Annotated in this window: 47 protein-coding genes, 1 tRNA gene, 1 pseudogene and 1 riboswitch; of the genes and pseudogenes, 21 read left to right on the forward strand and 28 right to left on the reverse strand. The window is 62.6% G+C overall.

The window, feature by feature from the left end; genetic code table 11:
- Positions 1-380 precede the first annotated feature (380 nt).
- Together AC0L2Y_RS29030 and AC0L2Y_RS29035 are read left to right on the forward strand one after the other, a co-directional pair.
- Positions 381-1247 carry a class I SAM-dependent methyltransferase gene (locus tag AC0L2Y_RS29030; protein WP_023678894.1) on the forward strand — a complete coding sequence of 289 codons (867 nt, stop codon included), beginning with the start codon at positions 381-383 and terminating at the stop codon, positions 1245-1247.
- 478 nt (positions 1248-1725) lie between these two features.
- The gene (locus tag AC0L2Y_RS29035; RefSeq protein ID WP_473561261.1) at positions 1726-4305 is read left to right on the forward strand and encodes a bifunctional diguanylate cyclase/phosphodiesterase; all 2580 of its coding nucleotides are present in this window, start codon (positions 1726-1728) and stop codon (positions 4303-4305) included.
- A gap of 87 nt (positions 4306-4392) precedes the next feature.
- Here AC0L2Y_RS29035 and AC0L2Y_RS29040 read toward each other — a convergent pair.
- Together AC0L2Y_RS29040 and AC0L2Y_RS29045 are read right to left on the reverse strand one after the other, a co-directional pair.
- Positions 4393-4557, reverse strand: a pseudogene (locus AC0L2Y_RS29040) (JAB domain-containing protein); the annotation flags it as partial.
- A gap of 227 nt (positions 4558-4784) precedes the next feature.
- The gene (locus AC0L2Y_RS29045) at positions 4785-5306 is read right to left on the reverse strand and encodes a MarR family winged helix-turn-helix transcriptional regulator (RefSeq protein WP_352667981.1); all 522 of its coding nucleotides are present in this window, start codon (positions 5304-5306) and stop codon (positions 4785-4787) included.
- A 91-nt stretch (positions 5307-5397) separates the two neighbouring features.
- Between AC0L2Y_RS29045 and AC0L2Y_RS29050 the strand changes: the two genes are divergently transcribed.
- Together AC0L2Y_RS29050 and AC0L2Y_RS29055 are read left to right on the forward strand one after the other, a co-directional pair.
- Positions 5398-5841, forward strand: coding sequence for a DUF417 family protein (locus AC0L2Y_RS29050; RefSeq protein WP_473561207.1), 444 nt, complete (start codon positions 5398-5400; stop codon positions 5839-5841).
- A gap of 61 nt (positions 5842-5902) precedes the next feature.
- Positions 5903-7417 (forward strand): MFS transporter, encoded by a 1515-nt coding sequence (locus tag AC0L2Y_RS29055; protein WP_473561209.1) that lies wholly within the window; start codon positions 5903-5905, stop codon positions 7415-7417.
- A gap of 92 nt (positions 7418-7509) precedes the next feature.
- Here the strand turns inward: AC0L2Y_RS29055 and radC are convergent, their stop codons facing one another.
- Both radC and map read right to left on the reverse strand, forming a co-directional pair.
- The gene (gene radC / locus AC0L2Y_RS29060; RefSeq protein WP_352865131.1) at positions 7510-8256 is read right to left on the reverse strand and encodes a RadC family protein; all 747 of its coding nucleotides are present in this window, start codon (positions 8254-8256) and stop codon (positions 7510-7512) included.
- A 52-nt stretch (positions 8257-8308) separates the two neighbouring features.
- Positions 8309-9136 (reverse strand): type I methionyl aminopeptidase, encoded by an 828-nt coding sequence (gene map, locus AC0L2Y_RS29065; RefSeq protein WP_353026601.1) that lies wholly within the window; start codon positions 9134-9136, stop codon positions 8309-8311.
- 297 nt (positions 9137-9433) lie between these two features.
- Between map and AC0L2Y_RS29070 the strand changes: the two genes are divergently transcribed.
- Complete coding sequence (locus AC0L2Y_RS29070; RefSeq protein WP_023678889.1) at positions 9434-9730, forward strand: DUF982 domain-containing protein; 297 nt, start codon at positions 9434-9436, stop codon at positions 9728-9730.
- 148 nt (positions 9731-9878) lie between these two features.
- Here the strand turns inward: AC0L2Y_RS29070 and AC0L2Y_RS29075 are convergent, their stop codons facing one another.
- The 5 genes from AC0L2Y_RS29075 to phaC form a co-directional block, all read right to left on the reverse strand.
- A complete protein-coding gene (locus AC0L2Y_RS29075; RefSeq protein ID WP_473561210.1) occupies positions 9879-10253 on the reverse strand; it encodes a hypothetical protein in 375 nt (124 codons plus the stop codon).
- A gap of 32 nt (positions 10254-10285) precedes the next feature.
- Positions 10286-10708: a hypothetical protein gene (locus tag AC0L2Y_RS29080; RefSeq protein ID WP_473561212.1), complete on the reverse strand. Its 423-nt coding sequence runs from the start codon at positions 10706-10708 to the stop codon at positions 10286-10288.
- A 513-nt stretch (positions 10709-11221) separates the two neighbouring features.
- Positions 11222-11296, reverse strand: a tRNA-Glu gene (locus AC0L2Y_RS29085).
- Positions 11297-11470: 174 nt separating this feature from the next.
- Positions 11471-12589, reverse strand: a complete 1119-nt coding sequence (locus AC0L2Y_RS29090) for a YcbK family protein (protein WP_473561263.1) — start codon at positions 12587-12589, stop codon at positions 11471-11473.
- A gap of 327 nt (positions 12590-12916) precedes the next feature.
- Positions 12917-14752, reverse strand: coding sequence for a class I poly(R)-hydroxyalkanoic acid synthase (gene phaC, locus AC0L2Y_RS29095; protein WP_473561214.1), 1836 nt, complete (start codon positions 14750-14752; stop codon positions 12917-12919).
- Positions 14753-14849: 97 nt separating this feature from the next.
- Between phaC and AC0L2Y_RS29100 the strand changes: the two genes are divergently transcribed.
- From AC0L2Y_RS29100 to recJ, 5 genes are all read left to right on the forward strand, one after another.
- Positions 14850-15236, forward strand: coding sequence for a hypothetical protein (locus tag AC0L2Y_RS29100; RefSeq protein ID WP_473561215.1), 387 nt, complete (start codon positions 14850-14852; stop codon positions 15234-15236).
- Between the two features lie 40 nt (positions 15237-15276).
- Positions 15277-16494 (forward strand): LL-diaminopimelate aminotransferase, encoded by a 1218-nt coding sequence (locus AC0L2Y_RS29105; protein WP_352620508.1) that lies wholly within the window; start codon positions 15277-15279, stop codon positions 16492-16494.
- Between the two features lie 46 nt (positions 16495-16540).
- Positions 16541-17854 carry a homoserine dehydrogenase gene (locus AC0L2Y_RS29110; RefSeq protein WP_473561217.1) on the forward strand — a complete coding sequence of 438 codons (1314 nt, stop codon included), beginning with the start codon at positions 16541-16543 and terminating at the stop codon, positions 17852-17854.
- 199 nt (positions 17855-18053) lie between these two features.
- Positions 18054-19037 (forward strand): class II fructose-bisphosphatase, encoded by a 984-nt coding sequence (glpX, locus tag AC0L2Y_RS29115; RefSeq protein WP_352492761.1) that lies wholly within the window; start codon positions 18054-18056, stop codon positions 19035-19037.
- A 60-nt stretch (positions 19038-19097) separates the two neighbouring features.
- Entirely contained in the window at positions 19098-20882 is a 1785-nt protein-coding gene (gene recJ / locus AC0L2Y_RS29120; RefSeq protein WP_473561219.1) for a single-stranded-DNA-specific exonuclease RecJ, read from the forward strand.
- Positions 20883-20902: 20 nt separating this feature from the next.
- Here recJ and AC0L2Y_RS29125 read toward each other — a convergent pair whose 3' ends face one another.
- The 3 genes from AC0L2Y_RS29125 to folE form a co-directional block, all read right to left on the reverse strand.
- Positions 20903-21874 carry a patatin family protein gene (locus AC0L2Y_RS29125; RefSeq protein ID WP_352466977.1) on the reverse strand — a complete coding sequence of 324 codons (972 nt, stop codon included), beginning with the start codon at positions 21872-21874 and terminating at the stop codon, positions 20903-20905.
- 84 nt (positions 21875-21958) lie between these two features.
- Positions 21959-22429 (reverse strand): phosphoribosyl-AMP cyclohydrolase, encoded by a 471-nt coding sequence (gene hisI / locus AC0L2Y_RS29130; protein ID WP_473561221.1) that lies wholly within the window; start codon positions 22427-22429, stop codon positions 21959-21961.
- 35 nt (positions 22430-22464) lie between these two features.
- On the reverse strand, positions 22465-23100 hold the full coding sequence (gene folE, locus AC0L2Y_RS29135; protein ID WP_473561223.1) for a GTP cyclohydrolase I FolE: 636 nt from the start codon (positions 23098-23100) through the stop codon (positions 22465-22467).
- A gap of 240 nt (positions 23101-23340) precedes the next feature.
- Between folE and AC0L2Y_RS29140 the strand changes: the two genes are divergently transcribed.
- Complete coding sequence (locus AC0L2Y_RS29140; protein ID WP_473561225.1) at positions 23341-23790, forward strand: iron-sulfur cluster assembly scaffold protein; 450 nt, start codon at positions 23341-23343, stop codon at positions 23788-23790.
- Here AC0L2Y_RS29140 and AC0L2Y_RS29145 read toward each other — a convergent pair.
- Positions 23787-24701 carry a LysR substrate-binding domain-containing protein gene (locus AC0L2Y_RS29145; RefSeq protein ID WP_352492756.1) on the reverse strand — a complete coding sequence of 305 codons (915 nt, stop codon included), beginning with the start codon at positions 24699-24701 and terminating at the stop codon, positions 23787-23789. The two genes, AC0L2Y_RS29140 and AC0L2Y_RS29145, sit on opposite strands and share 4 nt — an antisense overlap.
- Before the next feature lie 337 nt (positions 24702-25038).
- On the opposite strand from AC0L2Y_RS29145, the gene yidD reads away from it, so the two are divergent.
- From yidD to thrS, 3 genes are all read left to right on the forward strand, one after another.
- Positions 25039-25413 carry a membrane protein insertion efficiency factor YidD gene (gene yidD, locus AC0L2Y_RS29150; RefSeq protein WP_473561227.1) on the forward strand — a complete coding sequence of 125 codons (375 nt, stop codon included), beginning with the start codon at positions 25039-25041 and terminating at the stop codon, positions 25411-25413.
- Between the two features lie 146 nt (positions 25414-25559).
- Positions 25560-26375, forward strand: a complete 816-nt coding sequence (gene blaOXA / locus AC0L2Y_RS29155; protein WP_473561228.1) for a class D beta-lactamase — start codon at positions 25560-25562, stop codon at positions 26373-26375.
- 167 nt (positions 26376-26542) lie between these two features.
- Positions 26543-28516: a threonine--tRNA ligase gene (gene thrS, locus AC0L2Y_RS29160; protein ID WP_473561229.1), complete on the forward strand. Its 1974-nt coding sequence runs from the start codon at positions 26543-26545 to the stop codon at positions 28514-28516.
- Between the two features lie 118 nt (positions 28517-28634).
- Here the strand turns inward: thrS and AC0L2Y_RS29165 are convergent, their stop codons facing one another.
- The gene (locus AC0L2Y_RS29165; RefSeq protein ID WP_473561231.1) at positions 28635-29600 is read right to left on the reverse strand and encodes a hypothetical protein; all 966 of its coding nucleotides are present in this window, start codon (positions 29598-29600) and stop codon (positions 28635-28637) included.
- Between the two features lie 156 nt (positions 29601-29756).
- On the opposite strand from AC0L2Y_RS29165, the gene AC0L2Y_RS29170 reads away from it, so the two are divergent.
- Complete coding sequence (locus tag AC0L2Y_RS29170; RefSeq protein ID WP_352737125.1) at positions 29757-30341, forward strand: nitroreductase family protein; 585 nt, start codon at positions 29757-29759, stop codon at positions 30339-30341.
- Between the two features lie 18 nt (positions 30342-30359).
- On the opposite strand, the gene AC0L2Y_RS29175 is transcribed toward AC0L2Y_RS29170, so the two are convergent.
- On the reverse strand, positions 30360-31241 hold the full coding sequence (locus tag AC0L2Y_RS29175) for an HpcH/HpaI aldolase/citrate lyase family protein (RefSeq protein WP_473561233.1): 882 nt from the start codon (positions 31239-31241) through the stop codon (positions 30360-30362).
- A 3-nt stretch (positions 31242-31244) separates the two neighbouring features.
- On the reverse strand, positions 31245-31736 hold the full coding sequence (locus AC0L2Y_RS29180) for a MaoC family dehydratase (protein WP_473561234.1): 492 nt from the start codon (positions 31734-31736) through the stop codon (positions 31245-31247).
- A gap of 110 nt (positions 31737-31846) precedes the next feature.
- On the opposite strand from AC0L2Y_RS29180, the gene AC0L2Y_RS29185 reads away from it, so the two are divergent.
- Positions 31847-32968, forward strand: a complete 1122-nt coding sequence (locus AC0L2Y_RS29185; protein ID WP_473561236.1) for a DUF2336 domain-containing protein — start codon at positions 31847-31849, stop codon at positions 32966-32968.
- On the opposite strand, the gene AC0L2Y_RS29190 is transcribed toward AC0L2Y_RS29185, so the two are convergent.
- Complete coding sequence (locus tag AC0L2Y_RS29190) at positions 32965-35031, reverse strand: FUSC family protein (RefSeq protein WP_473561238.1); 2067 nt, start codon at positions 35029-35031, stop codon at positions 32965-32967. The two genes, AC0L2Y_RS29185 and AC0L2Y_RS29190, sit on opposite strands and share 4 nt — an antisense overlap.
- A 42-nt stretch (positions 35032-35073) precedes the next feature.
- Complete coding sequence (gene parE, locus AC0L2Y_RS29195) at positions 35074-37125, reverse strand: DNA topoisomerase IV subunit B (RefSeq protein ID WP_473561239.1); 2052 nt, start codon at positions 37123-37125, stop codon at positions 35074-35076.
- Positions 37126-37396: 271 nt separating this feature from the next.
- Here parE and AC0L2Y_RS29200 point away from each other — a divergent pair, with 271 nt between their 5' ends.
- The gene (locus AC0L2Y_RS29200) at positions 37397-38566 is read left to right on the forward strand and encodes a GGDEF domain-containing protein (protein WP_473561241.1); all 1170 of its coding nucleotides are present in this window, start codon (positions 37397-37399) and stop codon (positions 38564-38566) included.
- Positions 38567-38635: 69 nt separating this feature from the next.
- On the opposite strand, the gene gcvP is transcribed toward AC0L2Y_RS29200, so the two are convergent.
- From gcvP to gcvT, 3 genes are read right to left on the reverse strand one after another with little or no spacing between them, the layout of a single operon-like run.
- Entirely contained in the window at positions 38636-41446 is a 2811-nt protein-coding gene (gene gcvP / locus AC0L2Y_RS29205; RefSeq protein ID WP_473561242.1) for an aminomethyl-transferring glycine dehydrogenase, read from the reverse strand.
- A 16-nt stretch (positions 41447-41462) separates the two neighbouring features.
- Positions 41463-41831, reverse strand: a complete 369-nt coding sequence (gcvH, locus tag AC0L2Y_RS29210) for a glycine cleavage system protein GcvH (RefSeq protein WP_473561244.1) — start codon at positions 41829-41831, stop codon at positions 41463-41465.
- 5 nt (positions 41832-41836) lie between these two features.
- Positions 41837-42937 (reverse strand): glycine cleavage system aminomethyltransferase GcvT, encoded by a 1101-nt coding sequence (gcvT, locus tag AC0L2Y_RS29215; protein WP_473561245.1) that lies wholly within the window; start codon positions 42935-42937, stop codon positions 41837-41839.
- Positions 42938-43085: 148 nt separating this feature from the next.
- Positions 43086-43172, reverse strand: a riboswitch (glycine riboswitch).
- Between the two features lie 214 nt (positions 43173-43386).
- Between gcvT and AC0L2Y_RS29220 the strand changes: the two genes are divergently transcribed.
- A complete protein-coding gene (locus tag AC0L2Y_RS29220; RefSeq protein WP_473561247.1) occupies positions 43387-44385 on the forward strand; it encodes a hypothetical protein in 999 nt (332 codons plus the stop codon).
- 25 nt (positions 44386-44410) lie between these two features.
- Here AC0L2Y_RS29220 and AC0L2Y_RS29225 read toward each other — a convergent pair whose 3' ends face one another.
- The 6 genes from AC0L2Y_RS29225 to AC0L2Y_RS29250 all read right to left on the reverse strand — a co-directional run bounded on the left by AC0L2Y_RS29225 (position 44411) and on the right by AC0L2Y_RS29250 (position 49183).
- Entirely contained in the window at positions 44411-45220 is an 810-nt protein-coding gene (locus AC0L2Y_RS29225; RefSeq protein WP_473561249.1) for a molybdopterin-binding protein, read from the reverse strand.
- 1 nt (position 45221) lies between these two features.
- The gene (locus AC0L2Y_RS29230) at positions 45222-46100 is read right to left on the reverse strand and encodes a cytochrome b/b6 domain-containing protein (protein WP_352492739.1); all 879 of its coding nucleotides are present in this window, start codon (positions 46098-46100) and stop codon (positions 45222-45224) included.
- A 101-nt stretch (positions 46101-46201) separates the two neighbouring features.
- The gene (locus tag AC0L2Y_RS29235; RefSeq protein ID WP_473561250.1) at positions 46202-46879 is read right to left on the reverse strand and encodes a DUF1345 domain-containing protein; all 678 of its coding nucleotides are present in this window, start codon (positions 46877-46879) and stop codon (positions 46202-46204) included.
- Positions 46880-46884: 5 nt separating this feature from the next.
- Positions 46885-47352, reverse strand: a complete 468-nt coding sequence (locus tag AC0L2Y_RS29240; protein WP_473561252.1) for a YaiI/YqxD family protein — start codon at positions 47350-47352, stop codon at positions 46885-46887.
- 66 nt (positions 47353-47418) lie between these two features.
- Positions 47419-47988, reverse strand: coding sequence for an S-(hydroxymethyl)glutathione synthase (gene gfa, locus AC0L2Y_RS29245; protein WP_473561254.1), 570 nt, complete (start codon positions 47986-47988; stop codon positions 47419-47421).
- Between the two features lie 67 nt (positions 47989-48055).
- On the reverse strand, positions 48056-49183 hold the full coding sequence (locus AC0L2Y_RS29250) for an S-(hydroxymethyl)glutathione dehydrogenase/class III alcohol dehydrogenase (RefSeq protein WP_473561255.1): 1128 nt from the start codon (positions 49181-49183) through the stop codon (positions 48056-48058).
- A 212-nt stretch (positions 49184-49395) separates the two neighbouring features.
- Here AC0L2Y_RS29250 and AC0L2Y_RS29255 point away from each other — a divergent pair, with 212 nt between their 5' ends.
- Both AC0L2Y_RS29255 and dnaE read left to right on the forward strand, forming a co-directional pair.
- A complete protein-coding gene (locus AC0L2Y_RS29255) occupies positions 49396-51408 on the forward strand; it encodes an acetyl-CoA carboxylase biotin carboxylase subunit (protein ID WP_473561256.1) in 2013 nt (670 codons plus the stop codon).
- Between the two features lie 495 nt (positions 51409-51903).
- Positions 51904-55431, forward strand: a complete 3528-nt coding sequence (gene dnaE / locus AC0L2Y_RS29260; protein ID WP_473561258.1) for a DNA polymerase III subunit alpha — start codon at positions 51904-51906, stop codon at positions 55429-55431.
- A gap of 119 nt (positions 55432-55550) precedes the next feature.
- Here the strand turns inward: dnaE and AC0L2Y_RS29265 are convergent, their stop codons facing one another.
- Positions 55551-56432, reverse strand: coding sequence for a DMT family transporter (locus AC0L2Y_RS29265; RefSeq protein ID WP_473561260.1), 882 nt, complete (start codon positions 56430-56432; stop codon positions 55551-55553).
- 173 nt (positions 56433-56605) lie between these two features.
- On the opposite strand from AC0L2Y_RS29265, the gene AC0L2Y_RS29270 reads away from it, so the two are divergent.
- A complete protein-coding gene (locus tag AC0L2Y_RS29270) occupies positions 56606-57112 on the forward strand; it encodes a hypothetical protein (RefSeq protein WP_352493120.1) in 507 nt (168 codons plus the stop codon).
- The last annotated feature ends 295 nt before the right edge of the window (positions 57113-57407 follow it).

The following is a 57407-nucleotide window of genomic DNA, read 5'->3' on the forward strand; positions in this document are numbered from 1 at the left end:
CGCGCACGAGTGCGGCAGACGTTCGAGAAGCGGTTCACGGTCGAGCGCATGTGCAGCGATTATGTGGCACTCTACCGGGCACTCACGAGCGCCACGGCAGACACAGCTGCCCCCACAAACGAGCTCTCCAGAAATATCGCGATGGTGGCTGTGCCGGGCTGAGGAACCGACTGATCCACACGCAAACCACGACGGTGGAGTCCGGGACCGCCGGGCGCGGCGATCGCGCCAGAAGCCTTTGATCAGCACCAAGCCTTCCGGGGCCATGGCTTTTGCGAGCGCTGGCGCACTGCCGCCCGGTCCGGATTGACGCGCGATACTTTCGCTGCAAAGGTGCTTTAACGACTTGTTTACCATGCGTCAGTCAGGGGTGGGGGAATTTGGAACGGTTTCTGGGCGCGAACCGCCTTAATTGGGATGATCGGGCCGAACTGCACTCGACCGACACAACGGGCAGCTACCACATCGAGAATGTGCTGGCCGGCGGATCCAATCTCTATGAGCTGGAAACGCGCGAGCTCGGCGATATCGCCGGCAAGGATATCGTCCACCTGCAGTGTCACATCGGCCTCGACACGATCAGCCTAAAGAATCTCGGCGCAGGCAGCGTGACCGGGCTCGACTTTTCACCGACGGCGATCGTGGCGGCGCGGGATTTTGCTGCGAAGGCAGGCACCGACGTGCGCTTCGTGGAAGCGCCACTGTTCGAGGCGGTGGAAGCGCTCGGTCGGACCTTTGACATCGCTTACGTTACCTGGGGTTCGGTAAACTGGCTGGACGACGTGTTCCGTTGGGCGCGGGTGGTTGCCGATCTCCTGCGACCTGGCGGCCGCCTCTACATGGCCGAGGGCCATCCATTGATGTTTCAGTGCGATCGAAAGGCCGCGGCCCTGGAATTGAAGCATGACTGGCGAACGCCGATAGCTCGGCCGCTCGCCTGGAACGAGGAACTGACCTACACCGGCGATGATCGAATTTTGAAGCATCCTCGCTATTATGAGTGGATTCACCCGATCAGTGACGTGGTGAATGCGCTGATTTCAGCTGGTCTGACGCTCGATTTTCTCAACGAGCATGACACGGTTTCGTGGCAGCACTTTTCATTTGCCGTGCGGGCCGGCAAGGACATGTACGGCCTGCCCGAGAACTCTCCCAAGATACCGATGGCTTATTCCATTGGCGCGACGAAGCGCAGCGTCGGCAAGATACCATACCTTGTGTCTCCCAAGGCGATTGAGGGGCACTAGTCCAGGTCAAAGCTCCCGGAGTACTCGGGTCGGAGCGTCGAAGTGTGCAATCGCGCTCGCGCTCCTCGATCTTCCGAGCAAGCCTGGTCTAGCTGGCCTTTCTTGTCGGTCCGATTCCACAAACGAACGGCAATGAGCAAGGAACCGGCCGCCGGCCGGCGGTTCCTGCTCGCATCAGATATCCTCGCGAATGGTCAACAGACACTGGATAGCCGACGCCAGCGCCTCAGGGGGCCGACCTCGGTGCAAGCCGGCTATTGGCTCCAACCGCTCGGGTCTGCAACATCAGCAACGGTCGGAAAGTGCAAAAGCTCTAAGGAGCGTGAAGGTCAAATTAAACATTGAACGCTAATGTTCCTCATCGGGTCGACCCGGGAACCTGAAATGGCACTTGAGGAATCGCCTATTGGCTTTTTTCCGCGCTAGGTTCGGCGGCCTCAAGGAGGTCGTCTTTTCGTCGGCAAATATTCCGGCGGCGATCGCGCTTGTCGTCATACTTATCAGCGCAGCGTTCGCGGAGCACCAGAACAAAGTCGTCTCGGACCAGGCCGTCCGTGCGGACGTACTGACCAAGGTCAATCTCATCCGCGCCAAGCTCGAAGGCAATATCAACGGAAACCTTCAACTCGTGCGTGGATTGGTCGCCGCGGTCGTGACCGAGCCCTATATGGGACAGCAACGCTTCGCCTCGCTGGCGAGCAATCTGTTTGGCGCCGACTCGCAATTGAACAATATTGCCGGCGCGCCCGATCTGGTCGTTTCCCTGATGTACCCGATGGAGGGTAACGAGCAGGCGATGGGCCTGGACTACCGCAAGAACGAGCGGCAACGTGCGGCTGCGCTAAGGGCGCGAGATGAACGCAAGCTGGTGCTTGCCGGTCCCGTCGAGCTGAAGCAGGGAGGACAAGGCTTCATCGGCCGCTTTCCGGTTTTCGTGCCGAGCGCGGGCAACACGGAAAGGTTCTGGGGCATCATTTCCGCCGTTGTCGACGTGCAGCGCCTTTACAGAGCGAGCGGCATGCTTGACGACGATCTCGGGATCGACGTCGCCCTGATTGGCAGGGACGCCCTCGGTCACCGTGGTGGTCAATTCTACGGCAATGAGGAGATCAGCAAAAGCGATCCGGTGACGGCTGACGTTTTGCTTCCTTCCGGCTCGTGGCAGCTCGCTGCCATTCCCAAGAACGGCTGGCCTTCGACGCCAAGTAATGCATGGTTGCTGCGCGCGATCATGGCGACGGCCGGAGCCTTGGTTGTGTTCCCCTTCCTGGTCACCGGTCGTCTGATAGGCGAAAGACAGCGCAATTATGCGGAATTGCGCCGATTGTCACGACGCCTTGAACTCGCTCTGGAAGCTTCGGCTATTGGAGTTTGGGAACACGATCTCGCGACCAACGAGCTTACATGGGATGAACGCGTCAATGAAATATATGGCAAACCAGCGGGGGAGCACCGGGGCTACACGGACTGGGCGGGAGCAATCCATCCAGATGATCTGGCTGGCGCCAACGCAGATTTCGATAGGGCGGTGGCCAGCGGACGACCATATTTGTCGGAGTACCGGATTGTGCGCCCCAATGGCGAGGTCCGTCATGTCCGGTCCAAGGCGATCCTTTACCGGGCCGCAAACGACACCCCAAAAATGATCGGCGCGGAATGGGACGTGACTGCCGACGTCCTGCTGAACAAGGATCTGGTTCGCGCAAAACAGCTGTCCGAGTCGAAAAATGCAGAACTCGAGTCGGCCAAGGCGCGTATAGAGCACATCGCGCTTCATGACTCGCTGACCGACTTGCCCAACCGGCGTTACCTCGACCAGGTACTGGAAGACTACGCGGCAAACGCCAGGCGCTCAGGCGGGCGTGCGGCACTGCTTCACATCGATCTGGATCGGTTCAAGCACATCAACGATACGCTGGGCCACGCCGCCGGTGATGCGATGTTGGTTCACGCGTCGACAGTCCTCAGATCGAAGGTCGGCGACGAAGGATTCGTCGCCCGCATCGGAGGAGACGAATTCATCGTTCTGTGCGTGGTACGCGACGATACCAAGCAACTGGCGCTGCTTGCCGATCGGGTCATCAGCCAGATGCGCGAACCGGTCTATTATCAGGGCCATCGGTGCCGTTTTGGCGTCAGCGTGGGTATCGCTGTCGACAACGGAAAAGATGTCGAAGCCAAACACCTGCTGGTGAACGCCGATATTGCGCTTTACCGAGCAAAGAGGCGTGGGCGCAATCGATACGAATTCTTCACCGACGCGATGCAAAGCGAAATCGTCGACACAAAGCGGATTGCCGACGAAATTCTCGGCGGCCTCGAGCGCAACGAGTTCATCCCGTTCTACCAGCCCCAATTTGACGCAAAGACGCTCGAAATCGTTGGGGTTGAGGCGCTGGCGAGATGGCGACATCCAGTAAAGGGTATTTTGGCGCCCGACGTCTTCCTGAGGATTGCAGAAGAACTGAACGTCGTCTCGATCATCGATCAAGCCATATTGAAGCAATCGCTTTCGGATTTCGAAGAGTGGTCCGCGGCAAAACTTAACATTCCACGGGTGTCGGTCAATGTCTCGGCGAGGCGCCTTCAAGACGAAGAGCTCATCAAGAGCCTGCGAGAACAAAATATCAAGAAAGGAACAGTTTCGTTTGAGCTCGTTGAGTCGATTTTCCTGGACGAGAACGACGATCTTGTCACCTGGAACATCGAGCAGATAAAAGAACTGGGGATTGACGTCGAAATAGACGATTTTGGTACCGGCTACGCTTCGATGGTCAGTTTGCTGAAGTTGCAGCCGCGCCGGCTGAAGATAGATCGGCAGCTGGTTACCCCAATCGTCAAATCGCCGCAGAGAAGGCAGGTTGTCTCGTCGATCATTGAAATCGGCAAGTCGCTGGGTATCGAGGTCGTGGCGGAAGGCGTCGAGACGATGCAGCATGCACGGCTACTCAAGGGCCTGGGCTGCGACATATTGCAGGGTTATGCCTTCGGCCACGCGTTCGATTCCGAGGGACTTAAGACCTTCGTCCGATCGCGGCGCCTGCGCACGGCCAGCTGAGCCTCGGCGCCGGAGTTTATCGACCCGACCTGCCTCGACCGTTGCGGTATATGTGCGCACAGCGGCCAAAGCTGAAGACAACAAACCTCAAATCAGCAGCAGGCCCTTCATGCTGGAGTGGCCTTTCCTGCCGATGATGATGTGGTCGTGAACCGCAATGCCAAGCGGTTTGGCCGTCTCGATAATCAGCTTGGTCATCTCGATGTCGGCGCGCGACGGTGTCGGGTCGCCCGACGGATGGTTGTGGAGCAGTCTCCCCTCAGGACCCATAGCATTGAACTGACAGAATTGTCTTGATTTGGGAAATCGCTGGGGGTATGGGCCTGGGATCTGTAGTCCGTGAACCACGTGACCCTTCACGCTCCCTCACATCTTCATCGAGAAATATCGGACGTCCCGCGAATGTTGCCGTGGTGCTTCTCCCCTCGGGACGTCGCCGAGTCGGCGTCCGGATATCGCGACGCAAAGTACATGGTCCGTCAAATTTCGGGCCAAGACTCTATATTGGCGTGCATCGGGCACTGGTCCCCGGGACACGCCGCAAATTCGCAGAGGCGACAAAAATGGCTGACCCCGTATGCATCCGTCGCTAGTGGGCGCATTAGCTTTTCGAGAAGGCCGGTGAGTTGTTTTTCTTCAGCCGCGGTGAGGACCCCAAGATAGTCATTGACCGCCGCGCAACGTGCGACCAGAGCGGGCAATACGGCTTCGCGGCCGGCCGGAGTGACGTGGAGGTGCGTAGCACGCTTGTCTTCACCCTTGCGAGCTTCGACGAAACCCTGAGCCTCAAGCTTGTCGACCAGACGCACCGTCGCAGTGTGCGAGAGGTTTAGCGCCCGCGCGAGCTGCGCGTTGGTGATGCCCTCCCAAAAGCCCATGATGTTGAGCGCAGCTGAGGCAGAGTCGGTTTGGTTGGGGTGACTTTTGAGGGTCGCGTCCACGCGCTCAGCGATTTCGCCAGCGAAGGCGGCAAGCATATTGGCGGTTCTCAAACGTGTCATGGCGGCAGTCTTTATCATGAGGGGTTGACGGCGCTAGCAATTATATGACTTATTATGTGCGTGTAGCACGCACTTTTCAAGGGAAAAAGTCATGACGACTTTGCGGAAATGGACCCTGGAGGCAGGGCAGGTGGTAGCTCGATATAGCCTTGTCCTATTTTTCGTGTTGTTCGGAGTGGCGAAGTTCACTGCGGCCGAAGCGACTGCGATTCATCCGTTGCTTGTTCACAGCCCGTTCTTATTCTGGCTCCCCGGACTGCTTAATCAGCAACTGTCCTCGGACCTCATCGGCGTTGTGGAGATCGCCTTGGCTCTCATGATGGCCTCGCGTCCCTTTACCCCATGGGTCTCGGCAATTGGCAGTTACGGCATCGCTGCCTCGCTGGTGGTCACGCTGAGTTTCCTTGTCACCACGCCGCAACTCGACCCGGCGCTTGGCGCCTTCATCGTCAAGGACCTGACCCTTCTCGGGGTTGCGCTTTGGTCCGCTGGTGAGGCCTTGGAGGCCACAAAGCCGCGCGTGTCTTCGCTTTGAATGATAGCGGCGTAAGCAGTCAGGCAATCCGTCAGCGGACTTCAACAATCGGGAGATGGCAATGGGCACATCCGACACCACCGGCCTGCACGCGGGCCGAGCCACGCATCGCGAATGGATCGGCCTCGCCATCATCGCGCTGCCCTGCATACTCTACGCGATGGATCTGACCGTGCTGAACCTGGCGGTGCCATCGCTAAGCGCCGACCTCAAGCCCACGGCCGCGCAACTGCTCTGGATCGTGGACATCTACGGCTTTCTGGCGGCCGGGTCGCTCCTCATCATGGGAGCTCTTGGCGATCGCATCGGCCGGCGGAAGCTGCTGCTGATTGGATCTACGTCCTTCGGGCTCCTGTCGCTGGTCGCAGCCTTTGCGCGCAGTGCCGAGATGCTCATCCTGGCTCGGGCGCTGCTCGGGATTGCTGGCGCAACGCTGGCGCCCTCGACGCTATCTCTCATCAGCAACATGTTCCGCAATGACCGTCAGCGGACCTTCGCTGTAAGCGTCTGGGTCGCGAGTTTCTCGTTTGGCGGCGCGATCGGCCCGGTCGTTGGTGGTCTGCTTCTATCACACTTCTGGTGGGGAGCCGTGTTTCTCGTGCCTCTCCCCATTACGGCGCTTCTGCTGATAGTCGGACCGGTATTGCTGCCCGAGCACAGGACCCCAAACGCCGGGCGACTTGATATCCTGAGTGCTGCCTTGTCTCTGGCAGCTGTGTTGCCGATCGTCTTCGGAATCAAGTTAGTTGCTGAGGGCGGCAGTGTCGTGTGGGCGGCATCCGCGGTCGCACTAGGCCTGTTGTTCGGAGTGGTGTTCGCAAGGCGGCAGATGAGCTTGCCCGATCCGCTGCTTGACTTGCGCCTGTTCAAGCGGCCGGCTGTGGTAGCGGCGCTCGGCATTAACGTCCTCGACTTCTTCGTTGGCTTCGGAATTCTCGTTCTTGTCGCCCAGTATCTCCAGTTGGTCTTGGGGCTAACCCCCCTGGAAGCGGGCCTCTGGAGCATCCCGGCCGGGCTCGGCTTCATCGTGGGATCATTGTTGACTTCGGCTGTGCTCAGGTTGATGCGGCCAGCTTATGTCCTCGGCTTCGGCCTGACGCTTGCTGCTGGCGGTCTCGCCCTGATGGCATACGCCGGGGAAATACACAGCTTGGTTCTGATTGTTCTGGGAAACGTGCTGTTCTCGATCGGCTCGGCTCCCGGCATTGCGATCGTCGCGGACCTCGTCGTAAGCGCGGCGCCCAAGGAGCGATCCGGCGCTGCCTCGGCCCTTTCCGAGACGGCCTCCGAGTTCGGTGGCGCGCTAGGCATCGCCTTGCTTGGCAGTCTTGCCACCCTCCTTTATCGCTCTGCGCTCGGCGTCACCATGCCCGCGGGTATTCCCGCCAACACAATAGAGACCGCGCTACGCGGTATTGGGGCAGCGAGCAGCCTTGCGCCAAGTCTCGGCGACGGCAGCGCGTTATTGTTGGCAGCGCAAAGCGCGTACACGAGCGCGGCGGACATCACGTTCTTGACTGCCGCGGGGATTGTGCTGCTGACGGCAATTGTCGCGGTGACAATGCTTCGGGGCTGAAGACGCAGGGATAACGCCTCGCCTGGCCAAGTGCAGTATCGTCGCCTGTCTTCATCGTGCGCGCGCGATCGCGGTGATGCAGGCATTCTCGATCAAATCAGCAGCAGGCCCTTCATGCTGGAGTGGCCTTTCCTGCCGATGATGATGTGGTCGTGAACGGCAATGCCCAGCGGTTTGGCCGTCTCGATGATCAGCTTGGTCATCTCGATGTCGGCGCGCGACGGCGTCGGGTCTCCCGACGGATGATTATGCGCCAGAATGATCGCCGTGGCAGAGAGCTCCAAGGCGCGCCTGACCACCTCGCGCGGATAAACCGGGGTGTGGTCGACGGTGCCGACCTGCTGGACTTCGTCGGCGATCAGCGCGTTTTTCTTGTCGAGGAACAGGATGCGGAACTGCTCGCGCTCCTCGAAGGCCATCACCGACCGGCAGTATTCGAGAACCTGCGTCCAGGTCGACAACAGCTCGCGGCCGGCGATCTCGCCGCGCGCCATGCGCTGCGCCGTTGCCGCAACCACCTTGAGGTCGAGCGCCACCGCCGGGCCGATGCCCTTCACCTCCTGCAGGCGCTCGATGGGCGCGCCGAGGACCTCGGCCAATGTACCGAAGCGTGCCAGCAATGCCTTGGCGACCGGCTTGGTATCGGCGCGCGGGATTAGCCGAAACAATAAAAGCTCGAGCAGTTCATAGTCGGGGAGGGTGTTGGGACCGGCGGCGAAGCGCTCGCGCAAGCGGTCGCGATGGCCGAGATAATGTGGCTTGTCGGCGGCCACCGCCTTGGCGGGCGATCGCACCGGCCTTTCGGGAAAGAAGGCCCGCTCGTCGTCGTCACCGTTCATGGCTGCCCCACCCAGCATTAGCCGGGCAAGGTAACGCCCGATCTGCCAGACACTAGGCCCGCAGGCCGGGGCGGTCGAGGTTTTTTGGCGACAGCGTGAAGATCTCGCAGCCGCTCTCGGTGACGCCGATCGTGTGCTCGTACTGCGCCGACAGCGAACGGTCGCGCGTCACCGCGGTCCAGCCGTCCGACAGCACTTTCACATGCGGCCGGCCGAGATTGATCATCGGCTCGACGGTGAAGATCATGCCCGGCCGCATCTCGACGCCTTCGCTGGCGCTGCCGTAATGCAGGATATTCGGCGCGTCGTGAAACAGCCGGCCGACCCCATGGCCGCAGAAATCGCGCACCACCGAGCAACGCTCGGCTTCGGCGTAGGTCTGGATGGCGGCGCCGATGGCGCCGGTGCGGGCGCCCGGCTTGATTGCCGCGATGCCGCGCATCAGGCACTCATACGTGACTTCGAGCAGCCGCTCCGCGGCACGCTTGATCGTGCCCACCGGATACATGCGCGAGGAGTCGCCATGCCAGCCGTCGAGGATATAGGTGACGTCGATATTGACGATGTCGCCATCCTTCAACGGCTTGCTGTCGGGTATGCCGTGACAGACGACGTGGTTGATCGAGGTGCAGGATGATTTCGTGTAGCCGCGGTAGTTGAGCGTTGCCGGAAGCGCGCCATGGTCCATGCCGAACTCGAAGACGAAGCGATCGATCGCTTCGGTGGTGACGCCGGGCGCCACCATCGTCACAAGTTCGTCGAGGCAGCGCGCGGTGAGATCGCAAGCTTTGCGCATGCCGACAAAGCCTTCCTCGTCGTAAAGACGGATCTGGCCGGTGTTTCTGAGCGGTGCCGTGGCGGCGTCGAGATAGGTGACCATTTTTATCCGTCTTGCAGGGATGCGAGGCCTGGATGAGCCCCGCGAGAGAAATCCCCTCAGATTTGGCACTGGAAAGCGCAAGGTTCAAGGACGAACTGCCGGCGACAGCCGAAGACCGGCGATATTCACGCTTGGGGGCATTCTCCTTGCCTGTTGCGGTCCACGCTTCGCCGGGTTCATTGGCTACCGTAGTGACGACACATTTTTAGGCGAGAAACGGCCCAAGCGTTAAGCCGCCACCGCAATTTTTTGCGACGAACGGCGTTGCTGCGGGGGCGTCGGTTCGGGAGAGATCGAATGGACAGACTGCAATTCGAGGTGCCGGTGCGGATCGCGCCTGTGCCCGGCCAGCCGGTCGAGGAAATCTACAGTGTCGAGCAGGCGCTCGATTTCCTGCAAACGTGGCCGGTTCGCCGGAAGGGGCCAACCTACCAGGCCGCGTTCAACGCCTGTTTTGGTGCCACGGTGGACATCGTCGAGACCGAAGATGCATGGCGGGCCTTCATGGCGTTTTGCCGGGTGAGCGGCCTCCTGGCCAGGGACATGATGGTTCCGCGCAAACGCGGCGGCGAGGCGAGGGGGTTGAGGGCGTAGACCGGCCAGGCCGATTTCTGCGGCGTTCCGCCCTGAAGTTGACCAGGCGCTCCATGCCGTCGACACTGCCGCCTTGGGCGATCGCTCCTGATCCCGCTTGGCTACGGCCATAATACTTCCCGCGAATGGATTGGCCTCAAGCGGACATCTACCGGTAACTATCTGGGTCCTTGGCCTTCTCGGTCTGGCAATTAACCTTACTCAGAACAGCTTTGCGGTAAGCGCCTTCAAACACGCTGATAGCCCTCTTGAATTTAGCCGGATTGGGCGCCAAGTGTTTATCTAGCCCGTCGTACAAAAGGATGGAGACAGCCATCATAGCTTTTCCGCTTTCGCTCGGTCTCAGCGCCGGGCACCTTTTCAATACGCCATAGATGTTACCTGAAATTGCTGCAGCCCGATGCAATTTGCCATCTGCCATACGTGCCAAGTAATTGATGTTTTGCTGTTCTCCCTGCCCGGCCGAAGCGGTCGATATTGTGAAGCAGATTCCTGCGATGACCGTTATCAAAATGCGGCTCAAACGTTTTCCCCTCTTCCCAGCTCATCCTACCATCACCCGTTATCATAGCTTAGCCTGAGGTTCAAAAGGGCCGCCAGCCGGTGCCAGCGGGCGTTGCTACCAAAGGTCAGTTGCGGCCCCTCAAACCGACGGACGAACAGTTCTTTTGTGGACAAGCTCAATGCTGTTTGAAGTCCTGTAATTATGCATGCCTTAAATCTTCCTCGCCGCGCAGGTGCTTTCACGCGGCCGATCAGCCCGGCTTGACCGGAGGCGGGTCTGACCAAGGTCCAGAAGCCGCATGTCAGAGTGCCAGTTGGATCGAAGGTGCAGTCATGAAGATGACCCGGGAACAGGCCATCGCGGCCGCCGAACAGCTTGCCGATGCGCACGTCGAACGTGCCATCGAACTGGCCGCCAAGCTGGTCGCATTGCGTGGTGGCACCGATGAAGAGATCGAGGCCGCCATCGCCCATCACGGGAAATGCTGGCGAGGTGGAGAGAATGCCTAATCGGTGACGTCACGAGGTTCGTGAGCGATCCCAAAGCCGCGCTTCGCAGCTTCTACACATGTGTCAATGGGTATCTAAAGAGTGGGACGCGCTTACGACATGACCATGCACGAGACCTTGCGCGTCTGGGCAAAGACCGTGCTGCGGACATCCCATTCTTGCCGGCGTAGTCGAGACCGCGCTTCCTGGCATCTGAATAGAAGCGACCGAACGATGCCTGATCGTCCCCGGTGATAGCATCGAGAATGTCGGCACCTTGCCCAAGATCACGGCGCGCCGACGCCAATGATGCCAGGGGCGAAAAGCAGAAGATCGCCCAAGACAATGTGACCGTCCTTTCGATGGAACGGTTTCGAGGAGGGGTGGCGCTGCAAAGGCCCAGTATCAGCCTATCTTTGTTCGCTGCTGTTCGCGGGCGTATATTCGACGGATATTTGACGTATCCGAACACAAAGACCGTAAGTGTTGATTGTGTGCTGGTACGCCCAAGGGGAATCGAACCCCTGTTACCGCCGTGAAAGGGCGGTGTCCTGACCGCTAGACGATGGGCGCGCTCAGATGTGAGCGCTTATAGTTGCGTCGCGACAAACCGGCAACCCGTCTGCCGTCGGCTGCGACAACTTTTTTCCTTTGGCTCCAAACCGCGTCTTTCCGACAGCCAAGCTGGTTTTTTCGGCATGATGCAACGCCGCCGAAGGCCTTCGCAGCGGCGGAAGAAACTTCGCCCTAGCCGCGCCTGCGGCAACGCCAGTTCCAGTCGCGCTCCGGGCCGACATCGACGTGAACGGATTCGGTGTGGCAGTAGGTGCCGACGCCGCCGCGGCCCGGCATGGTGCGGATATAGCTCGCCAGTTCCCATTTCGAGACGCCGGGGACCTGAATGTCGGCGGCGGCGCAGTACATATGCAGCGAATTCTTGGCGCCGTTGGCGCGGCGGTTGCGGGCCGGATCGCGATAGCCGGAGGTGACCGTCATCTTGCGGCCGTAGTGGCCTTCGATCGTCTTCAGCACGCGAACCAGCGACGGCTTCAAGCAGGCGACATCGACGCTTTCGTTCTGTTTCAGGAGACCGTTGGGCGCCAGCCGGGCGAGGCCGGCGGCGGAGGCGACCTGGTAGGCACCACCCGAACCTTCGTCTTCGTTGAGATCGACATCGCTCTCATCGTCGAGGCCGGATTTGCGCTTGATCTCGAACAGCGCCGTCTGGCGCACGCCGGGCAGCGCGTCGGCCGTGAAGTGGCTGGTATCGCCTGTCGACACCAGCTGCACCGGCTTTTCAGCCGGATTGACCGAGGCCAGGGTGACCGTGGGTTTTGTCGCAGGCGTCGCCTTGGCCTGCACGACGGTTGCCTGCCCGCCCGATCTGCTGTTGGCCGGCGAAGAAGGTGCCGCCGAAGCGGGCGTGGCGCTGAACAGTGAGGCCAGGAAGTTTTTTTTCGGTGCGTAGGCCTGTGGCTGCGGCATCTCGCCGGCGGTCACATAGACCGGGTTGTTCATCGCCGGCGCGACGGCCTTGGCGTCGGGCTTCGATGCATCAGCACTGTTCTGTGCCACGGCCTGTTCGGCCGTCTGGGCGTTTGGTTGCAGCGGCTGCGGCGTCTGTCCCGCGATCGTCTCGGCTGCCGTGGGAATGCCAATGGGGAAGCCGGCATCGGACTTGGCCCCTGGCTTGGCCATTGGCACATAGGCCACCTGCTCGGGAAGGTTGGCGTCGCCGTCGGCATTCATCGTCATTTGTGCGCTTGTCATCTGCGACGATGATGCGGCCGTGCTGGCCTGGGGCGCACCGGCGGCCGTGCTGATTTCGGTAGCCGAGGTATTATAGCCTGGCATGCCGACCGACATGGTCGGGTCGCCGGCCGAGGTGCAGGACGCCAGGAGCACCGAGAAAAGCGCCGCCACAATGGCGCGGCTTTCTCCCTTCGCGAGGCGCGATCCTGCTGATCTCAAAACAAAATTCCCCCTCGATATCCGACCGGTTCGTCATTGGCGCGGCGTCGAAACGTCTCGTCGAAATGACTCTTGTTCCCCGAACCGGAAACGAGACCTGTGTCAAATCTGCAAGCCTCAAAGTAATTTGGCGGCTAGAGGATGAATCAAGGCTGCTCAGGGTTGACGGCACCATTTCGCCCGCTTTTGGCGGCGCGTCAACTCACCACACATTACAGATGGTTACACGCGCACCTTGACATAGGTGCCGGGGGCTTCGCCCAGAACTTGCATATGCTCGCCCGGTTTGCGGGCCGGTACGCGGGTATTGTCCTTGGCTTCGATCCAGCGTTGCCAGTGCGGCCACCAGGAACCGGGATGGTCGGTGGCTTCGGCGAGCCATTGGTCGAAGTCGCCGGCCGGCTTGCCGCCGGTCCAGTAGTGATATTTCTGCGCCGCCGGCGGATTGACGACCCCGGCGATGTGGCCGGAGCCGGCCATGACGTAGTCGACCTCGCCGCCGAAATATTTCGAGCCGAGGAATACCGACAGCGCCGGCGCGATGTGGTCCTCCTTGGAGGCGAGGTTGTAGACCGGAATGGTAACGTCCTTCAGCGAAACCGTGCGGCCCGCCAGTTCCATCATGCCTTGCGAAAGCCTGTTCTCGAGGTAGCAATTGCGCAAGTAGAAAGAATGATTGGCAGCGCCCATTCGGGTCGAATCGGCATTCCAGTAGAGCAGGTCGAAGGGCAGGGGATCCTTGCCGCGCATGTAGTTGTTGACGACATAGGGCCAAATCAGGTCGCCCGAGCGCAGCATGTTGAAGGCGGTCGCCATCTTGGTGCCGTCGAGATAGCCTTTTTCGTTCATCGCCTTTTCGACGGCCGCGACCTGCTCCTCGTCGACGAACACTTTTAGATCGCCGGCATAGGTGAAATCGACCTGGGTGGTGAAGAAGGTGGCGGATTTGATGCGGTGGTCGCCTTCCTGCGCCATCAGCGCCAGGGCCGCCGCCAAAAGCGTGCCGCCGACGCAATAGCCAACGGCGTTGACTTGCCTTTCGCCGGTGGCTTTTTCGATCGTGTCGAGGCCGTATTGCAGGCCCTCGCGGATATAGGCCTCCCAGCTCTTGGCGCCGTGCCGCTCGTCCGGGTTGATCCAGGAGATGACGAACACGGTGTGGCCTTGCTCGACTGCCCAACGAATGAAGGATTTTTGCGGGTTGAGGTCGAGGATGTAGTATTTGTTGATCCATGGCGGGCAGATCAGCAGCGGCCGCTTGAGCACGGTCTCGGTCGCCGGATCGTATTGCAGGATTTCGGCGACATCGCTGCGGCCGACCACCTTACCGGGCGTGGTGGCGAGATTCTTGCCGATCTCGAAGGGTGAATAATCGGCCTGCCGCAGTTTCAGGTCGCCCTTGCCGGCGGCGATGTCCTCGGCCAGCATCTTCATGCCGCGCACCAGGTTTTCGCCGTTCGAGGCGACAGTCTCGCGAAACAATTCCGGATTGGTCAGGATGAAATTCGACGGCGAGATGGCATTGGACACCTGCTTGACATAAAAGCCGGCCTTGTGGCGGGTGTGCTCGTCCAGGCCGTCGGCGTGCTCGACCAGTTCGGCCGCCCAGCGCGAGGTGACGAGATAAGCCTGTTTCAGAAAATCAAAGAAGGCGTTGCGGCCCCATTCGGGATCCTGGAAACGCTTATCGCCGCGCTCGGGCTTGACCGCGTCTTCGGCGTCGTCGGCACCGGCGCCGATGCGCTGGACGGCGTTGGCCCAGACGGTCATGTAGCCGGAAAACAGCCGCGTCTGCGCCTCCAGCGCGCGCTGCGGGTCGGAGAGCCAGTACTCGGTGAGCTTGGAGAACGTTTTCACCATGTCGACGACCGGCTCGGCGACGTGATCGCGCACCTCGCCCTTTTCCCGCGGCTCGGCCCATGCCGAGGCGGCTTTGCCGGCCTGCTCGATCATGCGGGCCATGTTCAGAGCGAAGCGTTCCGGGTCCTTCACCAGATATTGCTCGACGGTCGAAGGTTGGTCATCTTCCGCTTTGCCCGAATCGGGTGTTTTGGACATGGTTCGCGGGGTTCCTCCCGAAGCGTTTTGTTGACATATTACCATGGGATATCGGACAGGGTCCAATGTGCTCTAACCCGGCCTCCAGGAAAACAATATGACGATTAATATTCGCAAGAACGTTTTTTCCGGCACTGGTCGTTTTTGCCGCATGGTGCTCGTCCTGTTGGCGATGGCCGGCTGCACGAGCAGCAACATGGAAGGAGCAGTGCCCGCCACCGGCCTTGTCGGCGCGAAGGACACCGGTTCCTATCCGAACCTGAACATCCGGCCGCAGGTGGCGGCCGAGCAATTCACCGACGAGGAAAAGAACGCCAAGCTCGCCCAACTGAAGGCCGAGGAACAGAGCCAGGCCGCGAAGGGCGGCGGCGTCAAGGTCGCGGACCAGGCAGCGCTGGACCAGCTGGCAAAAAAACACGGCGCCGAGACGCTGAAGCAGATCGAAGGCAAATGCGACCCCGCTCTCGACCCTAATTGCAAATAAGCTTATACGCGCGACCGCAACCTCACTGTCTGGAACTGCCATGGAAGAATTTCACAAGGTCCGCCGGCTTCCGCCCTATGTCTTCGAACAGGTCAACAGGCTGAAGGCCAGCGCGCGTTCGCGCGGCGCCGACATCATCGACCTTGGCATGGGCAATCCGGACCTGCCGACGCCCAAGGCCATCGTCGACAAATTATGCGAGGTGGTGCGCGATCCGCGCACGCACCGCTATTCGTCGTCGCGCGGCATTCCGGGCCTGCGTCGTGCCCAGGCCAACTATTATGCCCGCCGCTTCGGCGTGAAGCTCGATCCGGACAGCCAGGTGGTGGCGACGCTCGGCTCGAAGGAGGGCTTTGCCAATATGGCGCAGGCGATCACCGCCCCCGGCGACGTGATCCTCTGCCCCAACCCGACCTATCCGATCCACGCCTTCGGCTTCATCATGTCGGGCGGCGTCATCCGCTCGCTGCAGGTCGAGCCGGACGACGGCTTTATCCCGGCCCTGGAGCGCGGCATCCGCCATTCGATCCCGAAGCCGCTGGCACTGATCCTCAATTATCCGTCCAACCCGACGGCACTGGTCGCTTCGCTCGATTTCTACAAGGAGGTGGTGGCCTTCGCCAGGAAGAACGACATCATCATCCTGTCGGACCTTGCCTATTCCGAGATCTATTTCGACGGCAATCCGCCGCCTTCGGTGCTGCAGGTGCCGGGCGCCATAGACGTCGCGGTCGAGTTCACCTCGATGTCGAAGACCTTTTCGATGCCGGGCTGGCGCATGGGTTTTGCGGTCGGCAATGAACGGCTGATCTCCGCGCTGACGCGAGTGAAATCCTATCTCGACTACGGCGCCTTCACGCCGATCCAGGTGGCGGCGGCGCATGCACTCAACGGCGATGGCGCCGACATCGCCGAAGTGCGCGACGTCTACCGCAAACGCCGCGATGTCATGGTCGACGCCTTCAGCCGTGCCGGCTGGACCATTCCCGCACCGGCGGCGTCGATGTTCGCCTGGGCGCCGATCCCGGAGCCGTTCAAGCACCTCGGCTCGCTCGAATTCTCCAAGCTCCTGATCGAGCACGCCGACGTCGCGGTGGCGCCGGGCGTTGGCTTCGGCGAGCATGGCGACGATCATGTGCGCATCGCGCTGGTCGAAAACGAGCACCGGATCCGGCAGGCAGCGCGCAACATCAAGCGCTTCCTCGCATCCAGCACCAAGCAGCCAAACAATGTCGTGCCGCTCGCTGCGCATCGCTGAGTTTCTTACACATCAATCGACCGAATTGTTGAGGGGCGTCGCCGACATGGCTGAAGCGTTGCGTGTTGGAATTGCCGGCCTCGGCACCGTCGGTGCGTCGGTGGCCCGCGTGCTGCGCGACAAGGCGGCCGAACTGACGCGGCAGTGCGGACGCGACATCGTCGTGTCGGCGGTTTCGGCCCGCGATCCCAAACGCGACCGCGGCGTTGATCTTGGCATAGCACGGTGGTTCGACGACGCCGTCAAGATGGCGCAGACCGCCGAGATAGATGTCTTCGTCGAGCTGATCGGCGGCGACGAAGGCGCGGCACGGTCCTCGGTGAAAGCGGCGCTCGAGGCCGGCCGACATGTCGTCACCGCAAACAAGGCGTTGCTTGCCAAACACGGGGTGGCATTGGCCGAGATCGCAGAAAAGAGGGGCGTGCTGCTCAATTACGAGGCGGCGGTGGCCGGCGGCATTCCGGTTATAAAGACAATGCGCGAGGCGATGGCCGGCAATTCGGTGACCCGCGTTTTCGGTATCCTCAACGGTACCTGCAACTATATTCTGACGCGCATGGAAGCCGAGGGCCTGTCCTTTGATGCCTGCCTGAAGGATGCGCAACGGCTGGGCTATGCCGAAGCCGACCCGACCTTCGACATCGAGGGCCACGACACCGCGCACAAGCTGTCGATCCTGACCAGCCTTGCCTTCGGCACGAGGATCGCCGCCAACGATATCTACATGGAAGGCATCTCCAACATCAGCCAGGCCGACATCCGCGCGGCCGGCGATCTCGGCTACCGAATCAAGCTGCTTGGCGTCGCCCAACGCACCGAAAGCGGCATCGAGCAGCGCGTCCACCCGACCATGGTGCCGACGGCCTCGGTCATCGCGCAGGTGCACGGCGTCACCAACGCAGTCGCGATAGAAACCGACATCCTCGGCGAATTGCTGCTTTCCGGCCCTGGCGCCGGCGGCAACGCCACCGCGTCGGCGGTGATCGGCGACATTGCCGACGTCGCCAAGAGCCGGCCTGGCTTCCAGCACGGTCCGGTCTTCGGCCGGCCGGCGAAGGAATTGAAGCCTTACAAGAAAGCGCAGATGCGCAGCCATGCCGGCGGATATTTCATCCGGCTGACCGTGCACGACCGCCTCGGCGTCTTCGCCGCGATTGCCAAGCGCATGGCCGACAACGACATTTCGCTGGAATCGATCGTCCAGCATGCCGCCGGGCCGGAAACCGAGGCACAGAAGACCGTCATCCTGGTGACCCACGAGACGACCGAGGCGGCGGTGCGCAAGGCCGTCGACGGCATCACCAGGGACAGCCTTCTGACCGATAAGCCGCAAGTCATCCGCATCGAGCGGGCCGGATAGTAGTCTCATATTTTTCGTTTAATCGATTGATATTGCTGCGCTTTCAAAAAGGCCCAGCGCAGGTCTTGCTGTTGTCACGAGGCTTTGACACAAGAAGCGCGCCTCCGGCGGGAGGCTAATGCATGTCGCCCAAAAGTGTGCGGCGGTTTTGGAACAACGACATGCATAAAAACAAAGTGCCAACGAGGATTGTCCATAGATGAATGTGGCCCAGAACATTGTCGCCGGCCTCGACCGGATACTGACCATGGAATTGGTGCGCGTTACCGAACGCGCCGCGGTCGCGGCCGCCCGATTGCGCGGTCGCGGCGACGAGAAAGCCGCCGACCAGGTCGCGGTCGATGCCATGCGGCAGGAGCTCAACCGTCTTGCCATCAACGGCACGGTGGTGATCGGAGAAGGCGAGCGCGACGAGGCGCCGATGCTCTATATCGGCGAGGAGGTCGGTACCGGCAGAGGCCCGGCTGTCGACATAGCGCTCGATCCGCTCGAAGGCACGACGATCTGCGCCAAGAACCTGCCCAACGCATTGGCCGTTATCGCCATTGCCGAAAAAGGCAGCCTTCTGTTCGCGCCCGACGTCTATATGGACAAGATCGCGATCGGCCCGGGCTATGCCGACGGCATCATCGACATCGACACCTCGCCGGCCGAAAACATCGCCAGCCTCGCCAGGGCCAAAGGCGTGCCGGTGGCGGAGATCACCGCCTGTATTCTCGACCGGCCACGCCATGGCGCGTTGATCGAAGCTGTGCGGGCGACCGGAGCCGCAATCCGTCTGATCGGCGACGGTGATGTCGCCGGCGTCATCCATACCACCGACCCGGACGAGACCGGCATCGACATCTATCTCGGCACCGGAGGCGCGCCCGAAGGCGTACTCGCAGCCGCCGCCTTGCGCTGCACCGGTGGCCAGATGCAGGGTAGGTTGATCCTCGATACGCCGGAAAAGCTGGCGCGCGCCGCCAAGATGGGCATCTCCGACCCTAAACGGATCTACCACACGCAAGACATGGCACGCGGCGACGTGCTGTTTGCCGCGACCGGCGTCACCGACGGCAACATGCTGGCCGGCGTCAAGTTCGGCCGCAATTTCATCACCACGCATACGATCGTGCTGCGCTCGTCGTCGCGAACCGTGCGCGAGATCAAGGCCAGGCACCAGGATCTGGAAAAGTTTTGATTTCGACTCAGTTAGCCGTTGCATATTGTGCGCAATGACAAATTGCAGACGGCGCGTCACGTGACGGGGGAAAGGCGCTTTTTCCTCGATGTCAGGCAATCGGCCACCGGCGTTTCCTGGGAACACCGGCTGACCGAGCGCCAGGACATGGCTGCGCTCGCCATCGCGCAAGGTTATGGCGTGCCCGACATCGTGGCGCGCGTGCTGGCCGGGCGCGGCGTCACCGCCGAGCAGACCGAGCGGTTCCTGGATCCGACCATCCGCAACCTGCTGCCCGACCCGGCATCACTGACCGACATGGACAAGGCCGCCTCTCGCATCGCCCAGGCGGTGACGGCCAGGGAGAAGGTGGCGATCTTTGGCGACTACGATGTCGACGGCGCCGCCTCGTCGGCGCTGCTCAAGCGCTTCCTCGCACATTTCTCGGTACCGTCGGAGATCTATATACCGGACCGCATCTTCGAGGGTTACGGCCCCAATCCGGAAGCGATGCGCGAACTCGTCTCGCGCGGCGCGACGCTGATCGTCACGGTCGATTGCGGCACCAATAGTGCTGCTTCCATCGACGCCGCGAAGGCCGCCGGCGCCGACGTCGTGGTGCTCGATCACCATCAGGTCGGCGGGCCGTTGCCGGCAGCGGCTGCGGTCGTCAACCCAAATCGCGAGGACGACCTTTCCGGGCAAGGCCATCTCTGTGCCGCCGGCGTCGTCTTCCTTTGCCTGGTGCAGACGGCGAAGATCCTGCGCGGCCGCCTGCCGGATGCCGCACCGCCGGACCTGCTTGCTCTGCTCGACCTGGTGGCGCTGGGCACTGTCTGCGACGTGGTGCCGCTCACCGGTGTCAACCGCGCCTTCGTCGTCAAGGGGCTGCAGGTGGCGCGGCAGCAGAGAAACGAAGGGCTGGCGGCGCTGGCGCGGGTCTCACGTATAGGCGAGCCGATCAGCACATTCCATCTGGCCTTTCTGATCGGTCCGCGCATCAACGCTGGCGGGCGCATCGGCGACGCAGCACTTGGCAGCCGCCTGCTTGCAACCGACGACCCGGTCGAGGCGCGCACCATCGCCGAGACACTGGACCGGCTCAACCAGGAGCGGCAGTCGATGGAGCAGGAGATGCTGGCCGCGGCGCGCTCAGAGGCCGACGCCGAGCTTGCCGGCGGCAATGGACCGGCCATCGTGGTCACAGCCAGCAGCAACTGGCATCCGGGCATTGTCGGCCTGCTTGCCTCGCGGCTCAAGGACCATGCAAGACGGCCGGCCTTTGCCATCGCCTTCAACGCCAATGGTGTCGGTACGGGGTCAGGCCGTTCGGTGTCGGGCTTCGACCTCGGCCGGCTGGTGCGCGAGGCTGCCGATGCCGGGCTGATCGTCAAGGGCGGCGGCCACGGAATGGCGGCCGGCATCACTGTCGAGCGGGCGAAGCTCGGCGAACTCAGGGCTTTCTTCGAAGAGCGCGCGGCGGTGGATGTGTTCCGCCTGCAAGGCGAGGAGAGCCTGGCGATCGACGGCGCGCTTGCCGCCGAGGGCGCGACGCTTGCGCTGCTCGATGCACTTGAGAGGGCAGGGCCGTTCGGCGCAGGGCATGTCGCGCCGGTGTTCGCGCTGCCGCGTCACCGGCTTGTCGATGCGCGGGCGGTCGGCAGCAACCACATCCGCGCCGAACTGCAGTCGGAAAGCGGCGGCCGCATCCAGGCGATCGCCTTTCGCGCCGTCGATACTGCGCTCGGCGAATTCCTGTTCAAGAACAGGGGCAAGCCGGTGCATGTCGCCGGCTCGCTGTCGGGCAACCACTGGAACGGCAACCGCACGGTGCAATTTCGTATCGTCGACGCGGCGCTTGCCTGAGAGCTCGCGGACCGCCCTGCCTAAGCGAGGACGGTCTGCAGCCGCGTCAGGTCGCCGATCTGCGCCATCGTTGCCTGGTAGCCGATACGGATCGCTTCGTCGGCGCGGTGGAATTCGGTCAGGCCGATATGGCTGAGCTTCGGCTGCAGCGATATGTCCGGCGGGTCACCGGCCAGCCTGGCGCGCGAAATGCGGTCCTGGATGATGTTGAAGGCTTCTACCATGACGCCGGTGATGCCGAGCCGCGTCTCGCGCGACTGGCGTTCGGGATCGGCGTGGCCGGCCCGCGGCGCGTCTTTCTCGATGACCAGCTCGCCGGCGCTGTGCTTGATCACCGCGGCGCGGCCGAACAGATCGTAGTGGAGGTTCACCGCAACCACGAGCGGCTGCTCGTAGGCACGGCAAACCGAGACCGGCACCGGATTGACCAGGGCGCCGTCAACCAGCACACGCCCATTGCAGGCGACCGGCTCGAACACGCCGGGCAGCGCGTAGGAGGCGCGCATGGCGGTGCTCAACGAGCCGCTCGACAGCCAGATCTCATGGCCGGTGCGGATTTCCGAAGCGACGCAGACGAATGGTTTTGGCAGATCCTCGAAGCGGATGCCGGCTATGTGCTCGCGCAGCCGCGCATCGAGCTTCATGCCACCGAACAGACCGCTGCCGCGTAGATTGAGATCGAGAAGGCCAAAAATGCGCCGCCTGGTCAGGCTGCGCGCGAATTCTTCCAGCTCGTCGAGCTTGCCGGCAACATAGCAGCCGCCGACCAGCGCGCCGATCGAGGTGCCGGCGATCATCGACACTTCGATGCCGGCTTCGTCAAGCGCGCGCAGCACGCCGATATGCGCCCAGCCGCGCGCACAGCCGCCACCCAATGCCAGAGAAATCCCTGTTTTGCCCGGAGATTTGGTTTCGGATGCGCCTGCGGCCGAAGAGAGGCCATTGGCCTCCCGAACGTCAGGTCTGTTGCGCAATGACGCCCAGTCGAGCATCACAATCTCCCTTGTCCCACGGTCATCCTACAGGCGGGCCGTATCGAAATCATGAATATACGTGGCTGAAGTGCTGCGAATGGTTCATATTGATGGTGTATTGGGCTTTCGATAGGTTTTTTCCGCATCGAACAGCGGCTTGCTGCCGTCGCTGGCAAGCGTCCCTTTGCCATCGCTCAGCCCCACCGTCCGATAAAAGCATGAACGTCGGCCGGTGTGACAAGTTGCTTCATGACCCAGCACTTTGACGCGCAACCATATCGCGTCCTGGTCACAATCCGTGAGCATGTCGACGACCTGCTGGACATTGCCCGAGGTTTCGCCCTTCTTCCACAGCCCGTTGCGCGAACGCGACCAGTAGTGCGCGATGCCGGTCTCGAGCGTCAGCGCCAGCGCCTCGGCATTCATATGCGCGACCATCAGCAGCATGCCGTCTTCGACATCGGTGACCACGACAGTGACGAGGCCGGCAGCATCGAAGCGCGGTGAAAGGACCGTGCCTTCCTCGAGTGCCTTCTTGTCTGTTGGAGCTTTCGGGAATTCCAATGCCGACATTCGCCGGTCCTTATCTAGCGAAGCCGGCAAGCCGATCAGATCCTGCTGCCGCGCACCATTGTGACGAAGCGGACCTGCTCTTCGGGTGTGTCCTTGAAGACGCCGGTGAAGGTTGAGGTCAGCGTGGTCGAGCCCTGCTTGCGGATGCCGCGCATGGCCATGCACATATGCTCCGCCTCAAGCATAACGGCCACGCCGCGCGGATTGAGCACGTCCTGGATGACGCCGGCAATCTGCGCGGTCATCGCTTCCTGGGTCTGCAGGCGATGGGCGAAGATGTCGACGACGCGGGCGATCTTGGACAGGCCGACAACCTTGCCGTCAGGCAGATAGCCGACATGCGCCTTGCCGATGATCGGCACCATGTGATGCTCGCAATGCGAGTGGAAGGATATGTCCTTGACGAGGACGAGATCGTCATAGCCGGCGACTTCCTCGAAGGTGCGGCCAAGTTCCTCGGCCGGGCACATATCATAGCCGTTGAACATTTCGCTGAACGCCTTGGTGACGCGCTTCGGCGTGTCGATCAGGCCCTCGCGGTCAGGGTTGTCGCCGGTCCAGCGCAACAAGGTGCGCACGGCGGCTTCGACTTCGGCCTCGCTCGGCCGGTCGGTGACCGGCTTTTCCATATAGGCGGACCGCGGCATGAGTTTCTTGATAACGGCGTCCATAAAGGCGTCTCCCGTAGTTCCTCTCTCAGGAGGAACGAGTTGAACGGACCACGACCTTTCGGGTGTCAGAAACTCGCCCGGTTTCCAGCCCGTAAGTGGCGTGAACAGAATTGGGTATGACGAGGTTTGTGGTCGCCTTGTCGATACCCGACTATCGCCATTATATATGTTCGTGCCGAGCGAAAGGAAGACGCCAGAGCGGCAATGACTGTTCGCTGGGCGGCGACGGATTGGAAAAATATGATCGACGATGTCTACAATGCGAAAATTCTGGGTTTTGCCGGAAACATCGCACGGATCGGCCGGCTCGAGCGGCCCGACGCAACCGCACGAGCACATTCCAAGCTGTGCGGCTCGACGGTGACCGTCGATCTGAAGATGGATGATGGCGTCGTCAGCGATTTCGCGCATGATGTGAAGGCCTGTGCGCTTGGCCAGGCGTCGTCTTCGATCATGGCGCAGCATGTCGTCGGCGCCAGCGCCGAAGAATTGCGCAGCGTGCGCGAGACGATGCTGAAGATGCTGAAGGAAAATGGCCCGCCGCCCGAAGGCCGCTTCGCCGACCTGAAATACCTGGAACCGGTGCGCGACTACAAGGCGCGCCACGCCTCGACCATGCTGACGTTCGACGCAGTGGTCGATGCGATCGGCCAGATCGAAAAAAAGAAGCGGGCGGAAGAGGCGGCTTAGATCTCGGCAAGGAAACGCCGGCTTTCGGCGAATTCCGCCCGGACCCAGTCGGCAAAAGCCCTGGCCGGCTCGGAAAGGTCATTCAGCCTTCTGGCCACCAGCCAATAGGCGCCGGACGCGACGTCGATGTCGAAAGGCTTGACCAGCGCGCCGGACGCAAGTTCTTCGCCGATCTGCAAAAGATCGCCCAGCGCGACACCATGTCCAAGCAAGGCTGCCTGCTTCGAAAGCGAAGCATCCGCCAGCATCGGACCACGCGCAGGCACGGTATCAGCCGTGACGCCCGCCGCTTCGAACCAGCGCGCCCAAGCCTGACGGTTTTCTTCGTGCAGCAATGTATAGCGACCAAGGTCGATCGGCTTTTCCAGAGCTGGGCCGGATGCAAGAAGCGCCGGCGACAGAACTGGTGAATCGACGACCGCGGCAAGCTGTTCGGCTTCGCTGCGTGGCCATGAGGTGGCGTGCGCACTGAAGCGTAGGGCAAGTTCGGGCTGATCGCTGCGAAACTCTATCAACCTCGGGTCGACCTCAAGGGAAACGTCGATATCGGGTCGCAACTCGCGAAAGCGGTTGAGCCGCGGCACCAGCCATACGGATGCAAGCGACGGCTCGACGCTGACACGGACCACGGACTGCGTCGGGGCCGCCGTCAATTCCGAAAGCAGCCTGTCGATGCCCTCGAAACTTCTGACCAACTGGTCGAGCAGCCGCCGGCCGGTGTCGGTCAACTCGACGCGGCGATGATGGCGGAAGAACAGAGGTTGGCGCAGGAAGGCTTCGAGCTCGCGGATCTGGCGGCTGATCGCCGCCTGCGAAACATAAAGCTCCTCGGCCGCACGGCTGAAGCTCAGGTGACGACCGGCTGCTTCGAAGCTTCTGAGAGCCGTCAGGGGGAGGTGTCCGCGCTTCATTCGCATAACTCAGAGTTATCTGACGTGGACGTTATACTCGTTTGAACAGCAAGGCCAGCGGCGCTCTAATCGGTGCTCAAGGAGTGCCGCTATGATCCAGTTTCTCAATATTCTGGGCGATGTCGTGCGGATCGCGACGTTTCAACGGTACGACGAGAAACCGCGTAGGGATCGGTGCGAGGAGAGGCCACCGACTGGCGTCGCCGTATGCCGGAAGCCGACGCCCGACCGCTGCCCGGTTCGCCGTACCAGGCCATGATGGGATTGCCGGACGGCATTGCGTTCCTGGCCCGATGCGCACATCTATCGTGTAGGGAAACGCGATGTGGAGACTGCAGTGGTCGGCCAACATCGGCAAGCGCACGGCGCCGGGCCGATTCGACAAGGACGCAATTGGCCCGGCCCGTGGCGCAAGACGCCGGGCCGCCTCCTCGGCACGTCGCTCGTCCGGCTCTACCAGCTGACGCTGTCCGGCTTCGTCGGCAATTCCTGCCGGCATCTGCCGACCTGTTCCGAATATACGCACGAGGCGATCGCCCGGCATGGGCTGTGGGCCGGTGGCTGGATTGGGTTTTTCCGGGTGCTGCGCTGCGGGCCGTTTGGCACGCACGGCATCGACCGCGTGCCTGATGTGCTGGGCGATCGCTACCTCTGGTTCACGCCATGGCGGTACTGGCTGATCGGGAAAAAACGTGGCGACCTGGACAGCTGAACGCAACTGTTCGGTACACAACCGGACCGCCTTTACGATCTGGTAGGGTTAACCGAAGCTTGCGCGGACATAGCGCATTTAAGACAAAATCGAGACAAGACGCCTCGCTAAGCCGCTCCTGACACCCCTTCAGGAGAGATTACCAAATGCGCCGGATAGATCGTCTTCCCTTCGTTTTCGCCGTGGTTCTCTATGTCCTGGCGTGGCTGTTGGGTTTTCCGATCCGTGCGCAATCGGCGCCGCTCGCGGACGTCGAATGCACGCTGATCGTCGACGCCGCAAGCGGCGAGACGCTGTATCGCCAAGGGACCTGCAACCAGCGCTTCAGCCCCGCCTCGACATTCAAGGTTCCGCTGGCGCTGATCGGCTATGACGCCGGAATCCTGAGCGACGAGCACACGCCGAGCTGGGAGTACAAGGCGGAGTTCAACGCGCCGAAACGGGACCGCAAGACCGTCGACCCGACGATTTGGGAAAGGGATTCGGTCCTTTGGTTCTCACGCGAGATTACGCAACAGCTCGGCAGCAAACAGTTTGCCGGCTATGTGTCCAGATTGGACTATGGCAACACCGACGTCTCCGGCACTGCCGGCAGGAATGACGGACTCACCCATTCCTGGGTGAACTCTTCGCTTGAGATATCGCCGATCGAGCAGGTCGATTTCCTGCGCAAGCTGCTGGCGCGGAAACTGCCGGTCTCGGACAAGGCCCATGCGATGACCAGTGCGATTGTCCCGACCTTCCGGGCAGGCGGCTGGACGGTGCAGGGCAAGACTGGAACGACCAGGCTTGGCGACAGCGCCGACAAGCGCTCGCTTGGCTGGTTTGTCGGCTGGGCGCAGACGGACGCCCGCAAGATCGTCTTTGCCCGCCTGGTAGTCGATACGAAACGTTCCGACACGCCAAAGGGGCTCAAGACGCGGGCGATGTTCCTGAAAGAGCTGCCGAATCTCCTCAGGTGACCTACATCCGGCTTTACGGCGCCGAAAACTGTCCATAAAAGACCGCTCGCCGCCGGACGCATCCGGCACTTACTGATGCATGTCGTAGCCCCAAAACCGCTAGGCAGTTTTGGGCGACATGCATTTCACCACCCGCGCTCGTTTGCGGGACTGGATAGGAGAATCTTATGCTGAATTCCGTTTCCCTGACATTTCCCGATGGCTCCGTCCGCGACTATGACGCGGCGATGACCGGCGCCGGCCTGGCGGAATCGATCTCGAAGTCGCTGGCCAAAAAGGCCGTCGCCTACAGCATCGACGGCACGCTGCGCGACCTTTCCGACCCGATCGGCAGATCAGGCAAAGTCGAGATCATCACCCGCGAGGACCCGCGTGCGCTGGAGCTCATCCGCCACGACGCAGCGCATGTGCTGGCCGAAGCCGTGCAGGAACTTTGGCCGGGAACGCAGGTGACCATCGGGCCGGTGATCGAAAACGGATTCTACTACGATTTCGCCCGCAACGAGCCGTTCACGCCCGACGATTTCCCGGTGATCGAGAAGAAGATGCGCGAGATCATTGCGCGCAACAAGCCGTTCACCAAAGAGGTCTGGTCGCGTGAAAAGGCGAAAAAAATCTTTGCCGACAAGGGCGAGCGCTACAAGCTCGAGTTGATCGACGCCATCGCCGAGGATCAGGACCTCAAGATCTATGCACAGGGCGACTGGTTCGATCTTTGCCGCGGCCCGCATATGGCCTCGACCGGCCAGATCGGCAACGCCTTCAAGCTGATGAAGGTCGCCGGCGCCTATTGGCGCGGCGACAGCAACAACCCGATGCTGACCCGCATCTACGGCACGGCCTGGGCCGATCAGGCGCAGCTCGAGGCCTATCAGACGATGCTGGAGGAGGCCGAGAAGCGCGACCACAGGAAGCTCGGCCGTGAGATGGACCTGTTCCATTTCCAGGAGGAAGGCCCCGGGGTCGTGTTCTGGCACGCCAAGGGCTGGAGGATGTTCCAGAACCTGGTCAATTACATGCGTCGCCGCCTCGACGAGCAGGGCTATCAGGAGGTCAACGCGCCGCAGGTGCTCGACAAGAGCCTGTGGGAGACGTCAGGCCACTGGGGCTGGTACCGAGACAACATGTTCAAGGTGACGGTGGCCGGCGACGACACCGACGATGACCGGGTGTTTGCGCTGAAGCCGATGAACTGCCCCGGCCACGTCCAAATCTTCAAGCACGGGCTGAAGTCCTACCGCGATCTCCCGGTAAAACTTGCGGAATTCGGCAATGTGCATCGCTATGAGCCGTCCGGCGCACTGCACGGGCTGATGCGCGTGCGCGGCTTTACCCAGGACGACGCCCACATCTTCTGCACCGAGGAACAGCTCGCCGACGAGTGCATCAAGATCAACGACCTGATCTTGTCGACCTATGCCGATTTCGGCTTCGACGAAATCACCGTCAAGCTGGCGACCCGCCCCGAAAAACGGGTCGGCACCGACGCGATGTGGGATCATGCCGAGGGCGTGCTGCAGGACGTGCTCGACAAGATCGCGGCGCGGTCGGGCAACCGGATCAAGACGGGCGTCAATCCGGGCGAGGGCACGTTCTACGGGCCGAAGTTCGAATATGTGCTGAAGGACGCCATAGGCCGCGACTGGCAATGCGGCACGACGCAGGTTGATTTCAACCTGCCGGAACGGTTCGGCGCCTTCTACATCGGCTCGGATTCGGAAAAGAAGCAGCCGGTGATGGTGCATCGCGCCATCTGCGGCTCGATGGAGCGGTTTCTCGGCATCCTGATCGAGAATTATTCCGGCCATTTCCCGCTCTGGTTTGCGCCGCTGCAGGTGGTGGTGGCGACGATCACTTCCGATGCCGACGATTACGCGCGAAAGGTCGTTGCGCAGCTGAAGGCGGCCGGGCTGATCGCCGAAGCAGATCTGCGCAACGAGAAGATCAACTACAAGGTCCGCGAGCATTCGCTGGCCAAGGTCCCGGTCATCCTCGTCTGTGGCAAGCGCGAGGCCGAGGAAGAAACGGTCAATGTCCGCCGTCTCGGGTCGCGCGACCAGGAATCGCTCGGCCTCGCAGCTGCCGTGAGGCTGCTTGCCGACGAGGCGGTGACACCCGACCGCAAGCGCCGCGCAGCCTGAGCCTGCCGACCTGCAATGAATGGCGGTGGAGCAATCCACCGCCATTTTTCATGTGCCTGTCACGCCGCGCCCAGTTGCCGGCGCGACGCATGCGCAAGGCAGCTTAGACAGGCAGGGCTCAGTCGGCGCTTTCCTCGGAATCGATGGCCGAAGCCTCGGTGGCCAGAACTTCGATGTCCTGGTTGTGTCCGGCAACCACGGTAAAATCCTTCTGGTAGATGCGGTCGCGGTTCTTGGCGATGATGGTGTAGTCGCCCTCGGCCAGCACCATCGAGGCGAAGGCGCCGACGGTTTCCTTGATCGGATCGCCGGACTCGTTGAGCAGCGACCAGGAGGTGTCGGCGATCGCCTCGCCGCCTGACTCGCGCACCAGCTTCATGGTCATCTCGGCCGCACGGTGCTCGACGGTCGCTTCGGTCAGCTTGCCGGCCTCGACGCGGATGTCGGAGCGGATGACCGCGTTCACCGCACCATAAGTCGACACGACATGGTAGGTGCCGGCATTGAGCCGCACGACGCTGTTCGGCTCGACATCGGGTATGATCAGAGCGCGATCGCCATCGGCCGCGGCGTGGCTCTCATAGATCGAAAAGCGCAGCTTCTTCGGCGGTATGCGCACTCCTCCCGACAGCACGGCATCGAGCTTGAGGCCGCCGGCATCGAGCACGAGGCTCTCGCGCTTGGCTTCCTTGCCGACTGTGATGCGCTTGGTGGCGCCGGCCCGCCCGTAGGAGGCGTGGACCAGATACGAACCCGGCTCGAGCTGGAATACGGCGGTGCCGCCATGAGCCGAGGCGACCATCGGCAGCTTGCCGTCGCTGGCCGATTCGGGCTTGAAGACGCGCCAGACGATGCCGCGCGTGATGTCGGCGCCCTTGTCGGTCAATTGCGCCGACAGCGTGATTGCCCCGCTGCTCCCCAACGCCAGCGATGTCTCGCTTTTTGGAGGCGCATAGCCCGAAATTCCGGGAAGTTTCAGCTCGCCGAGGCCGTCCACATCCTGGGCGACGGCAAGCGAAACCGGCACCATCAACAGTGCGGCAGCGACCCATATCAGGAAAAGACGCAATGTCCCCTCAAACATGCCTTGCGTTGAAGCCCAAGGCGGTGGCAATTTCAAGGCTTAAGAGTCCGGTCGGCTTCTGCTACAGGGCTCTTTGTCCGGCGCGCCGCGCCAATGCCCAAGCCGCCCGATGTCCCGATGGTGCGCTTCAGCTCAAATTCCAGGAGACTTGCGCCCATGGCGTCGCCGATCATCGATTTTCTGCTGACCCGAAATTCCGCGCCGATCCCGGATTTGAAAGAACCGGCACCCGGCGATGCGGAGATTGCGACGATGATCGCCGCAGCCTCGCGGGTGCCGGACCATGGCCGGCTGGAGCCCTGGCGTTTCATCTTGTATCGCGGCGAAGCTCGCATCGAGATCGGCAAGAAGCTGGCGGCACTTGCCGAACAGCGTGAAGGGCCGCTGCCGGAAGGCCGCCGCAACCAGGAATTGGCGCGCTTTTCGCGGGCGCCGCTGGTCATCGGCGTGATCTCGATCCCCAGGGAAAATCCAAAGATCCCGCAATGGGAGATGTTCCTGTCCGGCGGCATGGCGGCGATGAACCTGATGCTTGCCGCCAATGCGCTGGGCTACGGCACCAACATGATCAGCAACTGGTATTCCGACGTGCCCGAGGGCAGGGCGATCCTCGGCCTGGCCCCGCATGAGCGGGTCGTCGGTTTCGTCCATATCGGCTCCTATCAGGGGCCAGCGCCGGAACGACCACGGCCCGATCCGGCAAAGCTCTATGCCGATTATTCGGGGCCGTGGGTGGGATAATTTCGGCGCGGAACAGTCTTAAGCGCCAAGCCCAGCTACCCTGGCCCGCGCCAGGAGCCGCTCGGCGAGCTTGAGATGCGGCCGGTCGTACATCTTGCCGTCGATGCCGACGACGCCTGGATTTCCTGCCGCCTTGAACGCCTCGACGATCGCCAGGGCGCTTTTCACCGCTTGCGCCGAAGGCGTGAAAGCAGCGTTGATGACCGGCACCTGCGCCGGATGGATCGCCATCTTGCCGGTGAAGCCGTCGCGCTCGGCCTCCGCGCATTCGGCCTCGAAGCCTGCCATGTCACGAAAGTCCGGAAAGACTGTGTCGATCGCCGCGACCTCCGCGGCACTTGCGGCGAGGATGGTCATGGTGCGGGCGAGGCGGAACACAACCGTGTAGCGGCCGTTCTCGTCGCGCGCGGCGCGCGCGCCGATTGCCGCCGACAAATCCTCCGCGCCCCAGGTGACGCCGGCAAGCCGCGCGCTTGCACGGGCGTAGGTCGCTGCTGCCAGAACGCCGGCGGCGGTTTCAGTGATGATCGGCAGGATCCTTATAGCTCCATCCGGCAGGCCGCTTTCAGCTTCGTGCACCCTGAGCTTGGCCGAGAGATGCTGGACATCCAGTCCGCCGTTCGACTTAGGCAGCATGATGCCGTCTGGTTTTGCTGGCACGAGCGCCGCCAGATCGTCGTCGGTCAGTCCGGTCGAAAGGTCATTGACGCGCACATAAATCAAGGAGCTGGTTCGGTGCCTGTGTGCGGCGATGAAACGCGCCGCTGTATCGCGCGCCAGACCCTTGTTCTGCGCGGCAATCGAATCCTCGAGGTCGACGATGACCACGTCGGCGCCCACGTCAAAGCCCTTCTCCAGCTTCTTTTCCGAATCGCCGGGAACGAAGAGCAGAGAACGCATCGGCTATGCCTTTTTCATCATCATGGCTTGCCTCGTGCATTTGGCAACCAGCACGTCGTTCTGGTTATAGGCGCGATGCTCGAACTCGACGATGCCGCGGTCCGGTTTCGATCTGGAATCGCGTACCGAAACCACCGTGGTCTCGACGCGAATGGTGTCGCCATGGAAGACGGGGTGCGGAAACACCGTCTCCCTCATGCCGAGATTGGCGATAGTGGTGCCGACGGTAATGTCGTTGACCGAGATGCCGATCATCAGGCCAAGCGTGAACAGCGAATTGACCAAGGGCTTGCCCCATTCGCTCTTGGCGGCGAAGTCGAAGTCAATGTGCAGCGGCTGCGGGTTCAGCGTCATCACCGAAAACAGCATGTTGTCGCTTTCGGTCACGGTCTTGCGCAGCGTGTGCTTGAACACATGGCCGACAACGAACTCCTCAAGGTAAAGTCCGGCCATTGTCGATCTCCTCCGCTGCTTAAGGGTTGATAGGCGTTGCATACCGGGCTCGCAAGCCAGTTAACGAACATGGTGAACCGTTCGTAAACCATTTGTGCCTACGGTCTCGACAGGGGCCAGAAGCGTTCTGGCAAAGGGCGTAAGCAGGCGACATGGTCGTTTCGCATTTCCTGAAATGGATCCACACGGCGAAGGTGTCGGAGCGCGCTGCGGCGGCAAGCGCGCTGGCTCGCGCCTATGTCGACTCGGACTTGCCTTTCGAGGACCGCTGCGCTGCCGAGGCGGCGCTGACATTGCTGCTCGATGACGCATCGTCGAAGGTGCGGCTGGCAATCGCCGACGCGCTTTCCATGAGCCACTACGCGCCGCCGCAGATCGTCAGCGCGCTGGCTTCGGACCAGCCCGAGGTGGCCGCGTTGGTACTGGCGCGGTCGCCGCTGCTTACCGATGCCGACCTGATCGATCGGGTTGCCGGCGGCCAGAAGGCGACGCAGAAGGTGATCGCCGACCGGCCACGCCTCTCGATGTCGGTTGCGGCGGCGATCGCCGAGATCGGCGAGCCGGAGGCCTGCGCCACGCTGCTCGCCAACAGCGGCGCCGACATCGCATCGATCAGCTTTCGCCGCATGGCCGAGCGGCACGGCCATCTGCCTCTGGTGCGCGAGGCGCTGATTGCCGACGCACGCCTGCCCGCCGATTGCCGGCATTTGCTGCTGGTCAAAGTGGGCGAGACGCTCAAGGGCTCGCCGCTGGTGCTGGCGCTGATGGGCGCCGCCAGGGCTGAGCGCGTCACCCGCGATGCCTGCGTCAAAGCTTCCGTGACATTGATCGAAGGCACGCGTGCCGAGGAACATACAGCACTTGTCGAACATCTGCGTCTGCGCGGCGACCTGACCGCAAGCTTCGTCATCCGCACCATCGCCCACGGCAAGGTCGACTTCTTTGGTTCGGCCCTGGTCGCGCTCAGCCAGCAGTCCGAACAACGGGTGAGCGCACTGCTGGCCGGGGGGCATGACATAGCGTTGCAGGCACTGTTCCGCAGCGCCGGGCTTGCCGCCGCCACCCACGCCATCATCCTGCGTGCGCTGAAGGTCTGGCGCGAGGTCGCCAATGGCAAACGCCTCGCCGGCGTCCAGGAAGTCAGCTGGCTGATGCTGAAGGAATTGGGCGGGCAGTCCGCCGAAGGCGATCTCGCCCGGCTGGTCAAGTCGATCCATCTCGACGCGCTGCGCGAGAACGCACGCGGCCACGCGCTGGCGATCGCGGCTGCTTAAACCCGGTCCTTCGCGAAAAAATCCGGAAAATCTTCGATCGCGGCGGCAATGATGCGCAGCGAGGCGGCGATATGCAGCATTTCGGCTGCTTCGCTTCGCTCCGCGATGCCAGCTGCATATTGCCTGGCGACGGCGACGGTCGCCGTCGGCGGCTCGCCGGACCGCCTGAACAGCAGTTCGCGCGCCAGACCGCGCAGGAAATTGGCGATGGAAAGTGCTGTTTCAGGCGGGATCGCGGAACTCTGTTGCGCGTTGCGCAGCCGCAGGATTTCGAGGCCGACAGTAACGGCAGCAATGCCGCCGGCGAGAACGGCGTCGCCTTTCTCGCCGGCGTTCTGCAGCAGCGGCATCAACTGATTGACCCGATCATAGGCAAGGCTCTCGAAAGCCAGCCGCCGCGGCATACGCTCATGTAGACAGAGGCGGGCAAGATCTTCGCGCATGGCTTGCAGGATGCGGTTGACGGTGACCCAGGGGCCGGCGGGCAGCACGATGGCGAAGACGCCGATCGCCAGAAGAATGCCGACCAGGACCGATGCCGAATTGGCGAAGAACGGAAACGGATCGTAGGTCATCGCCTGATGTGGGCTGAGGAAGGCGAGGAAATTGATGGCAAAGGCCGTTGCCACGCCGACATAGCGCGGATTGGCCATGCCCAGTGCCGCTGGTACCAGGATCGGGACGACAATGACCATGAACCAGCCGAAGCCTGGCAAAACCGGAAGCGCCAACTGGCCGATGAGAAACGCAAAGGGCAGGGCGAGCAACGTGCCCTCGAAGAAGTTCCATGCCGACCGGATTGGATCGGGGCGAGCGGCGAACAGGCTGGAGACGACGGCGACGAGAATGACCGTGCCCGTCGCGCCCGACCATTTCGTCGCCAGCCAGAGGCCGGCGACCAGGAGCGTGGCGATTGCTGCGCGCACGGCATTGCGCGATGCCGCACGGTAATCGCGGTGCACCACCAGCGCCGGCTGCCGCCGTTCGCGACTGGCACGAGACGGGGGAGAGCGGAGTGCATCCAGGCCGCGCAGCACTTGCTGCATGGCCTCGGCGAAGTCGGCGGCAATGGTTAGGCGGGTGACAGTGCCAGCCCAGTCAATGTCTTGCCCGGCCGCGACGTCAGGCATCTGCCGCGCCTTGCCGGCGATTGCGTCGAGCCGCGCCACCCAGGGCGCCGTATCGTCCAGCGCGCCCGACTTGGCTACCAGTTCGCCGACAACGGCCTGCAACTCGGCGCGAACGGGGATGAGGGCTGCATTCTTCGGAGCGGCATGGCCATGCAGCGCACGCGCCGCTGACAGCGCCGACAGAAGCTGACCGATGGTACGCCGGACCGGATAGGCGCGGGTGGCGAGGCTAGGCCCCTCCAGCCTTGCGTAGGTGCGCATCTCGCCGAGCGTCTGGACATCGCCGATCAGCTTGCGGTGCAGCCCGGCAAGCTTTTCCGCATCGCCGCCGGAAAAAGCGCCGTCCGCGTAGGCCGCCAGGTCGAGAATGCTGCGTTTCAGTCTTGAGATGATGGCGTCGGCGGCCAGTTTCGGCAGGATCAGCCGGCTGGTCAGCGCAGCGCAGGCGATACCAAGCACGATTTCCGCGCAGCGCGCCACGGCGAGATCGATGACGAGGTGCGGCTGGCCGAAAGCCGGCAGGCCGATGATCATCGCGGTGTAGCCGGCAAGCGCCGCGCCATCGGCCTCCGGATTGCGTAGCAGCGACGAGACCAGCGTGCAGAAGCCGATCCAGACGGCAAGAAGTGCAACCAGCAACCACGAGTTGGCACCGAAAACAGTGGTAATGCCGATCGCCGCCAGCGCGCCGGCAAGCGTGCCGAGGAGACGATAAAACCCCTTCGCCAGCACCATGCCGGCGACCGGCTGTGCGACGATGAACACCGTCATCATCGCCCATTGCGGGTGGTCGAGCTTCAGCGCATAGGCGGCCAAAAGCGCGATGAGGCCGGCCGAAACGGTGCGCAGGGCAAAAATCCAGTCCGAGCGCGTCGGCCGCGTCAGGCCAGCGATCCGCGTGCCGATATCGTCCTTCAGCCGCGCCCAGATCAAGTGCTCGTCTCCAGCTCAGAAGGCCAAGCTAGCGGCGGGAGCTCAGATATCCAGCACTTCCGTCTCGGCGAATTCCGCGCGTTCCTGGATGAAGCGGAAGCGGGCCTCAGGTTTGGTCCCCATCAATGCGTCGACCGCATCCTTGGTCGCCGCCTCGGCGTCGATCACATCGACCCTGAGCAGCGTGCGCTTTTTCGGGTCCATGGTGGTTTCCTTGAGCTGGGCAGCCATCATTTCGCCCAGCCCTTTGAAGCGGCCGATTTCGACCTTGCCGCGCCCGGTAAATTCGGTGCGCAAAAGTTCGTCCTTGTGCGCGTCGTCGCGGGCATAGGCGACCTTGCCGCCCTGCCGGATCGAATAAAGCGGCGGCACCGCCAGATAGAGATGGCCGCCGCGGACTAGGCTTGGCATCTCCTGGTAGAAAAAGGTGATCAGCAGCGAGGCGATATGGGCGCCGTCGACGTCGGCATCGGTCATGATGATGACCCGGTCGTAACGCAGGTCCTCGTCGCGGTATCTCGAGCGCGTACCGCAGCCAAGCGCCTGGATGAGGTCGGATATCTGCTGGTTGCCGGCCAGCTTGTCGCTGCCGGCGCTGGCGACGTTGAGGATCTTGCCGCGCAGCGGCAGCACCGCCTGGCTGGCGCGGTCGCGCGCCTGCTTTGCCGAACCGCCGGCCGAATCGCCCTCGACGATGAAGAGCTCGGCACCGGCGGCAGCATTCTGCGTGCAATCGGCGAGCTTGCCGGGCAGGCGCAGCTTGCGCACCGCACTCTTGCGCGACACTTCCTTTTCCTGGCGGCGGCGCACCCGCTCGTCGGCGCGCGCGATCACCCATTCGAGCAGTTTCGACGCTTCCTGCGGATTGTCGGCCAGCCAGTGGTCGAATGGGTCGCGGATAGCGCTTTCGACGATGCGGATCGCCTCGATCGTCGCCAGCCTGTCCTTGGTCTGGCCGACGAATTCCGGTTCGCGGATGAACACCGACAGCATGCCCGCCGCCGAGATCATCACATCCTCGGATGTGACGATCGAAGCGCGCTTGTTGCCGACCAGGTCGGCATAAGCGCGCAAGCCGCGTGTCAGGACGTTGCGGAAGCCGGCCTCATGCGTGCCGCCCTCGGCGGTCGGAATGGTGTTGCAATAGGAATTTATGAAACCGTCGCCGCCGAACCAGGTCACGGCCCATTCGAGCGAGCCGTGACCGCCCTGCTTCTCGCTCTTGCCGGCGAACATTTCACGGGTCACCTGGAATTCGTCGCCGAGCGAGGCTTTCAGATAGTCCTTGAGGCCGCCCGGAAAATGGAATTCTGCCTTGGCCGGCGTCGTGTCCTTTTCCTTGATCAGCGAGGGATCGCAGGTCCAGCGGATTTCGACACCGCCGAACAGGTAGGCCTTTGACCGCGCCATGCGGTAGAGCCGCGCCGGCTCGAAAGCAGCACCCTTGCCAAAAATCTGCTCGTCTGGATGGAAGCGGATCTTCGTGCCGCGGCGGTTGTGCACCTCGCCGAGCTGCTCAAGGCCGGTCACCGGAACGCCTCGCGAGAAGCGCTGGCGATAGAGCTTGCGCCCAATCGCGACCTCGACCTCGAGATGGTCGGACAGCGCGTTGACGACGGAAACGCCGACACCGTGCAGGCCGCCGGACGTCTCGTAAACCTTGCTGTCGAACTTGCCGCCTGAATGCAGCGTCGTCATGATGAGTTCGAGCGCCGGCTTCTTGAATTTCGGGTGCGGATCGACCGGAATGCCGCGGCCATTGTCGGTAACTGACAGGTATCCGTCGGCGGACAGCTCGACATCGATGAAGGTCGCATGGCCGGCGACTGCCTCGTCCATCGAATTGTCGATGACCTCGGCAAACAGATGGTGCATCGCCTTGTCGTCGGTGCCGCCAATGTACATGCCCGGGCGCCGTCGCACCGGCTCCAGCCCCTCCAGCACCTCGATGTCGGCGGCACTGTAGCTCTCGCTGGCGTCGCGGGGCGCCGGCCGCTTCGCCGCCTGCACCAGCGGGTCGGCCGGGCGCGCGGCGGCGCGAGCCGGCTGCGGCTGCTTGTCCAATTTGGCGAAAAGGTCGTTGTTGTTGTCCATGCCGATCCTGGATTCCGATGCTGCGAATCACCACGCGATACTGCCACGCTTTTCGCGGGCAGGCGACGGAGGTTCCTGTTACGTTCGAGGATAGAGCCTCTTACTGCAAAACCATTCGGCAGCCAAGCGGCGGAAATGGGGTCGAAGTTGGAGCATCGACGTTTTGTAAACCCTGTCCGAAGGTTACGCCGGAAGATTGGCTAAAAAAGGTATTTGCGGACTGTCGCTGACCTAGAATGCAGCGGAACCCTCAAGAGGCTGTCGCTTAAACATGTTGGATTACAGTTCGCTCCTGCTCGCGGCGGCGCTGTCGGGCACGTGCCTCAGCATCACCATGTTTGCGATCTGGTTCAGCGCGCCACAGGCACGCTTTGTGCTGACGGTGGCGTGCGGCATTCTCGTGCTTGTCGCACATGTAGTGTTGTTCTGGCATTACACTAGGGATCCAAGCGCCTGGCTTTGCCAGATCGTGCTTGTGCTTCTCAGCCTCGGCTTCCTGATTATCTGCCTGTCGGCCATGCAATATCTCAGCATAGGCGACTACAGGCGCGCCATCTTGCCGACCTTGGTTGCGATGGCTGTTTGCACGGGCGCGACGTATCTCGGGTTTGATGGTGTCGGCTTTATCGTCACCTACGCCACGGTAACGGCGCTGCTCTCGCTCATCGGGGCGATGTTCTGGATTGAGGGTGGTCACGATCGCCGGATATTGCTGGTCGTCTCGTTCCTGAGCGGCGTCTGTGCCCTGTCGTTCGGACTTTGCGGCGCGGTCCTGCTGGTCAAGGGCCAATGGGTGCTCGGTGTTGCGCCCGACAATTGGGCCGAGCGGGTGAATTCCGTCGTGGCCGTCGCCTGCATGACCGGGCTCGGCGCATTGACGCTCTCCCTGCACCATTTGCAGGCGCAGATCGAATTGAAGGCCGAGACGATGACCGATCCACTGACCGGGCTGATGAACCGGCGGGCGTTGACGGCACTCTACGGCGAGCGGGTCTTCGGTCCGTTCATGTCCGTCGCCATGTTCGACCTTGACCATTTCAAGAGGACGAACGACGTATTCGGTCACCCGGTCGGCGACCAGGTTCTGCGCCGCTTTGCCGCCGTCATCAGGAAATACGCCCGGACCGGCGTCGACGCCTTCCGGTTGGGCGGAGAGGAATTCGTGCTCGTCATGTCGCGGATGACGGAAGAGAAGGCCTATGACGTTGCGAGCAAGATCAGCGTCGCCTTCGGCACGGAAGTCGTAGCCACCCAACTTGGTCCGTTGCGAAGCACAGTCAGCGGCGGCATCGGCTTTGGCGGAACAAGCGGCACCGGTCTCGACGATGTGCTGGCCGAAGCCGACGCAGCACTCTATGCGGCAAAGCGCGCCGGGCGAAATCGCGTCGTCGTCCGGGACCGGGCGAGCAAGGCCGACGGGCCGGCCTTGCGTTCTGCCTGATGAGATTTCTATCTTCTTGTTAGACCACGATCTTGTCCGAAAACCGGGTTCCGCTTTTCGGGATCTGGTCTACTCCGCCGCGCCAAGATATTCCGATAGCGGCGGACAGGAGCAGACAAGGTTGCGGTCGCCGGCGACGTTGTCGATGCGTGACACCGGCGGCCAGTATTTTGCCGCCGTATCGGCATCGCCGGCGGGGTAGGCCGCCTCCAGACGCGAATAGGGATGGGTCCACTGGCCGGCCAATGCCTCGGCGGCGGTGTGCGGCGCGTTGACCAGAGGATTGTCGGCCAACGGCCATTCGCCCTTCGCCACCTTGGCTGCCTCGCCGGCTATGGCGATCATGGCCTCGCAGAAGCGATCCAGCTCGCGCTTGGGCTCGGACTCGGTCGGCTCGACCATCAGCGTGCCGGCGACCGGGAACGACATGGTCGGCGCGTGGAAGCCATAGTCGATCAGCCGCTTGGCGATGTCGTCGACGCTGATGCCGGCGCTGTCCTTGAGCACGCGGGTGTCGAGGATGCATTCATGCGCAACGCGTCCGTTGCGCCCCTTGTAAAGCAGGGGGAAATGCTCGCCAAGCCGCGTCGCCACATAGTTGGCGGAGATGATCGCCGTCTCGGTCGCCTGCTTCAGGCCGGAAGCGCCCATCATGCGGATATACATCCAGGTGATCGGCAGGATCGAGGCGCTGCCGAACGGTGCCGCCGCCACGGCATGGGCCGAGCCTTCGGTGATGTGGCCGGGCAGATATGGCTTCAGGTGCGCCTTGACGCCAATCGGCCCGACACCGGGGCCGCCGCCGCCATGCGGGATGCAGAAAGTCTTGTGCAGGTTCATGTGGCAGACATCGGCGCCGATATCGCCGGGACGGGCGAGGCCGACCAGCGCGTTGAGATTGGCGCCGTCGAAATAGACCTGGCCGCCATGGCTGTGGACGAGGGCGCAGAGGTCGCGCGCGCCTTCCTCGAAGACGCCATGCGTCGAAGGATAGGTGAACATCAGCGCCGCGAGATTATGCGCATGCTCGGCCGCCTTGGCCTGCAGGTCGTCCATGTCGACATTGCCGTCCTCGGTGCAGCGCACGACGACGACGCTCATGCCGGCCATGGCCGCACTTGCGGGATTGGTGCCATGCGCCGAGGACGGGATCAGGCAGACGGTGCGATGGGCTTCGCCGCGTGACAGATGATAGCCGCGAATGGCGAGCAGCCCGGCATATTCGCCCTGGCTGCCGGCATTGGGCTGCAGGGTCACCGCGTCGAAGCCGGTGATCTCAGCCAGCCAGCCTTCCAGCTCGTCGATTATGGCGCGATAGCCTATCGAATGATTTGCCGGCGCGAAGGGATGCAGGTTGGCGACATCAGGCCAGCTCACCGGCATCATTTCGGCGGCGGCGTTGAGCTTCATGGTGCAGGAGCCGAGCGGGATCATGGCGCGGTCAAGCGCCAGGTCCTTGTCGGCCAGCCGGCGCAGGAAGCGCATCATGTCGGTTTCCGAGTGGTTTTCGCGGAAGACGGGCTGGGTGAGGAACTCCTTGCCGCGCGGTTTTCCTGGCATGGAACTGCCGGCGGCAACGCCGGCCTTGGCGCCGAAAAGTGCTGCGATTGCCTCCAGATCGGCTTCGGTGGAGGTCTCGTCGAAGCTGACGCCGACATGGTCGGCGTCGATGACGCGCAGCAGCCGGCCGGTCTTTTCTGCGGCGGCGGCAATCGCGCCAGCACTGCCCCTCACTTCCACGGTCACCGTGTCGAAGCGGCTTTCGCCGACCACCGAAACGCCCGCTGCCTCGAGGCCGGCAGCCAGGCGGTTGGCCAGCGTGTGGACGCGGCCGGCAATCGCCTGCAGCCCGGCAGGGCCGTGCCAGATCGCATAGGCCGTCGCCATATTGGCGAGCAGCGCCTGTGCGGTGCAGATGTTGGACGTCGCCTTGTCGCGGCGGATATGCTGCTCGCGTGTCTGCAAAGCGAGGCGATAACCGGGACGGCCCTTGCTATCCGTCGACTGTCCAACGAGCCGGCCGGGCATCAGCCGCGTCAGCCTGTCGGAGACGGCGCAATAGGCGGCGTGCGGCCCGCCAAAGCCCATCGGCACGCCAAAACGCTGCATCGGGCCGACGGCGATGTCGGCGCCAAGCCTGGCCGGCGCAACGGTCAGCGTCAGGCCAAGCGGGTCGGCGATGAAGACGACCAGCGCGCCGGCAGCACGGGCCTTGTCGATTGCTGCCTTGTGGTCGCCATAGACGCCGAACGTATCGGGCCAGGAGACCAGCAGGGCGGCGGTGTTGTCGTCGATCACCTCGCCGTCCACTTCGATACCGAGCGGCTCGGCGCGGGTGCGCACGACGTCCAGCGTCTGCGGGTGCGGCGTGCCGGCCAGTGCCACCTTGGTGCGCTTGTCGCGATGATGGCGGAGCGCAATGCCGACAGCTTCGGCTACCGCTGTCGCCTCGTCGAGCAGCGAGGCCGATGCTACCGGCAGGCCGGTCAGTTCCGTCACCAGCGTCTGGAAGTTGAACAGCATTTCCAGCCGGCCCTGGCTGATCTCGGCTTGGTAAGGCGTGTAAGCGGTATACCAGGCCGGGTTCTCGAAAAGGTTGCGCTGGATCACCGGCGGCACATGGACGCCATGATAGCCGGCACCGATGAAGCTCTTCAGCACCGTGTTCTTTGCCATCGTCGCCGCGAGCTCGGTCAGCGCTTCCGCTTCGCTTGCCGGGGCGGGCAGGGCCAGCGGCCGGTCAAGCCGGATCGACTTCGGCACTGCCTGGCTGATCAGCGTCTCGACCGAAGGAACGCCAATCGTCGCCAGCATGGCTCTGACGTCATGGAGGCCCGGGCCGATATGGCGAGCCGAGAAGGGGTAGGGTGCTGCGGTCATCTTCCTGGTCCTGCTATCAACCAATATGGGCATTGTAGGCGGCTTCATCGAGGAGCCCGTCGAGCTGGTTTTCATTGGCCAGCTTCATCTTCCACAGCCAGCCGTCGCCGGTTGCCGCCGAATTGACGAGCGAAGGATCCGATGACAGCGCGGTGTTGGCTTCGGTGATCTCGCCGTCGGCCGGCGCGTAGACGTCCGATGCCGCCTTGACCGATTCGACCACTACGGCCGTATCGCCCTTGGCCAGCTTTTTCCCCGGCTCCGGCAGTTCGACAAAGACGAGATCGCCGAGCTGCTGCTGTGCGTAGTCGGTGATGCCGACCGTGGCGATGCCACCCTCGACGCGCAGCCATTCGTGATCTTCGGTGAAATAGGTCTTTGCCATTGAAATCATCCTTTGCGGTAGCGATGCGGCGTGAAGGGCAAGGGGTGGATGTCGACCGGGATTTTCGTCCCGCGGACATCGGCGAACAGTTTTGCGCCGGATTTGGCAAGCGGCGTCTGGACGTAGCCCATGGCGACCGGATGACCGGCCGAGGGGCCGAAGCCGCCTGAGGTGACATGGCCGGCAGGGTTGCCGTCGGCATCGAAAAGGGCAGCACCGGCGCGCACCGGCTGGCGGCCTTCCGGCCTCAGGCCGACGCGTTTTTGCGCCGGGCCGCGCTCCAGGATGGCGCGCAGCGCATCGGCGCCGATGAAGGTGCCAGAGGCGCGAACCTCCTTGGGGATCGCCCACATCAGCCCGGCGCTGGCCGGATCGATCTCCGGCGTGATGTCCAGCCCGTGCAGGCACAATCCGGCTTCGAGGCGCAGGCTGTCGCGGGCGGCAAGGCCGATCCACATCAACCGCTCGTCCTCGAGCAGCCTGGTGACGAGGTTTCGCGCATCCGCTTCCGGCAGACCGATCTCGAAGCCGTCTTCACCGGTATAGCCAGACCGGCTCATGAACCATTTCTCGCGCGGCTCGATACCGTGCATGAACACCAGCGAACCGGTCTCGATGCCGGCGCGGGAGAGGGCGGCCCACGCCTCGGGGCCCTGGACGGCCAGGAAGACGCGGTCGAGCGCGTCCACTTTTACATCGAAATCCCCGGCCAATGCGCGCAGATGTTTTTCGTCGGCGGCGGCATTGCCGGCATTGGCGACCATCATGAAGCGCTCGGCGCCGAGCCTGGTGACGATCAGATCGTCGAGTATCCCGGCCGCCTCGTTGAGGAAGAACGTGTATTTGGACTGGGAAACCTCAAGCGCGCCTGCATCGAACGGGCAGGCGCGGTTCAGAAGCGCTGCTGCCCCCGGACCGCTGATTTCGAACAGCTTCATGTGCGAGATGTCGAACAGGCCGGCATGCTCGCGGCTGTGAAGGTGCTCCTTCATCACGCCGGCCGGATAGGTCAGCGGCATCGACCAGCCGGCGAAGGCGCCAAAGCGCGCACCGGCTGCCACATGCAGATCTTCGAGGGGAAGGTGTTTGGTGTCGTCGCCCGTCATGTCATCTCCAGAGTCGCACGCAAGCGGCCGCGAATGGCGACCAGTCCGTGCCCCTCTGTCTGAAGCCTGAGAGACTCGCGCCCCGTAACTCTGTCGGCAGCGCTTACACCTTCGGCGCGGGGGCAAGCCCCGACTTTCCAGAGTGTCTTTCCCGTCTACGGTTCTTTTGCCTGAGAGATTTCGGGCGATTTCCCCTTCGGCGGCAGCTCTCGCTGCTCTCTCCCGCAAACAGGTAGGACTCGGTCAGGAGCCCTCGACTCGTCATCCATAGCCCGTGGACGACACCTTGTCACCTGCCAGCGACGTTTTTACTGGCCAGTCTTCTGCGGGCCTTCTTTACAGGCAAGACAGGCAAGCCTTCGCTAACCACGCCGCTTGCCGGTTTCTCAAGACCTTGCCGATATACCGGATAAGGGCCGGCAATTACCGGCGGCGGGGCGGGGAAGAAAATGGGCGAATTGATCATGAGCGCGCCGGTGGCCGGGCTGACTTCGAAAAATCGGATCACGGCGGAAGACGTGATCATGCTGCGCCGCGAAGTGTTCGGCGACGGCGTGGTAACGCGCGGCGAGGCCGAGGCGCTGTTTGCGCTCGATGCAACGGCGAGGGACAAATGCGCGGAATGGCTCGAGTTTTTCGTCGAGGCCGTCACCGACTTCATCGTCCACCAGGAAAAGCCGGCGGGCTATGTTTCGCAGGACAATGCCGACTGGCTGATCCGGACGATTTCGCGCGACGGCATGGTCGACAGCCAGACCGAACTCGAGCTGCTGGTGCATGTGCTGGAAGTTGCCAAATCATCGCCGAGCAGGCTTTCCGGCTATGCGCTGGAGCAGGTCGCTCATGCGGTCGTGGGCGGCAAGGGGCCGCTAATGGCCGGCGGCAGGCTTATCCCTGGGTCGATTGCCAAGGCTGAGGTCGAGCTGTTGCGCCGCATTCTTTACGCCTATGGCGGCGATGGCAACATCGCCATCAGCCGCGCCGAGGCCGAGGTACTGTTCGAGATCAACGAGCGGACAGCGGCGGGCGACAACGATCCGTCCTGGAACGATCTGTTTGTAAAGGCGATCGCCAATTTCGTCATGTGTTCGGCCGGCTACGAACCGCCGGTGCGCGACGTGGCGCTGCGCCGGGATTCGTTCTTCGAGCAGGCCGATCCGGAGATCGGCGGTTTCTTCAGCCGTATGGTGTCGGGTGGCCTGTCCGGCATTATGGAGGCCTATCGCTCACCGGGCGACGTCGAGGCCGAATGGGAATCGAGGAACAAGGCAGCCGAGGCTCTGGCCCGCCGCGCCGAGACGGTCGATGCCGGCGAGGCCAAATGGCTTGCTGAACACATCGGCGACCGGCCGCTGCATGAGAACGAGCGCGCGTTGCTGACGCTGATCAAGCATGCCTCGCCGGAAATCCATCCGGCGCTCAAACCGCTGATCGACAAGGTCGCCTGAACAAAAGGCACTAAATCGTCGGTCGTCAGATACCGCCGTACCAGTCGTAGCCATTGTCCTCCCAATAGCCGCCTCTGCCGCCGCCGATATTGGCGAAGCCGTCGACCAGCTCGATCTTGTAGAGATATTTCGGCATCTTGTAGCCGAGTTGGCGCTCGACGCGGACGCGCAGCGGCGCGCCGTTTTCGACCGGCAACGGCTTGCCGTTGAGGCCATAGGCAAGGATCGTCTGCGGATGACGGGCATCGACCAGGTCGATCGAGCCGTAATATTTGATATCGCCGGCAAGGCTGCGGTCGATCGTATCGAGGCAGTGGAACATGACGTAGCGCGCCTGCGGCTTGACCACGGCCTGGTCGAGCACCAGCGACAGCGGCGTGCCGGTCCATTTGGCAATGCAGCTCCAGCCTTCGACGCAGTCGTGGCGGGTGATCTGGGTGCGGCTCGGCATGTTCATCAGCTGCTCGCGGCTCAGCGACAGCGGTTTTTCGACGAGGCCTGAAACCTCCAGCCGCCAGTCGGCGAAATCGCTGGCGAGCAGGCCCTTGTAGAAGTCGTCGTCCGGTGCGGTGACACCGTTCGGCCGCTGCGGCTGGCGAATGTCGGCCTCGGTGAACTCCGGCGCCAGCGCATCGCGGCCGGCAAGCAGCCGCTGCGCCCGCCAGGTCAGGCCATTGGCGCTTTCGAGGAAGCTGCGCAGGCCGTCGCCGACGCCAAGCTGGCTGTCGAAGGCGTCGCAGCCCGACAGCATGATGCCGGAAAGGCCGAGGCTGGCCGAAGTCAGGAATTTCCTTCGGCTTATCTGTAGCTCGGGGCTGATCTCGAATTTCGCCATGTCAGGCACTCCTCTCTGGCGCATTGTCGCCATGAGCCGGCGGGTCGGTTCGGTACCAGCCGGTGATGATGGAGCGCAGCTCGTTGATCGGGCCGGCGGCCAGGATCATCAGGATGTGGATAATGAAGAAGGCGACGAGCAGCAGCATCACCGTGAAGTGGATGGTGCGCGCCGTCTGCCGGCCGCCGAGCAGGTCGTTGAGGAACGGCAGCACCGAATCCATGCTCGGCGACATGGCAAGGCCGGTGATGATCATCAGCGGCAGCAGCACGAACAGCACGCCGCCATAGGCCATCTTCTGCAACGTGTTGTAGTCGCGCGTGTGATGGAACCTGAGCTTGGCGTGCTCGGCAATGTCTCGCGGCAGGCGCCTGAAATCATCGAGGCGCGGAGCAAGATCGCGGCGCAAATGGCCGTTGATCAGGCTGGCGACCAGCCAGACCAGCAGCGTGGTGGTCAGCACCCAGGCAAAGAAGAAATGAACGACGCGCGCGGTGCCGAGATCGTAATAGGAAGGGATCGTCGCCCAGGACGGGAAGGCGCGGGAGGTCTCCTGGCCGGCCGGACCCGACCAGCCGAGCACGCCGGTGGTATCGAAGCGCTTGCCGAAGATCTCGGTATAGCCGCGCGGGCCGCTTGCGGTGTTCTCGGCGCCGATGGCGAAGATGGTGTTGTTGTAGCCAAAACCCGACTCCTTGCCGATATAGAGCTGCGGACGGGCGTTGAAGATCTGCAGGCCGGAAAGCAGCATGAAGAACAGCGCGATCGCCCACAGCCAATGCGTCAGCCGCGTCCAGCGCGACTGGCGATAGATCAGCGTCGCATCGCTCGGCGCGGCGGTATCTGCTCCGGCGGCTTGGTTTCTGGCAAGCGATTCCATCTGTTGTTCCCTCCGGCCGCGTGTTCGCCGCGGCCTGTCAGATCCCTTCTCCTCCCAATACGTCGCCAGCTTAAGCGATGTTTCACCCGATCACGGATTTATTACGGACTGCCGAGGCTGACGGCGAGATTGACCGCGGCTGCCACGATGACCGTGTTGAAGAAGAACGACAGGATCGAATGCACAAGCACGACACGGCGCATTTGCGAGGTCGTGATGTTGGTGTCGGCGGTTTGCGCCGTCATGCCGATCACTGTCGCAAAATAGAGGAAATCCGAGCCTTCCGGCCGTTTGCCGCCCGGGAAGTCGAGGCCGCCGACCGGAATTTTCTTTTTGGTGTCGCCATCCATCGCATCGCCGTCCAACCAATAGAGATGCGCGTAGTGAAGCGCCGCCATCGCATGGATGGTCAACCAGCCAAGCGGGATAGCCAATAACGCGACCGTAAGCTCGACGGGATCCGCGCTCTTCTCCCTGTTGATCAATTGAAACAACGAGATGATGGCAATAGCGACGACAACCAGCGTGACCGCGAAGATCGCCAGCACCGGCAGGTCCGTCTCGCCTGCATTCTTGCGCAGATAGCTGCCGGTAAGCCGCGGCATGTGGGCGACGACAAGACAGAGATAGGCGGCAAAGAACGCATTGGCACCGATCGAATAGGCAAGCGGCGCACGCCAGATCAGCGCTGCGCCGAAGGCTGCCACCCCGATGCAGGCCGACACCGCGAACGGCGTGTGGCGTTGCATGGGCATTTTGGTCGGGGTGCCGGTCGTCATGGTTCTCAGTCCGCTGCGGCCGATTTCAGCGCTCGCCGCAAGATGCGGTCAAGCTCGCCAAGGAACCGCGAGCGGTCCTGCGGCGCGAAGCTCGAATTGTAGCCCTTACTTTCGCCGGTCTCGCGCAGATGCTGCTTGAGGTCGCGCATCGCCACCGCCATGCCGATTGTTTCCGGCGTAAACGGGCGTCCCGTCGGGCCGAGCACATGGGCGCCAAGCGCCACCGCGCGGGCGGCAAGCGGGATGTCGGCGGTCACCACGATGTCGTTGGACCGGGCATTTTCGACGATCCAGTCGTCGGCGGCGTCCGCACCCTTGGAGACGACGACATTGCGGATCATCGGATCGCGCGACGGACGCAGACCGCCATTGGAGACGAAGGTGACGACGATGCCGTGCCGCTCGGCGACTTTTTCGACCTCGGCCTTCACCGGGCAGGCATCGGCATCGACGAGAATGGCGGGTGCGGGCATCGTTGTTCCAAATGTGAAAGAGCCGGGCGATGTCGCCCGGCTCGATCGATGATAGTCGAGCGGCTACTAGGCCGGCAAGGCGCCGGATCTCTTGGCCGTCCAGGTGGCGATATAGTCCATCAGGCCGGGATTGAGGCAATCATAAGGTTCGAGCCCGATCGACTTCAGCTGTGACCGGATACCGTCCATGCGGCTCGGATCGACACCGGATTCAATGATCGACGAGACAAAGGCGGTGAAGCCCGGCGGCGACCAGCCGTCTTCCTGGAAGCGTTCCGGATGAATGAAGGACAGCCCCTTGAACGCGTGGTCGCGCTCGACCGGGCCGTGCATGTGGACGCCGCAGCCCGTGCAGGCATGGCGCAGGATCAGCGCGCCCGGATCGACCACCTTCAGCTTGTCGCCGTTTTCGGTCACCGTCACGTCGTTTGTAGCGGCAACCGCCACGACCGAGAACAGCGCGCCTTCCGGCTTCCAGCATTTGGTGCAGCCGCAGGCATGGTTGTGGGCGATCTGGCCCTTGACCTTCACCTTGACCGGGTTGCTGGTGCAGGCGCAGACCAGCGTCCCGCCGGCAAAATCGGGCCTTTCCCGTGGCAGTCCATTGTCGATTTTAGGATGCAGTTTTTCCGGCATTTTTGTCTCCTCCCGTGTTGAACATCTGCATTTTTCGGCCGCTGGTTAGCCGGCGGCTTTCTCCCCCTCAGTAAACCACCACGCTCCTGATCGACTTGCCTTCATGCATCAGGTCAAAGCCCTTGTTGATGTCCTCGAGCTTCAGCGTGTGGGTGATCATCGGATCGATCTCGATCTTGCCGGCCATGTACCAGTCGACGATCTTCGGCACGTCGGTGCGGCCGCGCGCGCCGCCGAAGGCGGTGCCCATCCAGGTGCGGCCGGTGACCAGCTGGAACGGCCGCGTCGAGATCTCCTGGCCGGCGCCGGCAACGCCGATGATGACCGACTTGCCCCAGCCGCGGTGCGACGATTCAAGCGCCTGCCGCATGACTTTGGTGTTGCCGGTGCAGTCGAACGTGTAGTCGGCGCCGCCGATCTGGTCGGCGCCGCGCTTGGTCATGTTGACCAGATGCGCCACGACATCGCCGTCGATCTCCTTCGGATTGACGAAATGCGTCATGCCGAATTTCTCGCCCCAGGCTCGTCTGTCGTTGTTCAGGTCGACGCCGATGATCATGTCGGCGCCGGCAAGGCGCAGGCCCTGGATGACGTTGAGGCCGATGCCGCCGAGGCCGAAGACGACCGCCGTCGCGCCTTGCTCGACCTTGGCCGTGTTGATCACAGCACCGATGCCGGTGGTGACGCCGCAGCCGATGTAGCAGATCTTGTCGAACGGGGCGTCGGCATTGACCTTGGCCACCGCGATCTCGGGCAGCACGGTGAAATTGGAAAAGGTCGAGCAGCCCATATAGTGGAACAGCTTGTCCTTGCCGATCGAGAAGCGCGAGGTGCCGTCCGGCATCAAGCCCTGTCCCTGCGTGGCGCGGATGGCGGTGCACAGATTGGTCTTGCGCGACAGGCAGGACGGGCACTGCCGGCATTCCGGCGTATAGAGCGGGATGACATGGTCGCCCTTCTTGACCGAGGTGACGCCCTTGCCGACGTCGACGACGATGCCGGCGCCCTCATGGCCGAGGATCGCCGGAAACAGGCCTTCCGGGTCGGCGCCCGACAGCGTGAACTCGTCGGTGTGGCAGATGCCGGTTGCCTTGATCTCGACCAGCACCTCGCCATCACGGGGACCTTCGAGGTCGACCTCCATGATCTCCAGCGGCTTTCCGGCGGCGACGGCCACAGCGGCGCGCGTTTTCATCAGGCAATCCTCCCAAGACAGTCTGCAATCCAGGTTAGATTTAACTTACCATTCAGCTCTGCGCTATGCACGAAGCGACGTTCTGACTCGGGATTTTCGTCAGCGCCGGCCGATTTGCATCCGGGATAGGCTCCGACTTGCCTTGACCGGCCCCCTGAAGCCCATAAAACGGGAAGCCCGTAAAAGACGGGCAGTCGAGGGACGAGGCCTGCATGTTCTCAAAGATCCTGGTCGCCAACCGTGGCGAGATCACCTGCCGCGTGATCAAGACGGCGCGCAAGATGGGCATCGCCACCGTCGCGGTCTATTCCGATGCCGACCGCGACGCCGTGCATGTCGAAATGGCCGACGAGGCGGTGCATATCGGGCCTTCGCCTGCTGCGCAAAGCTATCTGGTCCCGGAAAAGATCATCGCCGCCTGCAAGACGACAGGGGCCGAAGCCGTGCATCCCGGCTATGGCTTCCTGTCGGAGCGGGCATCCTTCTGCGAAGCGCTGGAGCAGGAAGGCATCGTCTTCATCGGCCCGAAGCCCAAGGCCATCAAGGCGATGGGCGACAAGATCGAATCGAAGAAGTTCGCGAATGCGGCCAAGGTGTCGACGGTGCCCGGCTGGCTCGGCGTCGTCGAAAACGCCGCCCATGCCGAAAGGATAGCCGGCGAAATCGGCTATCCCGTGATGATCAAGGCCTCGGCCGGCGGCGGCGGCAAGGGCATGCGCATCGCCTGGAGCAAGGCAGAGGTGCGCGACGGCTTCGACCGGGCGCGCTCGGAGGCCAAAAGCTCGTTCGGCGACGACCGCGTCTTCATCGAAAAATTCATCGTCGATCCGCGCCATATCGAAATCCAGGTGCTCGCCGACGCGCATGGCAACACGCTCTATCTCGGCGAGCGCGAATGCTCGATCCAGCGCCGCAACCAGAAGGTCGTAGAGGAGGCGCCGTCGCCGTTCCTCGATGCCAAGACCCGCAAAGCCATGGGCGAGCAGTCGGTGGCGTTGGCCAAGGCCGTCGATTACCAGAGCGCCGGCACGGTCGAGTTCATCGTCGACAGCGACAAGAACTTCTATTTCCTGGAAATGAACACGCGGCTGCAGGTCGAGCATCCGGTGACGGAACTCGTCACCGGCATCGACCTAGTCGAGCAGATGATCCGCGTGGCAGCCGGCGAAAAGCTCGCCATCAAGCAGAGCGACGTCAAGCTGAACGGCTGGGCGGTGGAAAGCCGCCTCTATGCCGAAGATCCGTATCGCAACTTTCTACCGTCGATCGGCAGGCTGACGAAATACCGGCCGCCGGAAGAAGGAAAATTCGGCGAAATCGTCATCCGCAACGATACCGGCGTCACCGAAGGCTCGGAAATCTCGATGTTCTACGACCCGATGGTCGCCAAGCTGTGCACCTGGGCGCCGACACGGCTGGCAGCGATCGATGCGATGTCGGAAGCGCTGGACAGTTTCGTCGTCGACGGCATCGAGCACAACATCCCGTTCCTGGCGGCGCTGATGCAGCATCCGCGCTGGCGCGAAGGGCTGATATCGACCGGCTTCATCGCCGAGGAATACCCCGACGGCTTCGCGCCGATCGTGCCAGACGCCGAGGAGAAGTCGGTGCTGGCCGCGATTGCCACCGCGGTCGAACTTCTGCGCCGCGACCGGCTCGACCGGCTGGGCGGGCGGCTGGCGCCGCATTCGGGCGCCTTGAAACGCGATTGGGTGGTGAAGATCGGCCGGGATTATCTTTCGCTCGCCATCGTCGAAGGCATGATTTCCGTTCCGATGGAGCTCGATCTCACAATCGACGGCGGCAAACCGCTGACCGTGGCATCCGACTGGCGGCCGGGCGATCTCATCTGGCGCGGCACGGTCGGCGGTCGCAAGGTCGCGGCGCAGGTCAGGCCGGTGCTGAACGGATTTCGCATTGCCTGGAAAGGCATGTCGGTGACGGCGCGCGCCATGCTGCCGCGCACTGCCGAACTCGAAAGGCTGATGCCTGAAAAAATCGCGCCGGACACTTCGAAGATGCTGCTCTGCCCAATGCCCGGGCTCGTCGTGTCGATCGCCGTTGTCGAGGGGCAGGAGGTCAAGGCCGGCGAGACGCTTGCCGTGGTCGAAGCGATGAAGATGGAAAATGTGCTGCGCGCCGAGCGCGACCTCATCGTCTCGAAGCTCAACGCCAAGCCCGGCGACAGCCTTGCCGTCGATGCGGTGATCATGGAATTCGCGTGAGGCTGGAAAATCCGCTTCGACGCTGGCCTGGGATGTTGGAGATTAGCGAAAGCCGAGGTGACGGCCAATCTCCCCCCTCGTGGGGGAGATGTCCGGCAGGACAGAGAGGGGCGCGAAGAAACGCGACCAGACAATTCGTTGGGCAACGAGACAGAGTTCGCATTTTTTTGCCGATGCAACGTATTTTGTTCTTGCTTTGTGCCGGCAGCTATGCTACTAATTTCGGTATGGTGCTAATTGGCTCCAACGACCCGCCTTTGAGGCGGGTTTTGTGTTTCCTGGCCGGAGGTTGGCGGGACAGCGCCCCTCTCTGTCCTGCCGGACATCTCCCCCTCTAGTGGGGAGATTGGCAGCTCGGCGGCAGCACTTTTCTGCCGACGAAAGCGATTGCTCCAAGCTCGCTAGGTTCCGATCGCTACCGCTGGACTCGTGTTACCCGGTACCGGACAATACATCTTCATCGACTGAGTCCTTGTGAGGCGGCGCGAAAAAACCATGGCGGATGAGAGACTTCCACGCGATCCCTTGCTGCGCGAGGCCTATGCAAAGGCGTCGCGGGCGGAGGCGGCGGCGCGTCGGTTCATTCATCTGCGCGTGCATTCGGCCTATTCGCTGCTTGAAGGCGCGTTGCAGCTCGGCAAGATCGTCGGCCATGCGGTGCAGGACGAGTGCCCGGCAATCGCCGTCACCGACACCAACAATCTGTTCGGCGCGCTGGAATTCGCCCAGAAGGCGGTAAAGGACGGCATCCAGCCGATCATCGGCTGCCAGATCGATCTCGCCTTTTCCGGCGAGGCGAGCGACAGCCAGCGCGACCGCAGGCGGCAAGGACCGGAGATGCGGCCGGTCGTCCTGATTGCCGCAACCGAGGGCGGCTATAGCAATCTGGTCAGGCTGGTCAGCCGCGTCTACCTCGAGACACCGCCCGGCGAAGCGGTGCATCTGACGAGCGAGATGCTGCAGGGCCACTCCGACGGTCTGATCTGCCTTACGGGCGGGCCGCGCGGTCCGATCGGCACTGCCTTGAAAGAGGATCGCCGCGAACTCGCCGAGACCCGGCTGCTGGCGCTCAAGAGCCTGTTCGGCGACCGGCTCTATGTCGAGCTTGAGCGGGTGTCCGGCTACGACCGCGCGATCGAGCAGTCGTCGGTCGATCTCGCCTACCGCCATGATCTGCCGTTGGTTGCCACCAACGAGGCGTTTTTCTTCTCTCGTGAAGACTATGACGCGCATGATGCGTTGATCGCCATCGCCGAAGGCTCCGTGGTTGCAGCCGACAATCGCCGCCGCCTTTCGCCCGACCACTTCCTGAGAAGCCAGGCCGACATGGCGAGGCTGTTCGCCGACCTGCCGGAAGCAATCGACAACACCGTCGAGATCGCGCTGCGCTGCTCGTATTACCCGAAGACGCGCAATCCGATCCTGCCGCGCTTTGCCGGCCGCGATGTCGCCGACGCCGATGCTGCGGTCAAGGCGGAGGCGCAGGAGCTTGCCAGGCAGGCGCATGAAGGGCTGGAGGCGCGGCTGGCGGCGCACGGGCCGACGCCCGGCTATACCGTCGAGCAATATCGCGAGAGGCTGGATTTCGAGCTCGGCGTCATCGAGAAGATGAAATATCCCGGCTATTTCCTGATCGTTGCCGACTTCATCAAATGGGCCAAGGCGCAAGGCATTCCGGTCGGCCCGGGCCGCGGTTCGGGCGCCGGCTCGCTGGTTGCCTATGCCACGACGATCACCGACATCGATCCGCTGCGCTTTTCGCTGCTGTTCGAGCGCTTCCTCAATCCCGACCGCGTGTCGATGCCCGACTTCGACATCGACTTCTGCCAGGACCGGCGCGAGGAGGTCATCCGCTACGTCCAGCAGAAATACGGCCGCGACCAGGTTGGCCAGATCATCACCTTCGGCACGCTGCAGGCACGCGCGGTGCTGCGTGACGTCGGCCGCGTGCTGCAGATGCCTTACGGGCAGGTCGACAAGCTGAGCAAGATGGTGCCGTCGAACCCGGCCAATCCGGTCAAGCTTGCCGACGCCATCGCCAACGAGCCGCGCTTTGCCGAAGAGGCGGAACGTGAGCCGATCGTGCAGACGCTGCTCGACACGGCGCAGAAGCTGGAAGGTCTTTATCGGCACGCGTCGACGCATGCCGCCGGCATCGTCATCGGCGACCGGCCGCTGTCGGAGCTGGTGCCGATGTACCGCGATCCGCGCTCGGACATGCCGGTCACGCAGTTCAACATGAAATATGTCGAGCAGGCCGGGCTGGTGAAATTCGACTTCCTTGGCCTGAAGACGCTGACGGTGCTGGACAGGGCGGTCAAGCTGATCCGCCGCCGGGGCATCGAGATCGATCTCGCCCACATTCCGCTCGACGACCCCGAGACCTACGCCATGCTGTCGCGCGGCGAGGTGGTCGGCGTGTTCCAGGTGGAAAGTGCCGGCATGCGCAAGGCGCTGATCGGCATGCGGCCCGACTGTATCGAGGACATTATTGCGCTGGTCGCGCTCTACCGGCCGGGGCCGATGGAGAACATACCGACCTACAATGCCAGAAAGCACGGCGAAGAGGAGATGGCGTCGATCCACCCGAAGATCGACCATCTCGTCAAGGAAACGCAAGGCGTCATCGTCTACCAGGAACAGGTGATGCAGATTGCGCAGGAGCTCTCCGGCTATTCGCTGGGCGAGGCCGATCTGCTGCGCCGTGCCATGGGCAAGAAGATCCGCGCCGAGATGGACAAGCAGCGCGAGCGCTTTGTTTCGGGTGCGGTCGACCGCGGCGTCGGCAAGCCGCAAGCCGACTTCATCTTCGACCTGCTGGCAAAGTTTGCCGACTACGGTTTCAACAAATCGCATGCCGCCGCCTATGCTGTCGTCTCCTACCAGACCGCCTATCTGAAGGCGCATTACCCCGTCGAATTCCTGGCGGCATCGATGACGCTCGACACGGGCAATACGGACAAGCTCGCCGATTTCCGCCAGGATGCGCTGCGCCTCGGCATCGAAGTGGTGGCGCCGTCGGTGATGACGTCGTTCCGGGATTTCGAGGTCGGCGAGAACCGCATCTTCTATTCGCTGGCCGCGCTCAAGGGCGTCGGCGACGCGGCGGTCGAGCACATCGTCGCCACGCGCGGCGAAAAACCGTTCAAGAGCCTCGCCGATTTCTGCGAGAGGGTCGATCCGAAGATCGTTGGCAAGCGCGTCTTCGAAAGCCTGATCATGGCCGGCGCGCTCGACTGCTTCGGTCATGACCGCGCGGCGATGATGGCCGGCGTCGAGCGGATGATGGGGCTGGCCTCGCTGGCGCAGCAGAATGCCGTCACCGGCCAGCATGACATCTTTGGCGCCTCGCTCGGCGCACAGTCGCAGGCGCTCAACCTGCCGGCGACCGATCCCTGGCTGGCCGCCGACCGCCTGCACCGCGAATTCCAGGTGGTCGGGTTCTATCTCTCGGCGCATCCGCTCGACGAATACAAGGCGGCGCTGCAGAAAATGCGGGTGCAGACCTGGGGCGAGTTTTCGGCGGCCGTCAAACGCGGTGCTGCCGCCGGCCGGCTCGCCGGTACCGTCACCACCAAGCAGGAGCGCAAGACGCGCACCGGCAACAAGATGGGCGTCGTGCAGTTTTCCGACACCTCAGGCCAGTATGAAGCGGTGCTGTTTTCCGAGGGGCTGGCGCAATACCGCGACCTGCTCGAACCCGGCCGCTCGGTGGTGATCACCGTTTCGGCCGAGGACAGGCCTGAGGGCGTCAATCTGCGCATCCAGACCGTGCAGTCGTTGGAGGAAGAGGCAAGCCGCATCCAGAAAGCGTTGCGCATCTTCGTCAGAAATGACGCACCGGCATCGACAATCCAATCGCAGCTTGGCCAGCGTGGCGACAGTCAGGTGAGCATCATCGTCATCAAGGAAGGCGGCGAGGGCGAGGTCGAGATCGAGTTGCCCAACCGCTACCGCGTATCGCCGCAGATCGCGTCGGCCATGCGCGCGGTGCCGGGCGTGGTCGAGGTGGAATTGGTCTAATGCATGTCGCGCAAAAGTGTGCAGCGGTTTTTGCGATAACGACATGCATCAAAACAGGAACTTAAAGCGCGTCGCATGAGGCCGGTCGAGCGCGACGCGCTTTAAGAGTTTGCGCACGCTTATGAAGCGGCGATCTCCGCCGGTTGCGGTGCTCTCCGCTGCAGGTTGAGCAGATTGCCCATGAGGATCAGCAGGGCGCCGCCGGCGGTGAAGGCGTCGATCTGCTCGTGATAGAGCAGCCATCCGATCACCGCCGACAGCGGCACGCGCAAAAAGTCCATTGGCGAGATCACTGTCGCATCGGCATAGACAAGTGCACGGGCCATGCAGAAATGCGACGACATGCCGGTGAGGGCGATGAGCAGGATCCACGGCCAGAGTTCGAGCGGCGGGTTGCGCCATTCGTAAAGCGCCGGGACCAGGCCAAGCAGCGACTGGATGATCAGCATCCAGAAGATGATGCGCACGACGCTGTCGGTCCGCGTCAGCGACTTGACGAGGACCAGCGAGATGCCGAAGCAGACTGCGGCTCCCAGCACCATGACATGCCCCGGATTGACCGCGCCGACGCCCGGACGCACGATGATCACAACGCCGATCAGCCCGAGCACGATCGCCGCGAGCCGTGGCCGGGAGAGCCTTTCGCCGAGGAAAGCGACCGCCAGCAAAGCGGTCCAGATCGGCGTCGTGAATTCGATCGAGATCAGCACCGCAAGCGGGATCAGCGTCAAGGCGTAGAGCCAGGCAGCCTGGCCGGTATAGTGGACGACGTTGCGGGCGATATGGGCCAGCGGACGCCCGGTGCGCATCGCCGCAAAACCGCCTGACATCACAACCAGCGGCAGCAGGATGAAAAAGCCGATCACCGAGCGCAGCTCGAGCACCTGGAAGACGTTGAGTTCGGCCGTCGTGGCGCGGCCGGCCACCGACATCGCCAGGAACGAGGCGATCGACAGCGCCATCCAGAACGCGGCTTTGGGGATCGAAGGTGCGGGTGCCATGCGGCTATGTCGCAAGCCGGAGCGCTCACCGCAACCGCTAGCCGGCGCATTCGGCTGGGCCAGCCGCGAAGCGTTGCATGCGGTGATGTTGAAGCCGGAACCCGCCGCTGTTGGAAGCGTTGGTCCGTCAGTGTTTGCGTGCTGTGTTTTGGATACCAACGAGGAGCGGTCCGATGAAATCACTTGCACGATTTGTACTTGCCGGCTGCCTGACGGCCGGGGCTGGCGCAGCGCATGCCGACGATCCGGATTTTCTTCGCTCATTCCAGGGGAATTTCGCCGGTAAAGGCATCGTCAAGGTGACCACCGATGCGCCGACGGTGAATGTCTCATGCCGCTTCAATTCCGACGCGACGTCGAGCTCGTTGTCGCTCGACGGCAGTTGCCGCGGTCTTATCGTGGTAACGCGCGCCATCAGCGCGGATCTCAGGTCCAGCGGGACGAAATACAGCGGTACCTATGTCGGATCGCGCACCGGGCCGGCGCAATTGAGCGGCAGCCGCTCCGGCAACGCGATCAATCTCGGCATCCGCTGGGCCAAGGAGGTCAATGGCGATCGCAAGGCGCAAATGACGGTCGAGAAGACCGGCGAGGACGGCATGCGGCTGATCGTCGTCGATACCGATCCGAAAACCGGCAAGAGTGTGGTGACCACCCGGATCGATCTGCGGCGCACGTGATCTTCTCCTCCCTCCCTTCGTCATCCTGGGGCGGAGCAGGAGCGAAGCTCCGTCGCGAAGACCCCAGGATCCATGCCGTTGCCTCGCGGCAGTGCTCCGGCGGACCGAATGCCATCAGCCCGGTCTCGGTTTGCGGTCATAGCCGGTCATTGAACCTTAGCCGGCGCCGTCGCGGAGACAAGCGCCGTGCTGGACCGCTGCATTCTTCGGCTGACGTTACGGCATGATGGGGTGGACGGCCCCCGAAGCGGCATCGATGTGCCAGATTGAGGTCGTATAGAACTTCAATCGAAGG

The sequence above is a fragment of the Mesorhizobium sp. WSM4830 genome (assembly GCF_055811495.1).

Bases quoted from the DNA above. Each gene is read 5' to 3' on its own strand.
- AC0L2Y_RS29045 (WP_352667981.1), bottom strand. From the start codon at position 5,306: ATGACACGTTTGAGAACCGCCAATATGCTTGCCGCCTTCGCTGGCGAA.
- AC0L2Y_RS29050 (WP_473561207.1), top strand. From the start codon at position 5,398: ATGACGACTTTGCGGAAATGGACCCTGGAGGCAGGGCAGGTGGTAGCT.
- AC0L2Y_RS29055 (WP_473561209.1), top strand. From the start codon at position 5,903: ATGGGCACATCCGACACCACCGGCCTGCACGCGGGCCGAGCCACGCAT.
- radC (WP_352865131.1), bottom strand. From the start codon at position 8,256: ATGAACGGTGACGACGACGAGCGGGCCTTCTTTCCCGAAAGGCCGGTG.
- map (WP_353026601.1), bottom strand. From the start codon at position 9,136: ATGGTCACCTATCTCGACGCCGCCACGGCACCGCTCAGAAACACCGGC.
- AC0L2Y_RS29070 (WP_023678889.1), top strand. From the start codon at position 9,434: ATGGACAGACTGCAATTCGAGGTGCCGGTGCGGATCGCGCCTGTGCCC.
- AC0L2Y_RS29080 (WP_473561212.1), bottom strand. From the start codon at position 10,708: ATGGGCGATGGCGGCCTCGATCTCTTCATCGGTGCCACCACGCAATGC.
- AC0L2Y_RS29090 (WP_473561263.1), bottom strand. From the start codon at position 12,589: ATGTCGGTCGGCATGCCAGGCTATAATACCTCGGCTACCGAAATCAGC.
- phaC (WP_473561214.1), bottom strand. From the start codon at position 14,752: ATGTCCAAAACACCCGATTCGGGCAAAGCGGAAGATGACCAACCTTCG.
- AC0L2Y_RS29100 (WP_473561215.1), top strand. From the start codon at position 14,850: ATGACGATTAATATTCGCAAGAACGTTTTTTCCGGCACTGGTCGTTTT.
- AC0L2Y_RS29105 (WP_352620508.1), top strand. From the start codon at position 15,277: ATGGAAGAATTTCACAAGGTCCGCCGGCTTCCGCCCTATGTCTTCGAA.
- AC0L2Y_RS29110 (WP_473561217.1), top strand. From the start codon at position 16,541: ATGGCTGAAGCGTTGCGTGTTGGAATTGCCGGCCTCGGCACCGTCGGT.
- glpX (WP_352492761.1), top strand. From the start codon at position 18,054: ATGAATGTGGCCCAGAACATTGTCGCCGGCCTCGACCGGATACTGACC.
- AC0L2Y_RS29125 (WP_352466977.1), bottom strand. From the start codon at position 21,874: ATGCTCGACTGGGCGTCATTGCGCAACAGACCTGACGTTCGGGAGGCC.
- hisI (WP_473561221.1), bottom strand. From the start codon at position 22,429: ATGTCGGCATTGGAATTCCCGAAAGCTCCAACAGACAAGAAGGCACTC.
- folE (WP_473561223.1), bottom strand. From the start codon at position 23,100: ATGGACGCCGTTATCAAGAAACTCATGCCGCGGTCCGCCTATATGGAA.
- AC0L2Y_RS29140 (WP_473561225.1), top strand. From the start codon at position 23,341: ATGATCGACGATGTCTACAATGCGAAAATTCTGGGTTTTGCCGGAAAC.
- AC0L2Y_RS29145 (WP_352492756.1), bottom strand. From the start codon at position 24,701: ATGAAGCGCGGACACCTCCCCCTGACGGCTCTCAGAAGCTTCGAAGCA.
- blaOXA (WP_473561228.1), top strand. From the start codon at position 25,560: ATGCGCCGGATAGATCGTCTTCCCTTCGTTTTCGCCGTGGTTCTCTAT.
- thrS (WP_473561229.1), top strand. From the start codon at position 26,543: ATGCTGAATTCCGTTTCCCTGACATTTCCCGATGGCTCCGTCCGCGAC.
- AC0L2Y_RS29165 (WP_473561231.1), bottom strand. From the start codon at position 29,600: ATGTTTGAGGGGACATTGCGTCTTTTCCTGATATGGGTCGCTGCCGCA.
- AC0L2Y_RS29170 (WP_352737125.1), top strand. From the start codon at position 29,757: ATGGCGTCGCCGATCATCGATTTTCTGCTGACCCGAAATTCCGCGCCG.
- AC0L2Y_RS29175 (WP_473561233.1), bottom strand. From the start codon at position 31,241: ATGCGTTCTCTGCTCTTCGTTCCCGGCGATTCGGAAAAGAAGCTGGAG.
- AC0L2Y_RS29180 (WP_473561234.1), bottom strand. From the start codon at position 31,736: ATGCAACGCCTATCAACCCTTAAGCAGCGGAGGAGATCGACAATGGCC.
- AC0L2Y_RS29185 (WP_473561236.1), top strand. From the start codon at position 31,847: ATGGTCGTTTCGCATTTCCTGAAATGGATCCACACGGCGAAGGTGTCG.
- parE (WP_473561239.1), bottom strand. From the start codon at position 37,125: ATGGACAACAACAACGACCTTTTCGCCAAATTGGACAAGCAGCCGCAG.
- AC0L2Y_RS29200 (WP_473561241.1), top strand. From the start codon at position 37,397: ATGTTGGATTACAGTTCGCTCCTGCTCGCGGCGGCGCTGTCGGGCACG.
- gcvP (WP_473561242.1), bottom strand. From the start codon at position 41,446: ATGACCGCAGCACCCTACCCCTTCTCGGCTCGCCATATCGGCCCGGGC.
- gcvH (WP_473561244.1), bottom strand. From the start codon at position 41,831: ATGGCAAAGACCTATTTCACCGAAGATCACGAATGGCTGCGCGTCGAG.
- gcvT (WP_473561245.1), bottom strand. From the start codon at position 42,937: ATGACGGGCGACGACACCAAACACCTTCCCCTCGAAGATCTGCATGTG.
- AC0L2Y_RS29220 (WP_473561247.1), top strand. From the start codon at position 43,387: ATGGGCGAATTGATCATGAGCGCGCCGGTGGCCGGGCTGACTTCGAAA.
- AC0L2Y_RS29225 (WP_473561249.1), bottom strand. From the start codon at position 45,220: ATGGCGAAATTCGAGATCAGCCCCGAGCTACAGATAAGCCGAAGGAAA.
- AC0L2Y_RS29230 (WP_352492739.1), bottom strand. From the start codon at position 46,100: ATGGAATCGCTTGCCAGAAACCAAGCCGCCGGAGCAGATACCGCCGCG.
- AC0L2Y_RS29235 (WP_473561250.1), bottom strand. From the start codon at position 46,879: ATGACGACCGGCACCCCGACCAAAATGCCCATGCAACGCCACACGCCG.
- AC0L2Y_RS29240 (WP_473561252.1), bottom strand. From the start codon at position 47,352: ATGCCCGCACCCGCCATTCTCGTCGATGCCGATGCCTGCCCGGTGAAG.
- gfa (WP_473561254.1), bottom strand. From the start codon at position 47,988: ATGCCGGAAAAACTGCATCCTAAAATCGACAATGGACTGCCACGGGAA.
- AC0L2Y_RS29250 (WP_473561255.1), bottom strand. From the start codon at position 49,183: ATGAAAACGCGCGCCGCTGTGGCCGTCGCCGCCGGAAAGCCGCTGGAG.
- AC0L2Y_RS29255 (WP_473561256.1), top strand. From the start codon at position 49,396: ATGTTCTCAAAGATCCTGGTCGCCAACCGTGGCGAGATCACCTGCCGC.
- dnaE (WP_473561258.1), top strand. From the start codon at position 51,904: ATGGCGGATGAGAGACTTCCACGCGATCCCTTGCTGCGCGAGGCCTAT.
- AC0L2Y_RS29265 (WP_473561260.1), bottom strand. From the start codon at position 56,432: ATGGCACCCGCACCTTCGATCCCCAAAGCCGCGTTCTGGATGGCGCTG.
- AC0L2Y_RS29270 (WP_352493120.1), top strand. From the start codon at position 56,606: ATGAAATCACTTGCACGATTTGTACTTGCCGGCTGCCTGACGGCCGGG.